37 protein-coding genes, 3 tRNA genes and 1 pseudogene (1 of these 41 running past the window's edge) are annotated in these 57,671 nt (G+C 62.5%); 22 read left to right on the forward strand and 19 right to left on the reverse strand.

The window, feature by feature from the left end; translation table 11 throughout:
* Positions 1–430 precede the first annotated feature (430 nt).
* The 4 genes from I5L79_RS17810 (at position 431) to I5L79_RS17825 (ending at position 14,633) form a co-directional block, all read left to right on the forward strand.
* Complete coding sequence (locus I5L79_RS17810; RefSeq protein ID WP_196956430.1) at positions 431–7,561, forward strand: galactose-binding domain-containing protein; 7,131 nt, start codon at positions 431–433, stop codon at positions 7,559–7,561.
* 301 nt (positions 7,562–7,862) lie between these two features.
* Positions 7,863–12,176 carry a tail fiber domain-containing protein gene (locus I5L79_RS17815; RefSeq protein WP_196956431.1) on the forward strand — a complete coding sequence of 1,438 codons (4,314 nt, stop codon included), beginning with the start codon at positions 7,863–7,865 and terminating at the stop codon, positions 12,174–12,176.
* Between the two features lie 69 nt (positions 12,177–12,245).
* On the forward strand, positions 12,246–13,709 hold the full coding sequence (locus I5L79_RS17820) for a T9SS type A sorting domain-containing protein (protein WP_196956432.1): 1,464 nt from the start codon (positions 12,246–12,248) through the stop codon (positions 13,707–13,709).
* A 312-nt stretch (positions 13,710–14,021) separates the two neighbouring features.
* Positions 14,022–14,633, forward strand: coding sequence for a hypothetical protein (locus tag I5L79_RS17825; protein ID WP_196956433.1), 612 nt, complete (start codon positions 14,022–14,024; stop codon positions 14,631–14,633).
* A gap of 14 nt (positions 14,634–14,647) precedes the next feature.
* On the opposite strand, the gene I5L79_RS17830 is transcribed toward I5L79_RS17825, so the two are convergent.
* The 3 genes from I5L79_RS17830 to I5L79_RS17840 form a co-directional block, all read right to left on the reverse strand.
* The gene (locus I5L79_RS17830) at positions 14,648–15,193 is read right to left on the reverse strand and encodes a DinB family protein (RefSeq protein WP_196956434.1); all 546 of its coding nucleotides are present in this window, start codon (positions 15,191–15,193) and stop codon (positions 14,648–14,650) included.
* A gap of 149 nt (positions 15,194–15,342) precedes the next feature.
* Positions 15,343–16,326: a pyruvate dehydrogenase complex E1 component subunit beta gene (locus tag I5L79_RS17835; RefSeq protein WP_196956435.1), complete on the reverse strand. Its 984-nt coding sequence runs from the start codon at positions 16,324–16,326 to the stop codon at positions 15,343–15,345.
* Positions 16,327–16,748: 422 nt separating this feature from the next.
* Positions 16,749–18,554, reverse strand: coding sequence for a tetratricopeptide repeat protein (locus I5L79_RS17840; RefSeq protein ID WP_196956436.1), 1,806 nt, complete (start codon positions 18,552–18,554; stop codon positions 16,749–16,751).
* A 166-nt stretch (positions 18,555–18,720) separates the two neighbouring features.
* Here I5L79_RS17840 and I5L79_RS17845 point away from each other — a divergent pair, with 166 nt between their 5' ends.
* Complete coding sequence (locus I5L79_RS17845; protein ID WP_196956437.1) at positions 18,721–18,939, forward strand: PspC domain-containing protein; 219 nt, start codon at positions 18,721–18,723, stop codon at positions 18,937–18,939.
* On the opposite strand, the gene I5L79_RS17850 is transcribed toward I5L79_RS17845, so the two are convergent.
* The 7 genes from I5L79_RS17850 to I5L79_RS17880 form a co-directional block, all read right to left on the reverse strand.
* Positions 18,850–19,977 (reverse strand): glycosyltransferase family 2 protein, encoded by a 1,128-nt coding sequence (locus I5L79_RS17850; RefSeq protein WP_231403195.1) that lies wholly within the window; start codon positions 19,975–19,977, stop codon positions 18,850–18,852. The two genes, I5L79_RS17845 and I5L79_RS17850, sit on opposite strands and share 90 nt — an antisense overlap.
* Entirely contained in the window at positions 19,967–20,302 is a 336-nt protein-coding gene (locus I5L79_RS17855) for a YbaB/EbfC family nucleoid-associated protein (protein ID WP_196956438.1), read from the reverse strand. Before I5L79_RS17855 ends, I5L79_RS17850 begins: the two co-directional genes overlap by 11 nt.
* Positions 20,303–20,417: 115 nt before the next feature.
* Positions 20,418–22,331, reverse strand: a complete 1,914-nt coding sequence (locus I5L79_RS17860) for a T9SS type B sorting domain-containing protein (RefSeq protein ID WP_196956439.1) — start codon at positions 22,329–22,331, stop codon at positions 20,418–20,420.
* A 256-nt stretch (positions 22,332–22,587) separates the two neighbouring features.
* Positions 22,588–24,084 (reverse strand): histidine ammonia-lyase, encoded by a 1,497-nt coding sequence (gene hutH, locus I5L79_RS17865; RefSeq protein ID WP_196956440.1) that lies wholly within the window; start codon positions 24,082–24,084, stop codon positions 22,588–22,590.
* Between the two features lie 270 nt (positions 24,085–24,354).
* Entirely contained in the window at positions 24,355–25,779 is a 1,425-nt protein-coding gene (hisS, locus tag I5L79_RS17870) for a histidine--tRNA ligase (protein ID WP_196956441.1), read from the reverse strand.
* A 76-nt stretch (positions 25,780–25,855) separates the two neighbouring features.
* The gene (locus tag I5L79_RS17875) at positions 25,856–26,212 is read right to left on the reverse strand and encodes a hypothetical protein (RefSeq protein WP_196956442.1); all 357 of its coding nucleotides are present in this window, start codon (positions 26,210–26,212) and stop codon (positions 25,856–25,858) included.
* Between the two features lie 371 nt (positions 26,213–26,583).
* Positions 26,584–27,009: a carboxypeptidase regulatory-like domain-containing protein gene (locus tag I5L79_RS17880; RefSeq protein ID WP_196956443.1), complete on the reverse strand. Its 426-nt coding sequence runs from the start codon at positions 27,007–27,009 to the stop codon at positions 26,584–26,586.
* On the opposite strand from I5L79_RS17880, the gene I5L79_RS17885 reads away from it, so the two are divergent.
* Complete coding sequence (locus I5L79_RS17885; protein ID WP_196956444.1) at positions 26,984–27,322, forward strand: hypothetical protein; 339 nt, start codon at positions 26,984–26,986, stop codon at positions 27,320–27,322. The genes I5L79_RS17880 and I5L79_RS17885 overlap by 26 nt on opposite strands.
* 488 nt (positions 27,323–27,810) lie before the next feature.
* Here the strand turns inward: I5L79_RS17885 and I5L79_RS17890 are convergent, their stop codons facing one another.
* Complete coding sequence (locus I5L79_RS17890) at positions 27,811–30,279, reverse strand: outer membrane beta-barrel protein (protein WP_196956445.1); 2,469 nt, start codon at positions 30,277–30,279, stop codon at positions 27,811–27,813.
* Between the two features lie 661 nt (positions 30,280–30,940).
* On the opposite strand from I5L79_RS17890, the gene I5L79_RS17895 reads away from it, so the two are divergent.
* The 12 genes from I5L79_RS17895 (at position 30,941) to I5L79_RS17950 (ending at position 47,453) form a co-directional block, all read left to right on the forward strand.
* The gene (locus I5L79_RS17895; RefSeq protein ID WP_196956446.1) at positions 30,941–32,185 is read left to right on the forward strand and encodes an efflux RND transporter periplasmic adaptor subunit; all 1,245 of its coding nucleotides are present in this window, start codon (positions 30,941–30,943) and stop codon (positions 32,183–32,185) included.
* A gap of 30 nt (positions 32,186–32,215) precedes the next feature.
* On the forward strand, positions 32,216–33,712 hold the full coding sequence (locus I5L79_RS17900; protein ID WP_196956447.1) for a TolC family protein: 1,497 nt from the start codon (positions 32,216–32,218) through the stop codon (positions 33,710–33,712).
* 194 nt (positions 33,713–33,906) lie between these two features.
* Entirely contained in the window at positions 33,907–35,370 is a 1,464-nt protein-coding gene (locus tag I5L79_RS17905) for a CapA family protein (RefSeq protein WP_196956448.1), read from the forward strand.
* Between the two features lie 6 nt (positions 35,371–35,376).
* Positions 35,377–37,944 (forward strand): DUF3160 domain-containing protein, encoded by a 2,568-nt coding sequence (locus tag I5L79_RS17910; RefSeq protein ID WP_196956449.1) that lies wholly within the window; start codon positions 35,377–35,379, stop codon positions 37,942–37,944.
* Positions 37,945–38,338: 394 nt separating this feature from the next.
* The gene (locus tag I5L79_RS17915; protein WP_196956520.1) at positions 38,339–39,007 is read left to right on the forward strand and encodes an ABC transporter ATP-binding protein; all 669 of its coding nucleotides are present in this window, start codon (positions 38,339–38,341) and stop codon (positions 39,005–39,007) included.
* Positions 39,008–39,105: 98 nt separating this feature from the next.
* Entirely contained in the window at positions 39,106–39,693 is a 588-nt protein-coding gene (locus I5L79_RS17920) for an RNA polymerase sigma factor (protein ID WP_196956450.1), read from the forward strand.
* Positions 39,683–40,942 carry an ABC transporter permease gene (locus I5L79_RS17925; protein ID WP_196956451.1) on the forward strand — a complete coding sequence of 420 codons (1,260 nt, stop codon included), beginning with the start codon at positions 39,683–39,685 and terminating at the stop codon, positions 40,940–40,942. Before I5L79_RS17920 ends, I5L79_RS17925 begins: the two co-directional genes overlap by 11 nt.
* A gap of 41 nt (positions 40,943–40,983) precedes the next feature.
* On the forward strand, positions 40,984–42,183 hold the full coding sequence (locus I5L79_RS17930) for an ABC transporter permease (protein ID WP_196956452.1): 1,200 nt from the start codon (positions 40,984–40,986) through the stop codon (positions 42,181–42,183).
* Between the two features lie 115 nt (positions 42,184–42,298).
* Complete coding sequence (locus I5L79_RS17935; protein WP_196956453.1) at positions 42,299–43,699, forward strand: sigma-54-dependent transcriptional regulator; 1,401 nt, start codon at positions 42,299–42,301, stop codon at positions 43,697–43,699.
* A 69-nt stretch (positions 43,700–43,768) separates the two neighbouring features.
* Complete coding sequence (locus I5L79_RS17940) at positions 43,769–45,067, forward strand: sensor histidine kinase (protein WP_196956454.1); 1,299 nt, start codon at positions 43,769–43,771, stop codon at positions 45,065–45,067.
* Positions 45,068–45,495: 428 nt separating this feature from the next.
* Positions 45,496–46,254 (forward strand): alpha/beta fold hydrolase, encoded by a 759-nt coding sequence (locus I5L79_RS17945; RefSeq protein WP_317191393.1) that lies wholly within the window; start codon positions 45,496–45,498, stop codon positions 46,252–46,254.
* Positions 46,251–47,453, forward strand: a complete 1,203-nt coding sequence (locus I5L79_RS17950) for a sensor histidine kinase (protein WP_196956456.1) — start codon at positions 46,251–46,253, stop codon at positions 47,451–47,453. Before I5L79_RS17945 ends, I5L79_RS17950 begins: the two co-directional genes overlap by 4 nt.
* Before the next feature lie 111 nt (positions 47,454–47,564).
* Here I5L79_RS17950 and I5L79_RS17955 read toward each other — a convergent pair whose 3' ends face one another.
* From I5L79_RS17955 to I5L79_RS17975, 5 genes are all read right to left on the reverse strand, one after another.
* Positions 47,565–48,659, reverse strand: a complete 1,095-nt coding sequence (locus tag I5L79_RS17955; protein ID WP_196956457.1) for a glycoside hydrolase family 18 protein — start codon at positions 48,657–48,659, stop codon at positions 47,565–47,567.
* Positions 48,660–48,842: 183 nt separating this feature from the next.
* Positions 48,843–50,282 carry a toxin-antitoxin system YwqK family antitoxin gene (locus tag I5L79_RS17960; protein ID WP_196956458.1) on the reverse strand — a complete coding sequence of 480 codons (1,440 nt, stop codon included), beginning with the start codon at positions 50,280–50,282 and terminating at the stop codon, positions 48,843–48,845.
* Positions 50,283–50,493: 211 nt separating this feature from the next.
* The gene (locus tag I5L79_RS17965) at positions 50,494–51,675 is read right to left on the reverse strand and encodes an acetyl-CoA C-acyltransferase (RefSeq protein WP_196956459.1); all 1,182 of its coding nucleotides are present in this window, start codon (positions 51,673–51,675) and stop codon (positions 50,494–50,496) included.
* A 122-nt stretch (positions 51,676–51,797) separates the two neighbouring features.
* Positions 51,798–52,766 carry a mediator complex subunit 15 domain-containing protein gene (locus I5L79_RS17970; protein ID WP_196956460.1) on the reverse strand — a complete coding sequence of 323 codons (969 nt, stop codon included), beginning with the start codon at positions 52,764–52,766 and terminating at the stop codon, positions 51,798–51,800.
* Complete coding sequence (locus I5L79_RS17975; protein ID WP_196956461.1) at positions 52,763–53,743, reverse strand: vWA domain-containing protein; 981 nt, start codon at positions 53,741–53,743, stop codon at positions 52,763–52,765. The genes I5L79_RS17970 and I5L79_RS17975 overlap by 4 nt, the downstream gene beginning before the upstream one ends.
* A 139-nt stretch (positions 53,744–53,882) precedes the next feature.
* On the opposite strand from I5L79_RS17975, the gene I5L79_RS17980 reads away from it, so the two are divergent.
* From I5L79_RS17980 to I5L79_RS17990, 3 genes are all read left to right on the forward strand, one after another.
* Positions 53,883–53,970 (forward strand) — tRNA-Ser (locus I5L79_RS17980).
* Positions 53,971–54,060: 90 nt separating this feature from the next.
* A tRNA-Pro gene (locus I5L79_RS17985) sits at positions 54,061–54,134 on the forward strand.
* A gap of 58 nt (positions 54,135–54,192) precedes the next feature.
* A tRNA-Arg gene (locus I5L79_RS17990) sits at positions 54,193–54,266 on the forward strand.
* A 210-nt stretch (positions 54,267–54,476) separates the two neighbouring features.
* Here the strand turns inward: I5L79_RS17990 and I5L79_RS23375 are convergent.
* The 3 genes and pseudogenes from I5L79_RS23375 to I5L79_RS18000 all read right to left on the reverse strand — a co-directional run bounded on the left by I5L79_RS23375 (position 54,477) and on the right by I5L79_RS18000 (position 55,638).
* Positions 54,477–54,917: an integrase core domain-containing protein gene (locus I5L79_RS23375; protein ID WP_317191395.1), complete on the reverse strand. Its 441-nt coding sequence runs from the start codon at positions 54,915–54,917 to the stop codon at positions 54,477–54,479.
* A 149-nt stretch (positions 54,918–55,066) separates the two neighbouring features.
* Positions 55,067–55,429: pseudogene (locus I5L79_RS23810) on the reverse strand (IS3 family transposase); the annotation flags it as partial.
* Complete coding sequence (locus I5L79_RS18000) at positions 55,336–55,638, reverse strand: transposase (protein ID WP_196956463.1); 303 nt, start codon at positions 55,636–55,638, stop codon at positions 55,336–55,338. The pseudogene I5L79_RS23810 and the gene I5L79_RS18000, both read right to left, overlap by 94 nt.
* Positions 55,639–55,929: 291 nt before the next feature.
* Between I5L79_RS18000 and I5L79_RS18005 the strand changes: the two genes are divergently transcribed.
* Positions 55,930–57,671: the 5' portion of a GH92 family glycosyl hydrolase gene (locus I5L79_RS18005; RefSeq protein WP_196956464.1), read on the forward strand. It continues 553 nt past the right edge of the window; only the first 1,742 of its 2,295 coding nucleotides appear in the window; the start codon lies at positions 55,930–55,932; its stop codon lies beyond the right edge, outside the window.

Raw genomic sequence — 57,671 nt, forward strand, 5'->3', positions numbered from 1 at the left:
CGCGATGCGCGCCCATTGCGCGTCCGTCAGCATAAAGTCCATCCTCCAAAATAATACCTACTGTTAACACTTCCTAACAGCTGCCTCCCGCGCGCGACGACGGCTCAGTCGGGCAGAGGCCCTGGGTTTCAAACGAAGCCCAGGGCCTTTGTTGTTTCAGAAGGAAATATTAAATGCTGAAATACAGAAAGTTGGTTGAGCTGTCTACACTTTGTCTACGCTCTGTTTTAGGAAAAAGAAGCCGGGGCGTCGGACTATTGCAGCACATAGCACGTGTCGTCCACGCCCCGCCGTTGGCTTAGGCCATTATCCACTCGGCAGCAGCTCCAGGGGGAGCTGGGTGGCGCGCCGGCATCAGAGGTCGGCCCTCGGTGCCGGCGCGGCCCACCAAGTGGCGGCGTATTTTTCTTTTGTCTTTCTCCCTTTGCCCATGACGCACACCTACACTACCCTGCCTGTGTTCTACCGTTACCTGCTCGCGCCCCTGGTGGCGCTGCTGCTGGCCGTTGCGCCCGCGGCCCTGGCCCAGACCACGCCCGGCGGCGGGGTAGGCATCGGCACCACGGCCCCCAATGCCAAGGCTGCCCTCGAAATTGTGAGCTCGGAAAAGGGCCTGCTCATTCCGCGCCTGACGGCCACGGAGCGGGGCAATATTGCCGCCCCCGTGCCCGCCGGCCTGCTCGTGTACCAGACCGACGGCACCCAGCCCGGCTTCTGGTACTACGAAGCTACTAACGGCTGGACGTATTTGAACCCCACCGGCAACGGGGCCGGCGACAACCTGGGCAACCACACTGCCACCCAGGCCGTGAAGCTCAACGACAACGCCCTGACCAACAACGGCACCGGCGGCCTCCGCATCGACAACGAGGGCAAGGTGGGCATTGGCACCAGCAGCCCCACGGCGTTGCTGCACATTGCGGGTACGGCTTCAGGGACGGGCGCCGGCTCGGGCACCAACCTGGCCACGGCCGCTGTGGCTTCGGCTTCTTCTCAGTACAATGCCTCCTACTCGGCTTCCAGGGTCAACGATGGTAGTCCCGGTGAAGGCAGCACGTGGTCGGCGGCGGAAGGTGCCGAGCTTCCGCAGTGGGTGCAGCTGGACTTGGGCAGCTCGCCCGCCGCTGTAAAGCAGTACCAAGTGTACTTAGGCCCCTACAACTACGCGGCCGGGGCCTGGCAGCTGCAGGGCAGCAACGATGCCAGCGCCTGGGCTACCCTGCACACGGTGAGCACCGACCAGCCACAAGGACAATACAACGCTTACGCGGTGACCAATACCACGGCCTACCGCTACTACCGCCTGCTCATCTCCCGTGGCATTGCTGGCTACATGGGCACCGACGTGGACATTGCCGAATGGCGTCTGATGAGCGAGACGGGCACCACGTCCTCCACGCCGGCCGTGGCCGTGCGCATCGACCCCGGCACGTTGCAGCTGAGCAGCGGCGCGGCCGTAGGCTCCTTCTCCACCGATGGTACCCTGGCCGGCAACTCCGATGCCAGCGTACCCACCGAGAAAGCCGTGAAAACCTACGTGGACGCTAAAGTGGCTGCCGGCGGCGGCACCGGCACCGATAGCCAGACGCTGAGCATCAATGGCCAGGACCTGAGCATCTCGGGCGGCAACACCATTACCCTGCCCACCGGCAGCGGCACCGGCGACAACCTGGGCGACCACACGGCCATCGAAGCCCTGAAGCTGCAGGGCAACGCCATTACCGGCACCGGCGCCGACCTAGGCACGACCGTGGGCCTGGGCGTGCGGGCCGACGGTGGCCTGAACATAGGCCAGAACGCGCCCCGCACCAACTTCCTGCTCGGCTACCAGGCCGGTCAGAGCAACACCACCGGCTACCAGAACCACTTTGTGGGCTACCAGGCCGGCCAGGCTAACACCAGCGGCTACAGCAACCACTTTGTGGGCTACCTGGCTGGCTATGCCAACACCACGGGTATCTACAACCAGTTCAGCGGCTACCAGGCCGGCTATGCCAACACGGAGGGCCGCTTCAACTACTTCAGCGGCGCGCAGGCCGGCTACAACAACACGACCGGCTCCGACAACCAGTTTGTGGGCTACACCAGCGGCTTCGACAACACCACCGGCAGCTACAACTCCTTCAGCGGCAGCCAGAGCGGCTTCCGCAACACCACAGGCAGCTCCAACCTGTTCAGTGGCTACTACAGCGGCCGCGAGAATACCACCGGCAGCCAGAACGTGTTCCTGGGCACCTACACCGGCATCTACAACCTCACGGGCCGCAACAACGTGGCCCTAGGCTACAACAGCGGCCCGACCAGCAGCGACCTGACGAATGCCATTGCCATCGGCGCGAACGTGCAAGCCATCCAGAGCAACACGATGGTACTGGGCAACGGCGTGAAAGTGGGTATTGGTACCAGTGAGCCTACCCAGAAGCTGGAAGTGGCCGGTGGCAACATCCGCATTGCCACCGCCGGCAACGGCCTGTTCTTCCCCGACGGCACCTTCCAGACCACCGCCGGCACCGCCGACAACCTGGGCAACCACACCGCCACCCAGAACCTGAACCTGCAGGGCAATGCCCTCATCGGTACCGGCGCAGACATCGGGTATACCAAAGGCATCGGCATCCGGGCCGATGGCGGCCTGAACATCGGTCAGAACTCGTACCGGAGCGTGTACCTGGGCTACCAGGCCGGCGCCGTTAATACCGGCCTCGACAACGTGTTCAGCGGTTACCAGGCGGGCTTCAGCAACACCTCGGGTGCCAGCAACGTGTTCAGCGGCTACCTGGCCGGCTACAGCAACACCTCGGGCCGGTACAACATCTTCACCGGCCACGAGGCCGGCTACAGCAACACGACGGGCTACAACAACCAGTTTGAGGGCCTGCAAAGCGGCCGGGCCAACACCGAGGGCCGGGACAACGTGTTCAGCGGCTGGCGCAGCGGCTACAACAACATCTCAGGCTCCTTCAACCTGTTTCAGGGCACGCAGAGCGGCTATAATAACACCACCGGGGGGAGCAACATCTTCCTGGGCAGCAACAGCGGCTACGGCAACACCTCGGGGGGGGGCAACCTGTTTGTGGGCAGCAGCAGCGGCTTCAGCAACAGAGAAGGGGGCGGCAACCTGTTTGTGGGTACCAGCAGCGGCTACAACAACGTCTCGGGCAGCAACAACCAGTTTGTGGGCACCAGAAGCGGCTACTCCTTCACCAGCGGCACCAACAACGTGCTCAGCGGCTACTACAGCGGCAACGGCCTGACTTCGGGCTCCCGCAATACGTTTACGGGCGCCAGCAGCGGTGAGCGGAGCACGGAAGGCTCTGACAACGTGTTCAGCGGCTACTACAGCGGCTTCAACACCACGGGCAGCAATAACGTGTTCAGTGGGTCGTACAGCGGGTACAACAGCGCCGTCAGCGTAAATGAGGGCAGCAACAACACCTTCACTGGCTACGGCACCGGCCAGGACAACACGACGGGCAGCAACAACACCGCCCTCGGCGTGAACAGCGGCCCCAAGTACGGCAACGGCGACATCAGCAACGCCACCGCCATCGGGGCCAACGCGGCCACCAGCCAAAGCAACACCGTGGTGCTGGGTAACAATGCCGACGTGGGCATCGGGACCAGTACGCCTACCCAGAAGCTGCAGGTAGCTGGCCAGGTGTACAGCAGCACCGGCGGCTTCCGCTTCCCCGACAACACGGTGCAGACCACCGCCGCCGTAACCGCCACCGGTGCCAACTTCGTGCAGAACCAAACCACGGAGCAGGCGGGCGCCAACTTCAACGTGAGCGGCGCGGGCACGGTGGGCGGGCAACTCACGGCCGGCAGCGCCGCCATCAACGGCGCTACCGCCGTGACGGGCGCTACCACCCTGCGGGGCCAGACCAACATCAACACCACCGGCACAGCCGGCACCACCATCGGCAGCAGCACCAGCACCGTGACGCTGCCGGGCCTGAGCACGGCCGGCATCGTGACCAACACGGCCGGCGGGCAGCTGGGCACGGTACCCGCATCCAGCCTGGGCGGTAACTTCATTCTCAACCAGACCACCCAGCAAGCCAGCAGCAACTTCAACATCAGCGGCAACGGCTACGTGGCCGGCCGCGTGGGCATCGGCACCACCAGCCCCACCACGACCCTCGACGTGCGCACGGCCAATAACTCGGCGCCCGCCATTACGGTAGGCACGGTGGGCGAAACGGGGGGGGGGCTGTATCTGGGCAACCCCGGCCACGGCGTGCTGCGCGGCTACAACGGCAACGGCAACAGCGTGGGCCTCTACACTACGGCCGGCGACGTATTCCTCTCGGCCAACGGCTCGGGCCAGAACAACCACTTCGTGTTGCAGAATAGCGGTAACGTGGGCATCGGCACCAGTGAGCCGACCGCTACGCTTCACGTGGGCGGCAGCGGCAGCAGCGTCCGGCTCGAAGGGCTGGGCGACGGCGCCAGCACCCGCCTGGTGACGGTAGACGCCAGCGGCAACCTGGTGGCGGCGGCGAACCTGCCCGCTGGCACTGTCGGCGACACCCTGGGCAACCACATTGCCACCCGGGGCCTCACGGGCACTAACGGCGAGGACATCGGCACCGTGGTGGGCCTGGGCATCCGGCCCGATGGCGGCCTGAACCTGGCCCAGAACGGCGTGGGCCACAACCTGCTGCTGGGCTACCAGGCCGGCCGCATTCTGCTGGCCGACGAGACGGCCAGCACGGGGATTGAGAACCAGTTCATCGGCTACCAGGCCGGGCAACTCACCACCGTCGGCTCGCGCAACCTGTTCAGCGGCTACCAGGCTGGCTACGCCAATACCACCGGCACCGGCAACCAGTTCATTGGCTTTCAGAGCGGCTACTCCAACACCGACGGCGCGGGCAACCTGTTCTCGGGCTACCACAGCGGCTACTCCAACACCCTGGGCAACGCCAACCACTTCGTGGGTACGCGCAGCGGCTACTTCAACACCACCGGCTCCTTCAACCAGTTCGAAGGCTTCAACAGCGGGGTGAGCAACACGGAAGGCAACAACAACGTGTTCAGCGGCTTCGGCAGTGGCCTGGGCAATACCCTGGGCTCCAACAACGTGTTCAGCGGCTACCTGGCCGGCAGCGCCAACGAGGAAGGCACCAACAACACGGCCATCGGCGCCAACAGCGGCCCCGACATCAGCCATAAGAACATTGAAAACGCTACGGCCCTGGGCGCCAATGTGACGCTGACGCAAAGCAACACCGTGGTGCTGGGCGACCAGGCCAACGTGGGCATCGGCACCAGTGAGCCAACCCAGAAGCTGGAAGTAGCCGGCACGGTGTACAGCAGCACGGGCGGCTTCCAGTTCCCCGACGGCACCACCCAGACCACCGCCGCCGCCCCCTTCGACCTGACGGGCGACATCACGAGCGTCGGCGTGGCCACCACCTACAACAATGTAGTGCCCGCCGACAAAGGCGGCGCCGGCAGCGTGCGCGGTATTCTCAAGGCCGATGGCAGCGGCACCGTAGCCGCCGCCCAGGTGGCCGACTTCCCCATCCTCAACCAGAGCACCACCGGCAACGCGGCCACGGCCACCTACGCTACCACGGCCGGCAACGCCGCCACCGTGACCACCAACGCCAACCTGACGGGCGCCATCACCAGCACCGGCAATGCCACCAGCTACGCCGCCGTAGTGCCCGCCACCAAGGGCGGGGCCGGCAGCGTGAGCGGCCTGCTGAAAGCCAACGGCAGCGGCGAGGTATCGGCGGCCGTGGCCGGCACTGATTATCTGACCCCGGCTGCGGCCGGCACGGGCTTTATCCAGAATACTACCACCCAGCAGACCAGCAGTAACTTCAACATCAGCGGCGCTGGCACCGTGGGTGGGCAGCTCACGGCGGGCAGCGCCACGATAAACGGCGCCCTGCAGGTAAGCGGCGCTACCAAGCTCAATAGCCTGGCTGGCAGCAACGCCCGTATGGTAACGGCCGCCGCCGATGGTACCCTGGGCACCCAGGCCCTGCCCACCGACGCCCAGACGCTGACCGTGAGCAGCGGCAGCCTGAGCATTAGCGGGGGTAACAGCGTGACGCTGCCCGACGCCTCGGCCACCAACGAGCTGCAAACCATTACCAAGAGCGGCAACACCGTCACCCTGTCGAATGGCGGCGGCTCCTTCACCGACCTGGATACTGACGCCCAGCAGCTGACGCTGGACGACAACACGCTACGCCTTTCCAACAGCACCAGCGTAGTGCTGCCTGACGCCTCGAACACCAACGAGGCGCAGACCATCTTCAAAAGTAATGGCGTGATTAGCCTCACGTCGATTGGGGGCTTCGGCGGCGGCTCCGTGACCGATACCGACGGGCAGTTGCTGAGCGTAGGCAACGGCAACCTGACCATCAGCGGGGGCAACAGCTTGGCTCTGAGCAGCCTGGGCGACAACCTGGGCAACCACACCGCCACCCAGAACCTGCAGCTGACCACCGCCAACGACCTGCTGCTGAAAGACACCAACCACGGCCTGGGCTGGTACGGGGCCGCTAAAACCTGGAACAACCTGACCACTGACGGCCCCGTGCTCTACGGCTATGACACGGGTATCCTGGGCATCAAGCGCGGCACTACCCAGCAGTCGGTGCTGTACTGGAACTACCTGGGCCGCGTGGGCATCGGCACCACCGACCCCCGGCAGGCGCTGGACGTGGAAGGCGGCATCCTGGCCCGCAGCAGCAACGCCATCAGCCGGCAGGGCGCCTACCTGCAATGGAACCGCTCGGGTGGGGAAGGAGAGACGTGGCTGCTCAACCAGCAGGGCGGCGGCGGCCAGTACGCCGGCGTGCGCTTCGGCAAATCGGACGTGAACAACGCCGTGACAGAGTGGGCGCGCTTCATCGACAACGGCTACTTAGGCTTGGGCACCGTCACGCCCGACGCCAAGCTCGACATCGAAAGCGGCGACGCTCAGCAGCTGATTCTGACTTCGACCAGCACCGACCCCACGGGCATGCTCACGCTCAACTTCCCGGCCACCAACTCCGTCAGCAACACGTCCTCGGAGCTGATTGTCTTCAACAAGGCCGGCGTGGGCCTGATCGGCGCTATCGGGGCCAACCTGAGCGGCAACACGGTGTACTACAACACGGCCTCGGACCGGCGCCTGAAGGAGAACATCCGCCCTACGCACTACGGCCTGAGTGACTTGCTCAAGCTGCGGGTGCAGGACTACAACTTCATCGGCACGGGGGCGGCGAATCGGACAACAGGCTTTCTGGCCCAGGACTTGTTCCGGGTGTACCCGGAGGCCGTGAGCCCGGGTGACTCGGGCACGACGGTCAGCCGGGCCTGGGCCGTGGACTACGGCAAGCTCACGCCCCTGCTCGTACAAGCCATCCAAGAGCAGCAAGCCCAGATTGAGGAGCTGAAAAAGCAGAACGCCGCCCTGCAGGCCCAGGCCAAAACCCAGGAGGCCCGCGCCACCTCGGCTGAAGCCAAAGCCACCCAGGCCACGGCCACGCTCGAAAGCTTCGAGCAGCGGCTGCGTCGCCTGGAGGACAGCCAAGCTCAGGCTCAGAAGTAGCCGTAATGGCTGCGCAATAGCAACGCCTCCGGTCCACTGGGCCGGGGGCGTCGCGGCGTTCAGGGGCTAGCCAGCTAAGGTCGTCACTGCCTAAGACGGGTGCCGACTTTAGGGTTGATAGAAAAGATAATGACTGGATATTAATTATTTATCTGGGTTGTCTACACTTTGTCTACGCTCCTCTTTAGGAAAGCGGGGCCAGCGTGTCGGAGTATTGTAGGGGCTGCTGCTAGTTGGCCGCACCGCTTGCTGCCGGTCACTTCAGCCCCGGTTTCTTCTGCCCGCCTCTTTTCTTCGCTTGATGACAAACTCCTACTTTCTCGCTTCGCTCACCGCCCTGCTGCTGGCCGCCGCGCCTCTGGCCGCCCAGGCCCAAACCACACCCACCGGCGCGGTGGGTATCGGCACCACGGCCCCGGACGCTTCGGCCGCCCTCGATATTGTGAGCTCCGACAAAGGGTTGCTGCTACCTCGCGTGGCTGCCGCCTCGGCCATTGCCAGCCCGGCGGCCGGGCTGCTGGTGTACCAGACCGGCGGCATGCCCGGCTTTTACTACAACGCCGGCACGGCTACTGCCTCCAACTGGCAACTGCTGGGGGCTGATAACTTGGGCAACCACACGGCCACCCAAAGCCTGAAGCTCAACAACCAGACGCTCTCCAACAACGGCACCGGCGGCCTGCGCCTTGATGACAGCGGCAATGTGGGCATTGGCACGGCCAGTCCGGCGGGACCTTTGCAGGTAAATGGAGAAAAAATCAACCCGGCCGGCGTGGGCGTCGACCAGCAGCAGGGGCAGAGCTCGGGCTCGGATTTCAAGGTAGGAGCCAGTCAGTCCTTCACGGCGGGCAGCAGCAACCGGCTGGTGCGGGTCGAAATTGGTATGCACGATGCCGGCGCCGGCCAGGCTACCTTCAATCTGTACCAGGGGGCGGGCACCAGCGGCACCCTGCTCAGCACCCAGGTATTTCCCATCACGAACCTCAGCTACAGTTCGACGCTGGTATATCAGACCATCGTGCTGCCTACCCCGGTCCTGCTGACGGCCGGCCAGGTGTATACGCTGAACGTGGAAACGACCTCGGGGCGCGTGTATTTCTTTTTCCAGAGTAGCAACCCCTACGCTGGGGGCACGGCTATACCCCAGGGCTTTCCGGGCACCGACGTCGACCTGGCCTTTAAAACCTACCTGACCACGCCCGCGGCGTTGGAGTCGGTGCCGGCCCTGACGGTGTTGGCCTCCACCAACGTGGGCATCGGTACTAGCACCCCCAGCCAGCAGCTGGAGGTGGCCGGTACAGTGTACAGCACCAGCGGCGGCTTCAAATTTCCCGACGGCACCACCCAGACTACCGCCGCTGCTGTGCCTAACCTAACAGGCGACATCACCAGCACTGGTGCAGCCACTACCTACAACAATGTGGTGCCGGCCACCAAGGGTGGGGCAGGTAGCGTGAGCGGCTTGCTGAAGGCCAATGGTAGCGGCGTGGTATCGGCGGCCGTGGCCGGCACTGATTACCTGACGCCCGCCGCGGCCGGTACCGGCTTTATTCAGAATACTACCACCCAGCAGGCCGCCAGCTTCAACATCAACGGCACTGGCACCGTAGGCGGCAACGCCTTTGTGAACGGCGGACTGGGTGTGGTGCTCAACCAGCAGGACCGTCCGCTTATCACCCGCAGCTGGGACTCCTTTGCCTCTGGCACCTACCAGGGCGCTGGCCGCTGGGGTCTGTTCATGGAGTCGCAGGCCCTTACCTTCGGGGTGCCGGCCCTGGCCAACAAGCGGTTTCAGTGGGTGACCTACAACGATAACTCCGGCATTGCCGGCACGCTGATGACGCTCAGCCAGGCCGGGCAGCTGGGTGTCGGCACCGGCACCACCGGCCCAACCACCACCCTGGACGTGCGCACGACGGATGAAAGTGCGGCCATTACGGTGGGCCGCGTCGATGGCATAGCCGGGGCGCTGTACCTGGGCAACGGCAACCACGGCCTGAAGCGCAACTATGCCACCGGCAACGACGTGGGCCTCTACACCACCGGCGGCACGCTCTACCTCTCGGCCAACAGCACCAGCACCGCGCAGTTTGCCCTGCTCAACGGGGGCAACGTGGGCATCGGCACCAATATCCCGGGCGAGAAGCTGGAAATCAAGGACGGCAGCATCCGGCTCAGCACCACCACGCAGGCCATCGGGGTAGGGCTGAGCAACGGCAGCGGCTCGCTGAACCTGGGCCTGGCCCAGAGCGCCGGCAACTACTCCGACCTGGCCCGGGCCGGCGACGCGGTACTGCGCACCAACGGGGGCAACCTGCTGCTGGCCGGGCGCGAGGGCGGCAACGTGCTCATCACGTCCGGGGCCAGCGGCGCCGAGGCCGAGCGCCTGCGCGTGACCAGCGCCGGCAACGTGGGCATCGGCACCAACGACCCCCAGCAGAAGCTCGACGTGAACGGCAATGTGCGGGTGCGCGGCCTGGCCGGCTCTGGCAGCCGCCTGCCCGTGGTGCTGGCCGATGGCACCCTCGGCATCAATGCCCCGGTGTACACTACCAGCACGCCCACTACCAGCACGCCCACGGCGGCCGGCCAGGCCAACACCGGCGACTTTCCCAACGGCGTGGCCGTGAGCGGCGTGACGGCCTACGTGGTGAATAACGTCCCCGACAACCTCCAGATATACGACGTGAGCAACCCCGACGCGCCGGTTTCGGTGGGCACGGTGGGCACGGGCAGCGCCCCCATGAGCGTGGAGGTGAGCGGCACTATCCTCTACGTGGCCAACCAGGGCGGTACGCTCCAGCTCTTCGACATCAGCAGCCCCCGGTTTCCGGTGCTGCTGGGCACCGCCGCCACGGGCGAGAACACCTACGATGTGGCCGTGAGCGGCACCCGCGCCTACGTGGTAAACAACAACAGCAAGACCATGCAGGTCTTCGACGTGAGCAACCCCCGGCTGCCGACTCTGCTGGGCAGCACCAACACGGGCAACGCCCCGCAGTCGGTGGCTGTGAGCGGCACCACGGTGTACGTAGGCAACGTGAGCAGCAGCAACGTGCAGATTTTCAACGCCAGCAACCCGGCTTCCATCAGTCTGGCGGGCACCATCGGCACCATTCAGTACCCCACCGGCGTGGCCGTGAGCGGCACCACGGTGTACGTGGTAGGCTACAACAACTCGAACGTCAGCCAGCTGCAGATTTTCAACGCCGGCAACTCCGCCTCCGTCACTACGCTGGGGACTATCGGCACGACGATGGGCGTCAGCGACGTGGTGCTGAGCGGCACCACGGCCTACACCATCAGTGAAACCGGCAACACCCTGCAGCTCTTCAACGTGAGTAACCCCGCCGCGCCCGCCCTGCTCGCTACCCTGGGCACCAACCGGCCGTTTGGGGTGGCCGTGAGCGGCACCACCGCCTACGTGACCGATGCCGACAACGACAAGCTGAAAGTGTTCAGTGGGGCCAGCACCGGCCGGCCCGTCACGGTGAACCCCGACGGCTCGTTTTCCTCGGGCACCGCGCCCACGTTGAGCGTGAGCGGGTCGAACCTGAGCATCAGCGGCGGCAACACGGTACTGCTACCGCTGGTGACGGCCGGCCCCGGCCTGAGCAGCAGCACCAGCGGCGGCGTAACCACACTGCGCCTGGGCCCCCTCACGGCGACCACCGACGTACCGTTGAACGGTAATAACCTCACCTTTTCCGGGTCAGGCCGCGTGGGCATCGGGAATACGGGACCCACACAGGCGCTGGACGTGGAAGGCGGCATCCTGGCCCGCAGCAGCAACGCCATCAGCCGGCAGGGCGCTTACCTGCAGTGGAACCGCTCGAACGGCGAGGGCGAAACCTGGGTGCTCAATCAGAAAGGTGGCGGCAACATCTACGCCGGCGTGCGCTTCGGCAAATCGGACGCGAGCAACAATGTGACGGAGTGGGCGCGCTTCATCGACAACGGCTACTTAGGCTTGGGCACCGTCACGCCCGACGCCAAGCTCGACATCGAAAGCGGCGACGCTCAGCAGCTGATTCTGACTTCGACCAGCACCGACCCCACGGGCATGCTCACGCTCAACTTCCCGGCCACCAACTCCGTCAGCAACACGTCCTCGGAGCTGATTGTCTTCAACAAGGCCGGCGTGGGCCTGATCGGCGCTATCGGGGCCAACCTGAGCGGCAACACGGTGTACTACAACACGGCCTCGGACCGGCGCCTGAAGGAGAACATCCGCCCTACGCACTACGGCCTGAGTGACTTGCTCAAGCTGCGGGTGCAGGACTACAACTTCATCGGCACGGGGGCGGCAAATCGGACAACAGGCTTTCTGGCCCAGGACCTGTTCCGGGTGTACCCGGAGGCCGTGAGCCCGGGCGACTCGGGCACCACCGTGAGCCGGGCCTGGGCCGTGGACTACGGCAAGCTCACGCCCCTGCTCGTGCAGGCCATTCAGGACCAGCAAAAGCTCATCGACCAGCAGCAGGCCGAAATTCAGGCGTTAAAAGCCCGCGCCACCTCGGCCGAAGCCCAGGCCGCCCAGGCAACTGCCGCCACCGAAGCCTTTGAGGCCCGGCTGCGGCGCCTGGAAACTGGCAGTGCTGAGGCTCACAAATAAGTAGTAGAGCGTAGTCAGGCCGCTTGCTGGCCCGGGCTGTCTCTTTTCACAGTAGATTCTTCTTTGCGTATGAAACTTTCATTTACCCTTGCCCTGCTGTTGCCCTCGCTGGCCGGTTTCGCCCAAACCCTCACCAACGACGGCGGCACACTGACGGTGGAAGCCGGCGCCACGCTCTATGTGGAGGGCGGGTTGCAAAGCAAGGCCACCAGCATTTTTACTAACGCAGGCACTTTGCAGCTTACCGGTGACCTGACCAACGAAGGCACGCTTACTTCCTCGGGTCAGCTGCAGTTCACAGGCGCCACCAACCAGGTATTCCAACCCGGCTCGGCCGTTGTGTCCAACCTCATCCTCAACAATACCGGGGCCACCGGCCAGCGCACCCTCAGCATTCCAACCGACCTCACCCTCACCGGCCAGCTTACCCTGCTGAGCGGGATGGTGCGCACGGCGCCGTTGGGCGCCACCACGCCGCTGGCTACCCTCACCCTAGCCGATGGGGCCAGCGTAGTAGGGGAGGCCGCCGGCCGGTACGTGCAGGGCAACCTGCGCGTCCTGCGCGCGGCCGTAAATTCCTCTACTGGTTCGGTTGACTTCAGCAATGGGCTCGTGCTGAACCCCAACGGCCAGAGCCTGGGAGCCGTGACCGTGACGCGCACGGCGGGTCTGCAGGCAGCCGGGGTAAGCTACGGCCAGAACCTGGAAGCCACGCAAAAGGGCATCGACCGGGTGTGGGCCGTGGCCGCCACCCAGCCAGCCCAGCCCGTAGCCGTGACGCTAAGCTGGGTGAGCGACGATGATAACGGATTTGATACCAGCCTGCCGGGCCAGCTGTGGCGGGCGGCCACCGCTGCCGGACCCTGGGTGCGGCAGGGCGCGGCGGCCAGCGCCAGCAACCGCAGCTTTACGGCGGCCGTGACGCAGCTGGGCACCCTCACGGTGAGCAACAGCAACGCCCCGCTGCCAGTGGAGCTGACGAACTTTACGGCCGAGCCCCGCGCCGACGATGCGCTGTTGCGCTGGACCACGGCCTCGGAGAAAGACAACGACCGGTTCGAGGTGGAGGCCAGCGCCGATGGGCAAACGTTCCGCCGCATTGGCACGGTAGCCGGGCACGGTACCACGGCTCAGCCGCAGCAGTACCAGCTGGTGGATAAAGGCATTTCCCGCTACGCCACCGACTTGGTGTACTACCGCCTGCGCCAGGTTGACCGAAATGGCACGGCCAGCCTTTCGCCGGTACGCACGGTGCGTGTATTGGGGCTGGTAGGCTTTGCCGTGCAGTTCTATCCTAATCCGCTCCACACCGGCGAAACACCTACGCTGCTGGTGCGCACGGCTCTGGCGGGCCCCGTGCAGTGGCAGCTGACCGATGCCCTGGGCCGCACGATATTCAGCCGGACCGGTTCGTTGCCCGTTGGCACCAGCCCGCTGAGTTTGCTGCCCACCAAAGACCTGGCCATGGGGGTATACCTCGTGCGCGTGCAGCAGGGCAAGCAAAGCCAGACGCTCAAGCTGATCCGCGAGTAAAAAGGAAGAAGGCTGTCTGGCCGCTGCTGTGCAGGTAAACGAGCGGAGCTGGTTTGCTTGCCTGTAAGCTCACTGTGCCCCAGGCGGCGCGGTAGCAGCCGGCATATTTCGTAAATTTCGATATCGTAAAGCGTCCTATCAGGCTCTGCTCAGGCCTGGTAGGACGCTTTGCTTTAAAACTCCACGCTCTGCAAAAACGACAAGGCAGGCCGGAAATCAGGAGCTGAGGGCGGGTGAGAAAAAAAGTTAGGTAGGCGCATAGGGGTAAACAGCTGGCAGCGGCTCTTACCTCTACAAACTTCTCACTTACCTATGAAAACACTACTTACCAGCCTGAGCCTGTTGGCCAGCACCGCAGCCTTTGCTCAGCAAGCAGAACAGCCCGCCCTTCAAACCCTGCTCCGGCCGGGAACCCACTGCGGCTTTTTCGTGGCGGCCTCCGCGCAGTATGCCCGCCTGGCCGGGCAGGATGCCCTGGCCGTCACGGGCCGCCTTGGCGTCAGCTTCAACCGCTCGTTTGCGCTGGGGCTGGGTGGCACCGCCCTGACCAATGGGCGCCTTCCCAACCGCTGGAACGACCCCGCAGATACGCCTGCTGATTACCTGGCGGCGGCTTACGGCGGTATTTACCTGGAGCCCATGTTTCCGGCGGGCAAAGCCATTCACCTGACGTTTCCCGTGCTGCTCGGGGCCGGCGCCGCTACCAGGGAAGGCAGCCTGAATGGGCCTTATTACCGCTATCAGGCCGATGAGTTCCTGCTAGTGGAGCCCGGGGTGCAGCTGGAAGTCAACCTGCTCAGGTTCGTCGCCCTCGGCGCCGGGGCTTCATACCGAATGACGACCGGCCTGAACCTGCCGGACACGTCGTCGAAGGCCCTTAACGGTATGTCGGCGGGCGTGACCTTGAAGCTCGGGCTGCTATAGCCGGGGCAGCGTTTTCAGGCCAGCTGCTTGCCGATGCGCTGCACCTGCCGCTGGTGGTGCAGCACGTGGTCGACCATGAAATCCAGGGTCTGGTAGATGTTGAGCATACCCGAGCGGGGATGTTTGAAAATGGCTTTGTCGAGCAGCGTGCTCGGAAACTCATTGAGCAGGCGCTCCAGCTGGCGGCGTGAGGTAGCCCAGTCGGTGCGGAGCTGCGGCAGCGGCGGCACGGCAGCACCCTCGGGCATGAGGGCTGCTAAGCGGGCCGGCGCCTTGAACTTGAGAAACGGGGCCCGCAACAGCACCCGCAGCAGCCCCGCCCGCAGCCGCGCGCCCACGCCCGATTTCAACAGTCCTTCTTCCTGCTGCACCTTCTTCCCGATGTACTGCCCAATGCCCTGCTCCGCTACCAGCAAGTGCTGCACTACCTGCGCCGCCGACCATTGGTTGGGGCCCGGGGACTGATGGGCGCGCGTGTCGCCTAGGGCAGCGGCGGAGTTCAGCAGCTTCTCGGTGGCGCGCTCTAGCTGCTCGAAACGGACATGTAAACGGTGGTTCATGGGGCGGGAGTAGGGGTGGCAGAAGGCAAAAGGTACGGAAATTTCCAATCCGGGCCGGAGCCCTGTAGCTGCTTGACAACCGCAGGCTACAAACGTAAAACGACCCGCTACCGGATGGTGGCGGGCCGTTTTGTGTAATGTAAAGCCGGCTATTTGCTTACGTACAGCACATCTTTCACGGCTTTCACCGTGCGGGCTACGTTGGGCAGTGAGGCCTCAATGAGCGTGGGCGCGTAGGGCAGCGGTACGTCGCCGCAGGTGATGCGGATAACGGGCGCGTCGAGGTAGTCGAAGGCGCGGCGCTGCACCATGTAGGCCAGCTCCGAGCTGATACTGGCCAGCGGCCAGGCTTCTTCCACCACCACCATCCGGTTGGTTTTCTTCACCGATTCAATGAGCGTATCGTAATCGATGGGGCGCACGGAGCGCAGGTCAATTACCTCGGCGCTGATGCCTTCCTTAGCTAGCTCGTCGGCAGCGGCCAGGGCAATTTTCATCATTTTGCCAAAGCTCACCAGGGTCACACTGTCGCCGGGGCGCACCACGTTGGCTTTGCCGATGGGCAGCAGGTACTCTTCCTCGGGCACCTCGCCCTTGTCGCCGTACATCAGCTCCGACTCCATGAAAATCACTGGATCCGGGTCGCGGATAGCCGATTTCAGCAAGCCTTTGGCGTCGTAAGGATTCGACGGCACCACCACTTTCAGGCCGGGGCAGTTGGCGTACCAGTTCTCGAAGTTCTGGGAGTGCTGCGAGGAAAGCATGCCCGCGTTGCCGGTGGGCCCGCGGAACACGATGGGGCAGGAGTACTGCCCGCCCGACATGGAGTAAATCTTGGCCGCCGAGTTAATCACCTGGTCAATGGCCACCAGGGAGAAATTGAAGGTCATGAACTCGATGATGGGCAGCAGGCCGTTGATGGCCGCGCCCACCCCGATGCCGGCAAAGCCCAGCTCGGCAATGGGCGTGTCAATCACCCGCTCGGCGCCAAACTCGTCCAGCATGCCCTGGCTTACTTTGTAGGCGCCGTTGTACTCGGCTACTTCTTCGCCCATCAGAAACACGCGCGGGTCGCGGCGCATTTCCTCGGACATGGCTTCACGCAGGGCTTCCCGGAATTGGATGGTCCGCATAGTCAGTCGGTCAGTGACAGAAAGTCGAAATCAAAAAGAAAAGGCCGGAAAAATTCCGGCCCGTAAAGCTACAACGAGGAAGGCGGCCGGGCAAATAGAAGCGTAATGATGAAATAATGAGAAAAGCCGGTCTCGAATCGACGCCATCTTTCCTGCTATGCAAGACGAAATACGATAAGCAGCCCGATAAGCAACAGAAAGACCAGTAAAGTGAATCCTACAGTTCTAGAAATAGGCGATTCTGACTTAAGAAGAGAAATACTGCTCATCACAACGGCGCCAACGATAACAATGGTACCCAATATGAACACCACCTTTACCAGCCCAAGTATGGCTGTTGGGTCTAGCAACAGAGCTAAAAATAGCTGAGACATACGATGAAAAAATTGATAATTATTTGTCTGTAAAATATAAAAAATAGCCTACTTCAGCGCCTCCACAAACGCCCTATTCCCCGCAAACTCCCGGAACTCCAGGTCCTCTACGGCGCGCTGGGCGAAGCTACGGTCGAGCTGTACGGCGCGGCGCAGGTGCAGGCCCATGGTGGCGGCATCCTGCTGGCGGGCGGCAATAATAGCCAGACAGTAGTAAGCCAGCGGATCGTTGGGCTTGATTTGCAGGGCTTCCTGGTAGATGGTGGCGGCCCCGGCGGGGTTGTCCTTGAGCAGGTACACCAGCGCGCGGTTCATGGTGTTCTGGTAGGATTTGTCGCTGAAGCTGATGCTGCGCAGGGCGTCCTCGGGCTGCCCGATTTCAATTTCCAGGGCGGCCTTATCGGCAAACACTTGGTTGAGAATGGGGCGCGGGCCGCCGAGCTTGATGGCGTAGTCGTAGCTCTGCAGAGCTTCCAGCTTGTCGCCGGCGCGGTGGTAGGCTGTGGCGGCCCGGTAGAAGGTGAGAGCCGTGGGGTTGCGGTGCGCGGCCAGGATAAAGTTGGTGGCGGCCCGGCGCTGGTAGGCCTTCTTCACCCGCAGGCTCACTTCCTTGTCAGCGCGGGCGGCCAGCACCACGCCCAGGTTGTGGTAGGCTTCCCAGCGGCCGGTGGTGGCAATGGCCGTTTCGTAGATGCGCTGCTTTTCGGCCAGCAGGGGCGTGAGCGTGGCCGAGTAGCGCAATTCCTCCGGCGTGAGGGCATCGGCTTCCATCTGCTTGTCCACAATCTTCTTGGAGAGCAGGTAGATTTCCGACTCATAGCGCTGGGGAGCCGAGTATTGCACAGCCACCGTACCGAAGCGCATCACCGGGTAGATGTACTGCTCCAGGTAATCGAAATAGGAAAGCCGGTGCAGCTGCTCCTCCCGCTCGGCAAACGTGCCCTTTGCCTCATTCAGAATAGTAATAATCGAATCGACCTGCGCGGGCTGCAGCGCCGACTCCTGCACTTTCTGCATGAACAGGTCCCAGCGGTTGCGGTAGGCTTTCGTCTCGAAACGCACGGCGCTAACCGAGTTCAGGTAAGAGTTGACGTCGATACGGTTCTTGAAGTATTTCACCAGGGCCTGGGTGCGCTGTTCGGCCAGGCGCGGGTTTTTGGTTTCCAGGGGCTCGGGCGAGTTGGCCGCTACTACCATCACCAGTTCGGTTTTTTGATTGGCTTCGATAAATTCTTCCAGCGCAGCTACGTTGGTGCCCAGGTAGTTGCGGATTTTGCTTTCGCCGGTGTCGAAGAAGAAGGGCAGCACGCGCGTACCGCCCCCGGCCAGGTTGGCGGGCGGCTCGGGCAAATACGGAATCAGCGAATCCGGGCGCACCACCAGGCGGCTGGTCGTCACGATGCCCCGGGCCACCACGAAAGGCTTGCCGGTTTTGCGCTTGCCGTTGGGCTTCAGCTGCTGGGCTTCGGGCGTAGCCAGCAGCTGCCCGGGGTTTTTGCGCGGCACGAAGGGAATGTTGAACTGCCTGGTAGCCACCAGCAGGTCCTTACGCTCCTCATCGTACACGTACTCGCCCGAAGCAAACCCGACGCGGCCCACGGTGTCTTCGCGCAGGTTGTTGTCGTAGCGGTAGCTCAGACGTAAACCGTAGGCGTAGCCTTTGCGCAGGTGCCGGGCCGGCACGCGGGCCTGCACTTCAAAGAGGACGTTTTCGCCATTAGTTTCCAGCACGGCGGGCCGTATGGCCACTTGCTGGCCTTCGCCCGCAACCTTTAGCATACGCGGCAGCGTACAACTCGGCAGCAACGCGCTGACCAGCAGTACCAGAGGGAAGAGACGCAATAGGTTGGGCATAGAAAACGGAGCGGATCAGCGGGCGGAATTTCGGACATCAAACGGAAAACTGCCGCCAACCGCCGTAACTTGCCTTGAATTAGCGAAGAAAGTCTTGGGTATTTCCGGCCAGTAGCATAATTTACACAAGGTTAGCCCGGGGTGGCGGCTGTTGCAGAAAAGAGCTATGAAACGACTAACCGACTTCATCGAGAAACAGAGCTTTGGCGTGTGCAACACGCTGGGCCAGCGCCTGGGCTTTTCGACCAGCAGTGTGCGGCTCTCGTTCGTGTATGCTTCCTTTTTCACGTTTGGCTCACCCATCGTGCTCTACTTCGCGCTGGCGTTCTGGATGAACGTGCGCCGGGCCATGCGCCGGCAGCGCAGCACCGTCTGGGATTTGTAAGTCCCGAAACGTCCGCACGCCCCGCACGAAGTACGCCCATACCAGACTGCCCGCATACGTACCGCCCCGTTCCGCTACCCGCAGGTGCGGCCGGCCCAGCTGCCGGCGCTGCCGCCAGTAGGCGCGCTGCTGCCACACATGCCAGTGCGCCCGCCCAATAGCCTGCGCATCGGCCCAGGCGCCCTGCGTAAGAAACCGCGCCGCCGCTATCCAGTCCAGCAACACCCGCGCTGCTACCGTGCCGAACAGCTCGGCCGGGGCGGCATTTTTGTAGACCAGCGCCAGCCCGTTGCGAAAGTTGAGGTAGGTTTTGCGCGGGTTGGATTTCGGCAGGGTGCCCCCGCCCACGTGGAATACTGTGCTTTGCCCGCAGTACCACACGCCGTAGCCCGCATTTTGCAGCCGCCAGCACAGGTCTATTTCCTCCATGTGGGCGAAAAATGCCGGCTCCAGCCCACCCAGCGCGTGCCAGGCTGAGGCTCGTACCAGCATACAGGCGCCGGTAGCCCAGGCCACGGGCCGGGAGTCGTCGTACTGGCCGTGGTCGGTTTCGAGGGTATCGAAGAGGCGCCCCCGGCAGAAGGGGTAGCCCAACTGGTCGAGGTAGCCGCCGCCGGCCCCAGCGTACTCAAACGCTTCGGGCTGATTGAATGCACGGATTTTAGGTTGGCAGGCGGCAATGGTGGCGTCGCGCTCCAGCAATTCTCGTAGCGGTAGCAGCCAGCCGGGCGTCACCTGTACGTCGGAGTTCAGCAGCACGTAGTACCGGAAGTCGAGCTGGCGCAGGGCGTGGTTGTAGCCTTCACAGAAGCCCAGGTTTTCGGCGTGCAGCAGCAGGCGTACGGCCGGGAAATGCTGTTGCAGCCAGGCCACGGAGTCGTCTGTGGAGGCGTTGTCGGCTACCACAATGGTGGCGCCATCGGCGTGTTCTACCACGGCGGGCAGAAACTGCTTCAGCCAGTGGCGGCCATTCCAGTTCAGAATAACTACCGCCACGTCGGTGCAGGGGCCGGCGGGCGGGAGCGGACTAGAGGCCAAGGCTGCCGAAGTCGAGGCCCGGAATGTTGGGCATCAGGCCGGAGGTTTTGCGCTTGAGCTCTTCCTTGGCCTGGTTGGCCACATCATCCATCACCTTATTCACGGCGGCTACTACCAGGTCAGCCAGCATGTCGCGGTCGGGACCGGAGAGCAGACTTTCGTCGATGTCGAGCTTGAGCAGGCGGCGCTGCCCGTTGGCCGTAGCCTTCACCAGTCCCCCGCCCGATTCGGCCGTGGCGGTCAGGAATTGCAGCTCGTCCTGGGCCTGCTTCATCTTTTCCTGAAGCTCTTTTACTTTACCCATCATGCCCATCATGTCAAACATAGCGTCGTTGGTTTAGTCGGTTGAAGTAGGGGAGAAGATGCGGTAGGCGGGTAGTTCGTTGCTTGAGGCACTACCTACGCGGCGCGGCCAAAAGTACGCACCCAAACGTTGGCGGTCAGCGCAGCAGCGTCACGGAGCCATTCTGCACGATAACACGGCCGGTTTCATCGGTGGCCTCAAACCGGAATACGTATACGCCGGGCACCGGGGCGGCGCCGTTTACGCGCCCGTCCCAGGTCTCGCGGCGGCTAGTGCTGCGGAACACTTCCCGCCCATTCCGGTCACGCAAAATCAGCAGATACGAAGTCAGGAACCGGCCTTTCACTTCCAGCACGTCGTTCAGCCCGTCGCCGTTGGGAGTGAAGGCCGTGGGCAGCACCAGCCGCAGCGGCCGCACCAGCGTGACGAGGTTGGAGTAGCTCACGGTGCCTGTGCTGCTAGTGGCCTCCAAGCGGTAGCGCAGCACCTGCCGGTCGGCGGGCGGGGTCAGGTCCAGGGTTTCAAGGCCGTTTACTGGTTGGGCGCGCAGCACCTGCCCATCGGCCGCCAGGAGCAGCAGGCGGTAACGCGCCGTCGTGCTGCCCGCGTCCAGGGGCGTCCATTGCAATGCTACTGCACTTTGCCCGGCCGTTTCCTGCTCTCGGGCCGTGAGGATAACCGGGCAGGCCGCCGCACTTGGCCCCGAGGTCTGCCCACAGCCATCCTGCAGCCGGGCCGTGTAGCAGGCCGGCAGCTCCGGCGCAACTGTCAGGGCAGAGTCCAGTAACGTGCCCTGGGCTGAGCCGAGTACCACCGTGGCGTTGCCCTGCTCCCGGCTGAACGTGGCCTGACTGCCGGCCGGCGCGGGTTCGGCCGTCAGCACCACGCGGTTGCGCAGGTCGAAGCTGGCCGTGAGGGTGGGCGTTGGTGGGGGCGGTCCGGTCACGGCGCGCACCCTAATTTCGTTGGAGGTAGCCGTCACCGGGCCGTTGATGGCCGTTACGCGGTAGGCGTACTCCGACCCGCACACCACGCTGGCATCGGTATAAGAGCGGCTTGCACCCGCCAGGCGGGCTACCACCTGCCCGTCACGGCTTACCTCGAAGCTGGTGGGGGTGCTGCCAATAGTCCAGCGCAGCTCGTTGCGGCCCGCCGCAGCTGCGGCCGTCAGCTGTACCGCGCAGCCCTCCGCCGTCACGTACCGCGCGCCTACCGACTCGCAGGCATCGGTGAGCCGCAGTCGGAAGCAACCGGTGGTAGGGGAGGCTAAAATATAAGTGGAGTTGCTGCCGGGCACTTCGGCCACGCGCCGGTAGCCGCCGGGCTGGGCGGCATCGGCGGTTTCCAGCACGTACTGATACTGCGCCAGCAGGCTGCCAAACGTGAATTGCAGGCCCGTCGGTTGGGTTATTAGGCTAAGGAGCTGCGGCGCCACAGGCGTGGGCAGGGAGGGTAGAGGCTGCGAAGCCTCGGCGCTGCACAGGCCCGCTGCCGCGTAGGAGCCGCGTACCCGCACGGTAGTAGCCCCGGCCGGTACCACGTAGCTGGCTGTGGTGCCAGGCGCTACCGGCTGAGCTGGCCCACTGCCTATTTGCACCGTGAACCGGTCGTAAGTGCGGTCGGTGAGGGCCACCTGCACGCGGCCGGGGGCGCAGGCCGTTACGCTGAAGGAGGGCGCGGGCGTGGCGTACACCGTGAGCCGGCGAGAGAAGATGATGCCGGTGCCCGCGCTGGAGTTGGTGTTCTGGCTGATGACCAGCAAACCCGGCGTAGCGGGCACGGTACGCGTGGTGGTGGTATCCTGAAAGCCGCTGCACAGCGTGGTGCCGCCAAACTGGTAGTAGGTTTTGGCCGGGTCCAGCGGCCGGCCACTACAATCGCGCAGCCGGATGCGCTGCCCCGCGCACAGGGCTGTAACCTCCTGGCGCGTGGCCTCATCAAACACCCGGAAGCAGGCCCCGGAATTAGGCGTGTCCCGGCACTGCGCCCAGGCGCCAGGCAGCGCCAGACAAAGGGTAAAAATCAGCAATAAAAAGGCCCGCAGCTTCAAGAATCAAAAGGGTTGGTAATCCTGGGAGAAACTACAGAACGGGGAAGCCGGCAAAAAGCTTACGAACCGCCAGAAAAAAAGCCGGCCTGCATGGCTTGGTATATAGGGCATAGCGCATAACGGCCAGCATATACCTCGTCGTCATGAAGCACCCGGCTGCTATTGCAAGGTCAGCACGCGCTATGTTTTATGTGTATTCAGCCTAAGGTGCTGGAATACGATAAGGCGGCGCTGCCATGCTTTGCGCTGACTTTCGCTACGGCCACTCATAGGTGCGCACAAAGGCAGCGGCGGCGTGCATATCGGGATAGAGAATTCGGTCCTGGCTTACGAACGACACGCGCTGGCGGAAATCGGTAACTACTTGTTCCAGTTGGGGAGAGGTGCGGGCCGGGCGGCGGAATTCCAGGGCCTGCACGGCGTTCATCAGCTCGATACCCAGCACCTGCTCGGTATTCTGCACCACGCGCAGGGCTTTCGTAGCGGCGTTGGCACCCATGCTCACGTGGTCTTCCTGGCCGTTGCTGCTCACAATGCTGTCCACCGACGCAGGCGTGCACAGCTGCTTGCTCTGGCTCACGATGCCGGCGGCTGTGTATTGCGGAATCATGAAACCGGAGTTCAGCCCCGGCTCGGCCACCAGAAACGGCGGCAGCCCGCGCTGCCCCGAAACCAGCTGATACGTGCGCCGCTCCGAAATCGAACCCAGCTCGGCCACCGCAATAGCCATGAAGTCCAGCGCCAGCGCCAGGGGCTGCCCGTGGAAATTGCCGCCCGATAGAATAGCGTCGCCCGCGGGAAAGATGTTGGGGTTGTCCGTCACGGCATTGACTTCCGTTTCCATCACCTGAGCCACGTAGGTTAGCGCGTCGCGGGAGGCACCGTGTACCTGAGGCAGGCAGCGGAAGGAGTAGGGGTCCTGCACGGCGGTTTTGGGCTGCTTCTGAAGCTCACTGCCAGTCAGCAGCTCGCGCAGGTGGGCGGCTGCGGTCAGCTGCCCGGCGTGCGGCCGGATCTGGTGCAGGCGCTCATCGAATGGCTCAGGGCGGCCATCAAAAGCTTCAAGGGAGAGTGCCCCAATTACGTCGGCTGCGCGACTGAGGCGCTGGGCGCGTAGGGTACAGTGCACGCCGTAGGCCAGCATAAACTGGGTGCCGTTCAGCAACGCCAAGCCTTCTTTGGCCTCCAGGCGCAGGGGCTGCCAGCTGAACAGGTGCAGCACATCCGTAGCGGCCAGATCGTAGCCCTGGTACTGCACCTGGCCCAGGCCCAGCAGCGGCAGACACAGGTGCGCCAGTGGGGCCAGGTCGCCGCTGGCCCCGAGGGAGCCTTGCTGGTAGACCACGGGCAGAATGTCGCGGTTGTAAAAGTCGAGCAGGCGCTGCACCGTGCTTAGCTGCACTCCGCTGTGGCCGTAGCTCAGGCTGCGTGCCTTGAGCAGAAGCATCAGCTTCACCAACTCCAGGGGTACAGTTTCGCCCGTTCCGCAGGCGTGCGACATCATCAGGTTCACCTGCAGCTGCTCGCGCTCGGCCGGGGCTATGCTGGTGTTGCACAGCGCCCCAAACCCGGTATTTATGCCGTACACCGGCGCGTCGGACTGCTCCAGCCGGTTGTGGAGGTAGCGGTGGCAGGCTAGGATGCGCTCCTGGGCGTCGGCGGCCAGCACCACGCGGGCGTTGTCGGTCAGTAGCTGGTGCAAGCTGCTGAGCGTAAGATGGGTGGCGGGGCTTAGGGTGTAATCGGCGGGCATGGGTGGGTGGGAAAGCTGGGAAGGAGCAAAATTGCCAAAACAAACCCGGACTCGCACCATCTGGGCAAGTCCGGGCTGCGTGGGGAAGCAAAGGGTGAAATCAGAACTATACTTTTTGCCAGAACGTCATTCCGAGCGCAACCGAGGAATCTCGCTAGTGTGGTTGACCCCTCCAACGTCAGCACGCGGGATTCCTCGGCTACGCTCGGAATGACGACCAACGAAGTGGTAGAGATGCTTCGACTCCGCTCAGCATGACGATATACTAATCTACTTCGTCAACTCGGCCAGCACCGCATCCCAGTTCAGCAGCTGTTCCTGGCCGGTGCTTAGCTCTTTCAGCTTGAACTGACCAGCGGCACGCTCCTCGGGGCCCTGCAGTAGCACGTAGGGAATGCCTTTGGCGTCGGCGTACTTGAACTGCTTGCCCAGCTTGGCTTCGTCGGGGTACAGCTCGCTCGGGATGCCGGCCTCGCGCAGCTGGCGCAACACGGGCAGCATCAGGCGGGCAGTTTCGGCGTCGAAGGAGGCTATTAGGCAGCGCGTGGTAGTCGCCACGGCCTCGGGAAACAGGTTTAGCTCCTCCAAGCAGTCGTATAGGCGGTCCACGCCGAAGGAGAAGCCCACGCCCGACACGCCCGGCAGCCCGAAGGCGCCCGTAAGGTTGTCGTAGCGGCCGCCGCCGCTCACGCTGCCCATGTTCACGTTGTTGATCTTGATTTCGAAGATGCAGCCGGTATAATAGGAGAGGCCCCGGGCCAGCGTGGGGTCAAACTCAAGCTGGTCGAACTGCGTGAAGCCGAAATCCTTTAAGATTCTAAATACGCCTTCAAGTTCCCGGATGCCTTTGCTTCCTACCACTTCGGCATTTGAGTCACTCATAATATCTTCAAACATAAAACTTACATACTTCAACCGCTCAGATGATGACATCCTCTTATTACCATCGTGTGTTCTAAGCAAATATTCTAGCCACTGAAAGCCAAAATTGTGGAATCCTCTCTCCTTTAGTTCCTGTTTGACTCCCTCAGATCCTATTTTGTCCAGTTTGTCAAGCACAACAAAAAACTCAGACTCCTTACTAGGATCTTCACCTGCAGCGAATCGAACACCACTTAGGACATCCCGGTGGTTGATTTTAATCGTGTGCTCCGTGAGGCCCAGCGTGTTCAGAACTTCCGACATCATCAGCACGATTTCGGCCTCACAGAGCAGGGAGTCGGTGCCGACCACGTCGGCGTCGCACTGATAAAATTCCCGGTAACGGCCGCGCTGGGGCCGGTCGGCGCGCCACACGGGCTGAATCTGGTAGCGCTTGAAGGGAAAGGTGAGCGTGCCCCGGTTCATCACCACGTAGCGGGCGAAGGGCACGGTGAGGTCGTAGCGCAGACCTTTTTCGGCAATTTTGGGCAGTATTTTCTTGGAGCCGGCCTCCAGGTCTTCAGTCGTAACGGCGGCGTTTTTCTTGTTCAGAAAGTCGCCCGAGTTCAGCACTTTAAACAGCAGCTGGTCGCCCTCCTCGCCATACTTGCCGGTGAGCACCGACAAATTTTCCATGGTGGGCGTTTCGAGCGGGGCGTAGCCAAACTTCTCGAATACGCGGCGAATTACGCCAAAAATATAGTTGCGGCGGGCCACCACGGCCGGGCCAAAGTCGCGGGTGCCTTGCGGGATGCTGGGTTTCTGAACGCTCATCGGATGCCAAAATGTGGCCGCGAAGGTACTCACACTTCCCGGCACTCGGGCAAGCCTCTGGCGGGCCGGGGGGAAACTACTGCGGCTTGCCCGTAGGGAGGAGCAGGCGGTGAGCATCGAGCAGGGAAGGCACTACCAACGGCGCTTCTTCGGCCGGCAGCTGAGCAAACCGCGCCGTGGCCGCCTCGGGCAAATGGCAGAGCACCAGCTGGCGCTGCTGGCAACGGAGCGTGAAGTCGTAGGCCAGCAACAAATCCACGGCATCCTCCGGCAGCTCGGTCAGCAGGCTGCAGTCCACGCAGATCAGGCGCTTCTCGCTCCGGCTGGCCCGATGCAGGCCCCGGGCCAGCTTGTGCTGGTCGTTGGGGTCGAAGTCGGGCGCTATAATCAGCAGGTAGCTGTCCGGCAATTGCTCGCGTTGCACATCCATCATACTGACTATAACACAGGGAAACAGGGAAAAGTGACAGTGGAGGGTAATACGGAATGAGAATTTATTCGGTTTTGATATTTGGGAAAAATGTATTAAACAGCTGAAGGTCAATTTAAAATGTGCAGACAGGTAAATATATAATTGACAAAATTTTATAATGAGTGTAAAGTATATAGGGAAATTATGCAATTTATGATGACCGGATGAGCAGTCAGATGCTCCGCTCGGTACCTGCTTTGTGTGCCAAAACGCCTAAAACGCGCACCGCCCGACTGGCTGCCTCCGGGGAGAGCAGTTCGTCGGGCGGGGTTGTTCGGGTGCATAGCTACCACCAGAACCAAAGGCGAAAGGGGCGGAAAGTAAGCGGAGGTTTAGCCTTGGGGCTGAGCAACCGAGCAGGTTGGAGCCGTAACGGCAGCGGTGGTTTTGGCGGCTTTGCGGGCACCCAGGGGCTGCAACCGCACGGTACCTACGGCAATGCGGGTTTGTACGCCATTTACCACGATGCGTGGCTGCTGGGGCTCGAAGCCCAGTACCGTAGTGGCCAGCTTGTACTTGCCGAAAGGCACTTTGCCTACCTGGAACGAGCCGTCGGCGTTGGTGGCTACCGTGCGAATCACGGCGTTGTCGTCGGCCCGCAGGATGGCTACGGTGGCGCTGGGAATGGGCTCATTGGTTTCGCCGTCGCGCAGCGTGCCGGTGATGGTGCCGTTGTAGAAAGTGCTAGCGGAAAGCTGAAGGCCAGCCAGAACGAAGGTGAAACCCAGGAGAATGCGGTTGAAGGCGAAAGTTTTCATAGCTCAGAAAGACAAAAAGAAGGAGGCGGATTGGGCGAAGAAAGCAACTGCGGTAGCCGCGGTTCTGCAGCAGAAGCTTCCGGAAGCCCGGAGAAAAAGCAAGTCGGCAGCGAGAAAGCAGTGGTGCCGAACAAAGACCGGAATCCGGTTACCCAACGCTGGCGAACAGGACTTTCGCGGGGCTGAGTTGGAAGAACAAAACAAAGGTAATACTTACTACTATGTTTTGCAAGGTACCTTCGAAAAATATTTTTTGGTTCTGTTTTTCAGGCTGACCGGGAGTGAAGAGCAGTTGGCCGGCAGGTGTGAGTGAAGCGGGAAAGGAGGGCGGGAAACGAAGCGGGAAGCGGGTAAGTGCCTGCGTAGAAAAGCTTTGTTACTCCATTAGATGGGACTTCCTAAAAGAGGGTTGCCTGTAGCAGCGGAATTTTTTACAACTCCTTTCAACCCTGAGAAAAACAAGCAAAACAACTGGTTGAAGTAATCCTCGAAAGAATGGCACAAAGGTACAGGGCCCCTGGGCGGCGTCAACCGCACGATGATGTGAGCAGGCCGGCCACGGCCATAACATCATCGGGCCGGGTGGCCAGGCAAGCGGAAAGCCTAGGAAGGGAACGGCCGCCAGTGCAGCCCGGCGAGCAGAAGGTGGCTTGGCTACTGGCTGCCTTCCTGCCCTGCTCAGCAGCTTCTATAACGACATACTGCCGGCCTCCAAAGGAAACCGGCAGTATAACAGCACTAGAAGAAAGAGGGCAACGGAAACACAGCACTCGTATTCGTTGGCCTGGCTGGCGGGTGTGCTTAGCCCCCAAACCCGCCACCACCTCCCTGCGGCTGGCTTTCAATTTTCTTGGGCGGCTTGGTGGCCCCGATGTACCAGGTAAAGCCCAGCCAGCCCACCCGGGTTTCGTTTTTGTAGCGGTTGCGCACCGTCAGCTCGTCGGTGTTGATTTCGGAGCGGCTCACCTGCGTATCGAAGAGGTCGGAAACCCGCAGCGTGAGGGCGGCACGGTCCTGGAACAGGCGCTGGCGCAAAGCCAGGTCGAGGCCGCCGTAGGAAAGCTGCCGACCCTGGGCCGTGAGCGTGGCCGAGCGCCAGGAGCCGGTCAGCTGCACATCGAGCGTGGGCCGGGGCGTGAAGTTGCTGCTCAGGCGCACGTTGCCGGCCACGGTGCGGCGGTTGATGCCATTGGAGCCATTGGAGGCTACCTCATTGCGGTACAAAGAGCCCGAGGCCGCCACGCGCCACCACTTCGTGAGCGACTGGTTCCAGGTGGCTTCGGCGCCCAGGTTGGCGGTGTTGCCGAAGTTGCGGTAGGTTTCAGCCGTTACGATGCCGGCCTGGTTAAGGCGTGTGGCCATGGTGTCGATTTCGCGTACCCGCTGCACCACGTCCTGCGAAAAGCGCCCGAACAGCGTAGCGGTGATGGAAGCGCCGCCGCTCAGGTTCAGCTGGTGGCCCAGCTCCAGGTTGTGGCTGAACTCGGCCCGCAGCGCCGGGTTGCCCTGGCGGTAGTTGCGGGCGTCCTGGTAAAGCTGGAAGGGCAGCTGCTCCATAAAGTTGGGTCGGTCGATGCGGCGGGCGTAGCTGAGCTGCAGGCGCTGCTGCCCGGGCTCTTTGCCCAACTCCTTGGCCAGCGTAGCCGACGGAAACAAGCTCAGGTAATCGAGCCCCACGCGGCCAGTGCCGCCGCGAACGGTACCACTCAGGTTGGTGTATTCGGTGCGCAGGCCGCTTTGCAGGTTGTAGCCGTGGCCCAGGGTGCGCTGGTACGTCACGTAGGCCGCGGGCAGCACTTCCTGAATGTTGTACTCCACGGAGCGGGCCGCATCGTGCTCAAACTCGCTGGGCTGGTCGGTGGGGGCCGAGAACAGGTCGGCGGTACCGTGGTTGTCCGTGGTCTGGATTTTCAGGCCGGTTTCCAGCTTGCCGTTGGCCAGTGGGTAGGTGTAGTCCAGGGTGCCGTACAGGATGCGCGCATCAATGGCAAACTCCTGGCGCTGGGTAGGTGCGTTGCTCAACTGCTGGGTGAAAGGCACCTCTCCCGTGATGGACACGAAACCGGCGTTGGCCGTCAGCTCGCGGCCTTTCTGCTTGGCCCAGGTGCGGCGGTAGGAGGCATCGGTATTCCACACGCGCACATCCACATCCACACGCTGCTGGCCCAGCTGGTCGGGCTTATTTTCCCCGTCAACTTTCGTGGTCAGCGTCTGGCGGTTGAAGCCCTTTTCGCCTTCCTTCGACGGCGACACGCTGAAGCTCAGGCTTTGCTCCTCACTCAGCTCGTAGTCCACGCCCAGGTTCAGGGAGTGGTTGATGCGCCGCTCGGTGCCTTTGCCTTCCTGCGTCGTTTCAATCAGGGTGCCATCTTCAAGGCGGGCGGTTTGGGCACCCCGGGAGTTGTCGGAAAAGCGCTGGTCGCGGCCGTTGTAGCCGAAGTTCCAGGTGGCTTTGCCCCGGCGGCGGCTCAGGTTCAAGGTGGGGGCGTACTTGCTGCCGTTGCCCGCTACCAGCCCAATCTGGCCGTTGGTGCCTTCCTTCTTATCCTTTTTGGTGATGATGTTAATGACCCCCGCGCCCGAGGCATCGTACTTGGCCGAGGGGTTCGTCATCACCTCCACCTGCGAGATGCGCGAGGCAGGGAGCTGGTCGAGGCGGGGGCCGGAGCCCGCGCCGCCGTTGCTGGTGCCGGCGGGCTTGCCGTCAATCAGAATAGTAAGGTTGGAGGAGCCGCGCAGGCTCACGGTGCCATTGGCATCCACCGCCACCGAGGGCACGTTCTGCAGCACGTTCACGGCCGTGCCGCCCACGCTGCTCAGGTCTTTCTCCACGTTGATGACGCGCTTGCCCAGGTCGTTCTGCACGGTTTCCTTCTGGCCCGTCACCGTTACGCCTTTCAATTGAGTAGTAATAGGCGAAAGCGAGAAAGAGCCTAGCCGTACATCCGGGGCCGCAGTGGTAAGCGTTACCGTGCGGCGCACGGGCTGGTAGCCGATAACCGAGGTTTTCACTAGGTACTTGCCCATGCCCAGGGAGGCCAGCGTGAAGGTGCCGTTTTCGCCGGTTTCGGCGCCCGCCACAAACGTGGAGTCCTGGGCCCGCAGCACTACCACGTTGGCAAAGGGTACGGGCTGCTTGTTGCTTTGGTCGAGCAGGGTGCCGCTGACGGAACCCGTAGGCTGTTGCTGGGCAGCGGCGGCCAGCGGAAAGAACATAGTGAGGAGGCCCAGGCCCCGCAGGGTCCGGTAGAGTGGTAGCTGAGTTTTCATCGAAAAGAAGGGAGGTTGGAAGGGCGAAGAGGGCAAAGGGAGTCCGCCCCAACGGCCGCGGCTCCGTTGGAAAGGGTGTTTGCCCGGAATGTAGACACGAGTAGCAGGGGCACTACCTGCTCAGAGCAGGAGCGCCGCTAAGCCCGTTCCCAGGGGAGCCGCCGGAACCAGAGGTTCCCGGGAGGCGCCACGCTGCCTGGCCCGATTGGCGCAGGGTGGGAGGGGCCGCCGGGGCGGGAGGAAAAAGCCGCGCCGCCGGGGTATTTGCGAATCAATAAGCCAAAGGTAACAGAAGGTACTATGCAACGCAAGGTACTTGCGAGAAATATTTTTGACTGATTGATTTTGCTCTGCCGTCTTAGGCAAGCACCTGGCGAAACCGGGTGCCGCTGCGCGCCCATCTTACCTTATAAAGAGCCAGATGGACAAGCCCACAGAGCCGTTGCCTGACGAAGGAAAAAAGCCGCCGCACGCCGGCCTGCGGCGGTGTCCGGTACCCTAAAATGGCCCGCGCAATTCCGAACACCCTGTCCGGAATCGGACAGTTTTTTATTGCCGATAGCAAGGTATTATGTAGATAAATAATTGAAAGATTGGGTTTTATAAAACTGGCACTTCGCTTGGCTAGGGTAGAGCAGAACCTCTACACGACCGAACGAAAATGGACAGAGCTATTTCCTCCACTATTCAAAACCGCCGCGTCCGTCAGCGCTGGCTGCTGGTGCTGGCCGGCCTGCTGGCAGTAGCTGCCGCATTGTGGGGCTTCCGCAGCGTGCTGCGCCCCAGCATCAACCAGGCGGATCTGCTCACCACCACCGTCGAAACCGGCGACGTGGAAGCCACCATCACGGCAGCCGGGCTGGTGATTCCGGCACGGGAGGCCGTGGTCACCAGCCCCATTCAGTCGACCATCCGGCGGGTGCTGCTCACGGCCGGCGACGAGGTGAAGCCCGGCCAGCCCATTGTGGAGCTGGACAAGGAAATGACGTCCTCCAATCTGGCCAAGCTCCAAGACGAGCAGCTCCAAAACCAGAACAAGAGCACCGTGCTGCAACTGTCCCTGGAGCGCAGCCTCAACGACCTGGCAGCCCAGGAGCAGGTGCAGCAGGAGAAAGTGCGCAGCCTGCAGTCGGCCCTGCGCGACGAGCAGCACCTGCTGGGCATTGGCTCGGGCACTCAGGAAAACGTGCGCCAGGCCGAGCTCAACCTGAAGATTGCCCAGCTGGAATTGCAGAAAGTGCGCCGCCAGATGACCAACCAGCGCCGCTCCAACCAGGCCGATGAGCGGGGCCTGGGCTACACGCGCCAGATTCAGGCCCGCAGCATTGCCGAGTTGGCCCGCGAGCTGCAGCAGGCTACTATCAGCGCCGACCAGGCCGGGGTGCTTACCTGGGTGAGCGAGGACGTGGGTGGGGCCGTGAGCAAAGGCCAGGTGCTGGCCCGCGTGGCCGACCTCAGCTCGTTCCGGGTGCGGGCCACCGTGGCCGACACTTACGCCGACTCCCTGCACGTGGGCGACGCCGTGCGCGTGCGCCTGGGCGGTACAGACCTGACCGGCACCATAGCCTCCATCAGCCCGGCCGTGGAGAAAGGTGTAGTCACCTTCTACGCCCGGCTGGATGAAAACCACCACCCCGTGCTGCGGGCCAACCAGCGCGCCGAGGTGTACGTGGTGACGCGGGCCCACCCCCGGGTAACGCGCGTGAAAAATGGGCCCTTCTACCAGGGTGGGCGTGAGCAGTCGGTGTTTGTGCTGCAGGATGGGCGCGCCGTGCGCCGCACCGTGCGCTTCGGCGACGCCAACTTCGACTATGTGCAGGTGGTGCAGGGTCTGCGCCCCGGCGAAGAGCTCATCCTGACTGATATGAAGGACTACGAGCAAGTGAACGAGCTGTCCGTCAAGTAAAAAATTCCGCCGCTTCTGCTTTTCTGAGCTATGAAAACCTCTGCTTTTTACCTGGAAGTACTACGCCTCTGGGGCCTGCTGCTGGCTATTGTAGGCTTGGTGCTCGGTGCCGCCATCAGTGCCTCGGCGCAGGCTCCGGCCCTCACCCTGCCCCAGGCCATTGAGCTTACCTTGGCGCAGTCGGCCGTGGCCAAGCAGGCCGTGACGGCCCGCGAAACCAGCTACTGGCAGTACCGCTCCTTCCGCGCCGACTACAAGCCCCAGCTGGTCCTGGAAGGCGTATTGCCCGACTACAGCCGCGCTTATCTGGCAGTGACGCAGTTGGATGGTACGACCCGCTTCCAGTACGTGCGTAACAACGCTTCAAATGTGGGCGCTACCGTGACGCAGGGAATCGGCCTGACGGGCGGCAAAATTACGGTAAGCAGTGCCCTGCAGCGTTTTGACAGCTTTGAGGGTGCCGGGCAGCGCCTCTATAATACTAGCCCCGTGGCGCTGGGCTTCTCCCAGCCCATCGGGGGATTCAACGCTTTGAGCTGGAACAAGCGCATCGAGCCGCTGCGCTACCAGGAGTCGGGCCGCCAGTACGCCCAGGACCGCGAAACCATTGCTCAGCGCGTGACGGAACTCTACTTTGACGTGCTGCTGCAACAGGTGAATGCCGACGTGGCCCGCCAGAACCGCCAAGCCAGCGCCGATATGCTGCGCATGGGCCGGGAGCGGTTTAAGCTGGGCCGCCTTTCCGAAAACGACTTACTCTTGCTGGAGTTGAACTTACTCGGCGCCGAGCAGGCCGAAATTCAGGCGGGCGTTGAAGCGCGCCAGGCCGCCGTGCAGCTCACCAGCTACGCCGGCCTTACGCTCGACCCCACCGTGCCGCTGGCCGTGCCGGCTTTGCTGCCCGCCCTGCAGGTTTCGGCCGATGATGCCCTGGCCCAGGCCCGCCGCTACCGCCGCGAAACGCTACTATTTCAGCGGCGCCTGCTCGAAGCCGACCGGGGCGTGGCCCAGGCCAAAGGCACCACCGGCTTTCAGGCCAGCCTTTCGGCTGGTTTCGGGCTGGCCAGCAGCGCCGATCAGCTGGGGCGCAGCTACGTGAACCCCAACGACCAGCAGCAGGTGCGCCTGGGCTTCTCCATGCCGATTGTGGACTGGGGCAAGACGCGGGCCGCCGTGAAAACCGCCGAGCTCAGCCGCCAGCAGGTGCAGCAGCAGGTGCAGCAGGAGCAGCTCACCTTCGAGCAGACGGTGCGCGCCCAGGCCGCCCAGCTGGGGGCCCTCAACCAGCAGCTGGCCCTGGCCTCCCGCGCCGATTCCCTTGCCCAGCGCCGCTACGCCATCAGCCGGGCCACCTACCAGGTCGGCCGCATCTCCCTTACCGACCTCAACATTGCCCAGAGCGAAAAAGACCGCGCCAAGCGTGCTTACATTGCCGCACTACGCGCCTGCTGGGTGGCGTATTATCAGCTGCGCACCCTCACCCTCTTCGATTTTGAGCGTCAGCAGCCCTTGGTGGTGGAAGGGTAGGAGGAGCTACTAGCAGAGCGGGTATGAAGGAGAAGTGAAAGGCGGTAGGGAATAAGGTGCATTCCTTCATCTTTGTGAGGATGACTTGCCTCTATGTGCCGTTTTCAAACCGATGCGTATGCTGCCTAAAGGTTGTAGGAGCACTACTGTGTGTGTTTAGCCTGGCAACTTGTAAGCATTCGACGACGCCAGTTGTGCGCATCAGTGTGGTGGGTGATGTACTACTGGCGCGTGGCGTACCCACTGCATTGTCCCGCGACAGCGCCGCTCTCCACAGCACTGCTCGGCAGTTATGGAGCGGTAGCCGCTACGTTATTGGCAACCTGGAGTGCCCCCTGACTTTTGCCGCCCAGCCCGCCGCCAAGCGCTTCGTGTTTCGAGCTACCCCTGCGTATGCGGGCTGGTTGCGCCGGCTGGGTTTGACGCACCTTTCGCTGGCCAACAACCACACCCTCGACCAGCAGCTGCCCGGCCTGCGCGCCACGGCCCGCGCGGTGCGAGGCGCGGGCCTCGGGGCGCTGGGCTATCAGGCTGATTCCCTGGCGGGCTGCCGGCCTACTCTGCTCGGGCCCGATAGCAGCGCGGCCGTGTTTGCGTGGTCGGCTTTTCGGCAGCAGGCTTCCGGCGAAGGCTGTGTGTGCGGGCGCGACTTCGCAACGCTGTGCGCGCGGGTGGCCGCCTACAAAACGCTGTTTCCGCACCGCGCCGTGCTCGTATACCTGCATTGGGGCCACGAGTACAGTGCCCAACCCAGCGCGGAGCAGCGCCGGCAGGCGCATCAGTTCATCGACTGCGGCGCCGATGCCGTAGTGGGTGCGCATCCGCACGTGGTGCAGCCAGCCGAGCTGTACCGCGGCCGGCCTATCGTGTATAGTCTGGGCAACTTCATCTTCGACCAGCGCGGCCGGCCCGGCACAGATCTAGCCCTACAGGCCGATTTCGACCTTGAGGGTGGGCGCGTGATGGCCACACACCTGCGGCCGCTGCAACTGCGCAGAGCCGTGCCGCACCCGGCTTCGGCGGCGGCCCGCGCCGCGCTGCGGCGGCAGCTGCAACCTCCGCGCGGTCAACCAGCTACCAGCCGGCTGGCGGATGAAGAAGGTGGCGGCTGGCAACTTGTTTCGCTGGCGGCTACCCCGGGCGAACCGCCTAAGCCCGACTTTTTTTCCCGGCAGCTCACTCTGCCCGATTCGGCGGGCCGGCCAGTGCGCGTGCGGCTGCGCTACCTGCCCCACAATGGCTACTACCAGGCCCTGACGCAAGCCAGTGGCACGGAATCGGTGCGGCCGCTGGGCTTTCCGGTGTACTACTTCGGTCAGGGCGACGTGGACAACGACGGGCAAACGGACCTTTTGGTAGGACCCGTCAAGACCACGCATTTCGATTCGACTGTGCAGCGGCGCCTGTTTGTGTACCGGCTGGTGGGCGGGCGCTGGGAGCCGCGCTGGCTGGGCTCTAAGGTGGTGTATCGGCTGCGCTACTTCAAAGCGGTGCGCGACGCGGCCACCGGCCGCACCTACGTGCGCACCTTGGAGCAGCAGCCTGATGGCCGCTATTGTATTGGTCGCTATTATTGGCAGGGCTTTGGGCTGGTGCTGGACCGCTTCACCTACCGCCACCTTCTGCTCGACGACGCTTACCTACACTTTATCTCCTGACGCTGTATGAATCGTACTACCTGGCTGGCGCTAACCGGCTTTGCCCTACTGCTGCTGGGTGGCGGCCTGTTCTGGTGGTTTCGCTCCGCCAACCCCGCTGCCCCGGCGGCTAAAACGCCGGCGTCCACGAGCGTAAGCAACGCGCCGACAGCGGGGGGCAGCAGCACCCACGACAACGGCTTCGGGGAGCAGATTACAATAAAGCAGACGGAGGACAAAACCTGGCTGGCCCAGTACTACCAGCGGACTTACATCAAAGGCTATTACGAGGGCTATGCCACCGAAGAGGTGAAAAAGCCCAAGCGCACCCCGCTGCCGCCCTTCGACTTCAATCAGTCCTTGGCGGGCAAGTCGTACCTGGATCTGTTGCTGCTGCGCAATACCATCTACGCCCGCAACGGCTACTGCTTTATGAACGCCACGGCCCGCACCTACTTCGACAAGCAGAAGTGGTATTACCCACTCTGGGCCGAGGCCGAGTACAACGAACAGGGCAAGGAAATCCGCCCCGTCGACGATGTGATTCCGGTGCCGCTTAACAAGCAGGAGTTGGCCTTCGTGCAGCGCGTGCAGGCCGAGGAAGCCAGGCTGCTGGCCCGCCGCATCAGCCGGCAGAATGGCTACGACATGCTGGGCTTCGACTTCGTAACCAACCAGCGCGAGCTGCTGACCACGCCGGCCATGCGCACAGTGCTCAACCGCCACAACTTCGTGCTGGTGCCCACCCAGGAAGAGCAGCTGTTCTACATCTACGACCAGAACCAGTACAACTATACGCCCAGCTTCGTGACCACCGATTTGGTGCTGCAGTTGCTGCATAAGTACCTCAACGGCATCCTCAGCGACGTGGAGGAAAAGTGCCTAGCGCCGGTAGTGGCCAGCGTGCTGCGCGAAGGCCGCCAGCAGGCCGAAGCCCTGGCCCGGCGCAGTCAGATTCCCCAGGCCCGGGCCGCCGCCGAGTGGGCTGCCGCCTACTACGCCGTGGGGCAGGGCCTGTTGCAGCCCGGCGCCTCAGCCCCCACAGGCACCTACGCTGATGTGGCCACCAACGAGTTGCAAAACGCCACTGCCGCTGAGGGCAAGGGTTCCTACTTTCTGCACGATTCGCTCTACGACTATACTGCCCTCAAGCCCCGGGGCATGTACACGCTGAACGACACCACTCGCCGCTACTTCCGCACGGTGAAGTGGCTGAACACCGCCCCGGTGTTCTTCGATTCTGATGAAGGCCTGCTGCGCACCCTGGCGCTGGGTCAGGCCCTGAACGCCAGTGCCGCCGGCACGCGCAGCTTCGGGCAGTTTTCGCAGGTGCTCGACGTGCTGGTGGGCGACGAGGACAACCGCTCGATGACCCACCTGCTGCAACTGCTCAAAACCAAGTATGCCGGCCGCTCCCTCGACCAACTATCCGAGCCCGCCACCTTAGCCAGCCTGCGCCGTCAGCTGGCTGCCACCGGCACCGACCGCATCCGCGCCAAGGGCGCCACCGATAAAGCCGTGGAGCATCTGGCAAAGCCCAAGTTCATCTTCACGGCCGGCCGCTACACCTTTGACGGCGAAATCTTGCAGCGCTTGGTGAACGTGAAGCGCCCCCGGCCACAGGCAAAGCCCCCGCGCCCCTTCCCCAAGGGCCTCGACGTGTTTGCCACCTTCAGGAACCAAACGGCCCAGGACTTGCTACTGAAGCACTACCAGGAAGCCGCCCGCTGGCCCGCTTACCCCGACTCGCTGCGCGTGCTTCAGCAGCAGTTTGCCGGCTTCAAGGGCTGGGACCAAAACCTCTACACCAAGACCATGCAGATGCTGCTGGCCCTGAACGCACCTACGGCTGATAAGAACCCGCCCCTCTTCGCTCGTACGCCGGCTTGGCAGAAACGCAACCTAAGCACTGCCCTTGGTGGGTGGACGGAGCTCAAGCACGACTTGATTCTCTACACCGAGCAGCCAATGGGAGCCGAAGCCGGCGCGGGCGGGGAGGGGCCACCGCCCCCACAGCATCTGGGCTACGTGGAGCCCAACCTGCCCTTCTGGAACGCGGCTCTGCAGTTACTTAGTTTTCAGGAGCAGCGCCTGACCCGCCTCGGGGCCAACACGGAGCACTTGGCTGGCATCAACAAGGAAATCCGGGAGCTGGTAACCAAGCTGCGCAACATGGCCCAAAAAGAGGTCAATCATCAGTCGTTGACCAATGAAGAAATGACCTCACTGTCATGGATTGGCGGCGAGGTGGAGAGCCTGACCATTCGTATCCTGAAAACCGCCCAGCTGCCCGACCGCGAGAAACACATTGGGCTGGTGGCCGACGTGTACGCCTTCAACCAGGATGTGCTGGAGGAGGCTGTGGGCGCGGTGGATGCGCTGTACGTGGTGGTCGAAATCAACGGCACGCCGGTGCTGGCGCGTGGCGCGGCCTTCAGCTACTACGAGTTTGTGAGTGACACCCGTCTTACCGACGAAGAGTGGAAAACCCAACTCAAGCGCACTGCCCCGGCCCGGCCTACTTGGCTGCAGGAGCTTATCGTGCCGGTGAAGGAGTTGGCGACCAAGAGCGGCGACCCTGAGTCAATATACTAGCTGGCCCGGACGGGTACAGTTAACAACAGCCATAAAAAATCCTGCCTAACCCGGGCAGGATTTTTTTATAGTCAGACACCAATTTCCGGACAGCAGCTTTCCTGTTTCCGAACACCTTGTCCGTTTTTGGACATATTATCTAAGCTTGAAATAATTGAATATGGCGTTAAATATTTGATAAATAGCTGTTTATAAAAATGGCACGTGGCTTGGCTACTTACCAGGCAGGAAGGGCTCCGATAGTGCAAAACCGGACACTACTTCCACTTACTGCAAGCAACATCCTTCTTTCTCCGCCAAACAAACTGCCAGCCCCATGACCACGATGACTGCCCAATCTGACCTGCTGACCACGGCCCAAGCCGCTGGAATCCAATCGGCACCTGCCCAGCCTATCATTCAGCTTACTGATATTGAAAAGGTGTACCAAACCAGCACCGTGGAAACCCTGGCGCTGAACCGCGTGAACCTGACCATCAACCAGGGCGAGTTTGTGAGCATCATGGGCCCCTCGGGCTGCGGCAAGTCCACACTGCTCAGCATCATGGGGCTGCTCGACGAGCCCACGCACGGCACCGTGACGCTTTCGGGCCGAGCCGTGACGTCGTACTCCGACCGGGAACTGGCCGACCTGCGCAACCAGCGCCTGGGCTTCGTGTTCCAGAGCTACCACCTCATCAACGACCTCTCGGTGCTCGACAACGTGGAGCTGCCGCTGCTCTACCGCAAGGGCATATCGGGCAAGGAGCGGCGGCAGCGCGCCTTGGCCGCTCTTGATAAGGTAGGCCTCAATGCCCGCACCAGCCACTTCCCCAGCCAGCTTTCGGGCGGCCAGCGTCAGCGCGTGGCCATTGCCCGCGCGCTGGTGGGCCAGCCCGACATTATTCTGGCCGACGAACCCACCGGCAACCTCGACTCGGTGATGGGAGAGGAGATTATGGACCTGTTACTCACCCTGAACCGCCGCGACAACACCACCATCGTGATGGTCACCCACGACGAGCAGCAGGCCCTCAAGACCGAGCGCATCATCCGCTTCTTCGACGGCAGCCAGGTGAATTGAGTTGCTGGTTGTCAGTTGCTGATTGTCACTTTGTTGACATTCGCTCTGACAGCTAACAACTGACAACCAGCAACTAGTAACTACTGCACAACCGAGCTATGAAAACGACTTCCACCGCCCTGCTTTCCGAAACCGCCTTGCTGGACGCCTGCCGTCAGGGCGACGCCCGCGCCCAGCGCCTGCTCTACGACCGACTGGTGCCCAAGATGCTGACTACCTGCCGTCGCTACCTGCGCAACCCCGATGACGCCGAAGAAGCCATGATGTCGGGCTTTGTGAAGGTGTTCCGCGGGCTGGGAAGCTTCCGCCACGAGGGCTCCTTCGAGGGGTGGGTGCGCCGCATTATGGTGCGGGAGTGCCTGAACGTGCTGGGCCGCCACGAGCCCCTGCTGCTGGCCCTCGACGACTGCCCCAGCGTAGCACCCGCCCTGCCCGCCGTAGCCGAAACCGAACTGCAGGCGGCCGACCTGCTGGCCCTGGTGCAGGCCCTGCCTACCGGCTACCGCACCGTGTTCAACCTGTTTGCCTTGGAAGGCTACAACCACCCCGAAATTGCCGCGCTGCTGGGTATTTCGGAAGGTACCAGCAAGTCGCAGTTGAGCAAGGCGCGCACCCTGCTCCAGCGCCGCGTAGCGGCACTCTCTCTTTCCTCCACTCCCGAAACCTACTCCCGCTATGCTGCTTAGCTATCTGAAAATTGCCTGGAAGGTGCTGCTGCGCCGCAAGTTCTTCACCGCCATCAGTTTGTTTGGCATTTCCTTCACCCTGATGATTCTGCTGGTGCTGGTGGCCGTGGTCGACCACTTCAGCGGAGCCCACGCCCCCGAAAAGCGCATCGACCAGATGGCCTTCGTAAATTCCATCCGGGAGCGGTTCAAGGACGGGGGCTCCAACAACATGCCCGTGAGTGCCTACTTCATCGATAAGTACGTGCGCACCCTCAAAACGCCCGAGCTGGTGGCCCTCACCTCGATAACGAATGCCGCCACCTCCTTCGCCAACAACCAGACCCTGACGCTGGACGTGCGTTACACCGATGCCAACTTCTGGCGCCTGATGGACTTTGAGTTTCTGGATGGGCGTCCGTTTTCGGCTGCTGAAACCGACCAGCGCAGCCGCGTGTGCGTCATCAACCAGCACACCGCCCGCACTTACTTTGGCACTGAAAAAGGGGTGGCCGGCCGCACCCTCGAAATTGGGCCCTATACGTACCGCATTACCGGGGTGGTGCCCGATGTGCCCGTAATGCGCCTCTACTCCAGCTCCGACGTGTGGGTGCCCTACACCCTGAGCAACGAAATGTTCGGCGACCAGCGCCTGGAAGGAGCCTTCATTGCCATTATGCTGGCGCCCTCGGCCAGTCAGGTGCCCGCCATGCGCAAAGAGTTTGAGCAGATGGCCAAGCGTATCCCGCTGCCCGATCCGCAGCGCTTCGATAAGCTCTCCGTGCACGCCGACCCGGCCCTGGCCAGCGTAGTGCGCCAGCTGACTCAGAGCCAGGAAAAGGAATCCGATGGCATGGAGCTGTTTCTGAGCGTGTGTGGGGGGCTGGCCCTGCTGTTTATGCTGCTGCCCGCCCTCAACCTAGTGAACCTGAACGTGACGCGCATTCTGGAGCGCAGTAGTGAGATTGGGGTACGCAAAGCCTTCGGTGCCTCGCGCCGGGTGCTGGTGGGCCAGTTCCTAGTCGAAAATATTGTGCTGGCCCTACTGGGGGGCATGTTGGGGCTGGGGCTGGCAGCCGTAGTGCTGTACATTCTGAACGAGTCGCAGTTTATTGCCTACTCCCACTTTGGGCTGAGCTGGAGCGCCTTTGCGGTGGGGCTGGGCCTTACCTTGGTGTTTGGGCTGATGAGCGGGGTGTACCCGGCCTGGAAAATGGCCCGCCTCAATCCCGTAACGGCGCTGCGCGGCAGCGGAGCCGGGCCGCTCTAACCGCGCCCGGGTTTCTTCCTCACCTTTCCTTTGTTCTAGCCATGTTTCGTCATTTATTCCGCCTAATCTGGAACCGCAAGCGCACCAACGTGCTGCTGCTGTCCGAAATCTTCTTCTCCTTCGTTGTACTCTTCGGGGTAGCCACCATCTTCATCGGCTTCGGCCGCAACTATGTGCTGCCCCGCGGCTTTGCCCACGAGCAGGTGTGGCGCCTGAATATCAATGCTGGCCAGGGCGAAAAAATGCCCCGAGCCCAGCTCGACGACGTGCTGCGCCAGGTACGCGCCCTGCCCGGCGTGCAGGAGCTTACGCTTACCAGTGGCAACACACCCTTTCGCTTCATTACAATGAACGGGGAGTTTGAGGCCGGTAAAAACAAGATAGACAATGTAGACCGCTACGACGCCGACGACCGGTATGCGGCCACCATGGGCCTGCAGCTGGTAGAGGGCCGCTGGTTTCAGCCCTCCGACGATGCTTCCACGCGCCGCCCGGCCATTATCAGTCGCAACATGCGCGAAAAGCTGTTTGGCGACGCCCCGCGCGTAGTGGGCCAGATAATCCGGGAAAGTGCGGGCCCCGGCACTGAGAATAAAACCGAGTTTCAGGTGGTGGGTGTAACAGAAAACGTACGCCCGCACGGCGACTTCGACGGTGAGGCTCCATCGATGTGGATGCGCCTGCAGCCCCACGACACTACCCGCTGGGAAGGAGCCGCGGTAATGGTGCGCGTAGCCCCCGGCCAGGGTGCCGAACTGCAGCAGAAAATAGTACACACCATAGCCGGCGTTACCCGCAAGTGGAGCACCCAGGTGTACGCTCTGGAAGCCGACCGCCTCGACAAGCTCAAAATTACCGTTGCGCCGCTGGCCGCTCTGGCTGTGGTGGGCTTGTTCCTGATTGTGAATGTGGCGCTGGGCCTGTTTGGCGTGCTCTGGTACAACATCAACCAGCGCCGCGCCGAAATTGGCCTGCGCCGCGCCCTGGGTGCCTCAGGCCCGGGCATCAGCGCACAGTTCCTGGGCGAGATGCTGGTGCTGACTTCGCTGGGCGTAACCCTAGGCTTGCTGCTGGCGGCACAGTTTCCGCTGCTGGACGCGTTTGACGTAGCTCCGCGGGTGTACATGTTTGGTATGCTGGCCGCCACCGGCCTCATTTTCCTGCTCACAGCCTTGTGCGCCTGGCAGCCCAGCCGCTTGGCCGCCCGCATTCAGCCTGCCGTGGCCCTGCGTGAGGAATAGGTGTGCAACGAAGAATGAAGCGGGTAGAAGAAGGAATTAGGGATACTTCTTTTTCCACCCGCTTCATTCTGCATTGCGCATTTCCGTCCTGCTCTATCTTCCTTTACTTTTAGCTATGATTCTGATTGTCGACGACGACGTAGCGGTGCGTACCTCGCTGAGTTTGCTGCTCAAGCAGGCCGGCTACGCGGCCAAAGCAGTAGGTACCCCCGAAGCCGCTCTGGCTGTAGCACCCGACCCAGCGCTGCAACTGGTGCTGATGGATATGAACTACTCCCTCGACACCAGCGGGCACGATGGACTAGCCCTACTCAGTCAGGTGAAGGCCGTGCGTCCCAATCTTCCCGTGATACTAATTACTGGCTGGGGCTCTATCACGCTGGCTGTGGAAGGTATGAAGGCCGGGGCCGCCGAGTTCGTAACCAAGCCCTGGAACAACGACGCGCTGCTGCAAACCATTCGCACGTGCCTGGACCTAGCCGCCAGCGCCGAGGCTACCCCGGCCGCCGACGATGCCCAAGCACCCACCCGCCGCCAGCTCGACAAGCAGTTTGCGTTCCAGAATATCATCGGGCAGGATGCGCGGCTGCTACACGTGCTGCGTAGCGTAGGCCAGGTGGCCGCCACCGATGCCTCGGTGCTGATTGAGGGCGAATCGGGGACGGGCAAGGAGCTGATTGCCGAAGCCGTGCACCAGAACTCGCACCGCCGCCGCCAGCCCTTCGTGAAGGTAAACCTGGGTGGTATTTCGGCCTCGCTGTTTGAAAGCGAAATGTTCGGGCACCGGCGCGGGGCTTTCACCGATGCCAAAACCGACCGGGTGGGCCGCTTCGAGCTGGCCAACGGCGGCACCATTTTCCTGGATGAGATAGGGGAGCTGGACATGACCTCGCAGGTAAAGCTGCTGCGCGTGCTCCAGGACCGCACCTACGAGGTGCTGGGCGACAGCAAGCCGCGCCGCCTCGATATCCGCGTCATCTGCGCTACCAACCGCGACCTGGCCCAGGAAGTGCGCGAGGGCCGCTTCCGCGAAGACCTGTTCTACCGCATCAACCTGATATCCGTGCGCCTGCCCGCCCTGCGCGAGCGGCCTACCGATATTCCGCTGCTGGTGCAGCACTTCGTGGATTACCTGCGCGCCACCTACAACCGGGCCTCCCTGAAGGTGAATACCCGCGCCATGCACTGGCTGCGCGAGCAGCCGCTGCCCGGCAACATTCGGGAGCTGAAAAACCTGGTGGAGCGGGCCGTGCTGGTCAGCGGCAAGGACGAGCTGGGCCCTGAGGACTTCCAGGCGCAGTTCCGGCCCACGGCCGTGCCCGTCGCTGCGCAGCCCGGAGAGCTGCCTCCTGTTGGCTCCATCACCCTCGATGAGCTGGAGGCGCAGATGATCCGCAAGTCGATGGAGCACTACGCCGGCAACGTCTCGAAGGTAGCCAAAGCCCTGGGCCTGAGCCGCGGTGCTCTCTACCGCCGTCTGGAGAAATACGCCATTCCTTTTGATTTGGCGCAGTAACCTATTCCGGCGTCCTTGCCCGTCATGCCCTGGCTGCGGTCGGCATGACTTCTATTAACGCTTTCCCGAATGACGCTACGTCTTAAATTCCTGCTGTTTGCCTTTCTGATTCATGGCCTGCTGCTGGGGCTTACGTGGCAGGTGCTGCGCCAGCATACAGTCTGGTTTATCGGGGCAGAGGTGCTGCTGGTGGTATCAGTTATCCTCACGGTGCAGCTGTACCGGGATTTTGTGCGGCCATTTCAGCTGATTGCGGCCGGTACGGAAGCTATTCGGGCCAAGGACTTCTCCACTAAGTTTGTGCCCGTGCAGCAGCGCGAGATGGACCAGCTGATTGACGTGTACAACCACATGATTGATGCGCTGCGCCAGGAACGCATTACCCAGCACGAAAAAAGCTTTCTGCTGGAGCATCTCATTCAGGCCTCGCCGGCTGGTATCCTGCTGCTGGATTTCGAGGGTCGGATTGAGTCGGTGAACCCGGCGGCGGCGCGGCTGCTGCGAGTGCCGGCCGCCGCGCTGGTAGGCCAGCTGCCCGCCGCCCTGCCCGGCGACTGGGGCGTGGCCCTGGGCAGCCTCCAGCCGGGCCAGCCCCAGGCCGTGCAGCTTTCGGGCATGCAGAGCTACCGCGCCCACGCCTCCCACTTCATTGACCGGGGCTTCACCCGCTACTTTATCGTGCTGGAAGAGCTAACCCAGGATATCATCCGCCAGGAAAAGCAGGCCTACGAAAAGCTGATCCGGATGATGTCGCACGAGGTGAATAACTCCATCGGGGCCGTCAACTCCATTCTGCAGAGCTTCCACTACTACGCTCCCCAGCTAACCCAGGAAGACCGCGCCGACTTCACCGAGGCCCTGGATGTATCCGTGACGCGCGGCACGCACCTGGCCAACTTCATTGCCAACTTTGCCCACCTGGTGCGCCTGCCCCCGCCCGTGCGCCGTCCGGTAGATGTGCACGAGCTGCTAAAATCAACCTGCCGCCTGCTGCAGGTGCAGAGCGAGAAGCGCCGTATCCGCTGGCACTGGCAGCTTACCGAGGGGCCGCTATTCGTAAACCTCGATGCCCAGCAGCTGGAGCAGGCCCTGCTCAACATCGGTAAAAATGCTTTAGAGGCTATAGGTGAAGACGGCAACGTGTGGGTGCGCACCACGGCCCAGCCGCCCACCGTCATCATCGAAAACGACGGGCCCGGCATTCCGGCTGAGGTGCAGCGCCACCTGTTCACGCCCTTCTACAGCACCAAGCCCGACGGGCAGGGCATCGGCCTCACCCTCATCCGCGACATTCTGCTCCAGCACGAGTTTGCCTTCACGCTGCAAACCGAAGAAACCGGCCGCACGGCTTTTGCTATTCGGTTTTAGGGCTCCCCGATTTTGTTTCGGTCGCGGTAGTATTCTTCACCCGGGGGGCCGAACTCCTCGTGGTTGGGGCTATACCCAAACGGCGCAATACTGCTACGCCTGCGGCAGGGGCCCACTGCGGCCAAGCCCAGCAGCTCTTGGCCGAACGCCACTCGCAGCGCAGCATCGTGCGTATGACCGGAGTAGCGGGCACGACGGTAGCCATACCGGCAAAAAGCGCAGTTAGTGCGCCCGGCATTGCCGCACCCACGGCCGGAACAAAGTATAGACAGGCGACGGGCCTCCTTTACTTAAGAGCCTCTCCATAGCTGTTAGGCGGGCGAACCTCGTATGCAGGAACGCAGTATTTCCTGCTCACGCCTATCGAGGATCATATGAATGCATTACAACGACACCACGTCCGCGTATCCGGAACTGGGCATCAGGTTATGGTTTTTGTGCACGGCTTTGGCTGCGACCAGCAGATGTGGCGCCTGGTAGCCCCGGCCTTTGAGGCGGAGTACCGCGTGGTGCTGCTGGATCTGGTAGGCGCCGGCAACTCCGACCTGACAGCCTACGCCCCTGCCCGCTACAGCACCCTGGCCGCGCACGCCGAAGACGTGCGCGAAGTTCTTGAGGCGCTGGATGCGCACGAGGTGATATTCGTGGGGCACTCCGTGAGTGCCATGATTGGGGTACTAGCGGCGGCGCAGGAGCCCACGCGGTTTTCCCGGCTCATTCTCGTAGGCCCTTCGCCACATTACCTCAACGAGGCCGGCTACCCCGGCGGCTTCGAGCTGGGAGACATTGAGGAACTGCTGGAAGCTATGGACAGCAACTACCTCGGCTGGTCGGCCGCGTTTGCGCCCGTAGTGATGGATACGCCCGATCAGCCGGCGCTGACGGCCGAACTTACCAACAGCTTTTGCCGCACCGACCCGGCCATTGCCCGGCATTTCGCCCGGGTAACGTTCCTGGGGGATAACCGGGCAGACCTGCCTGGCGTGCGCACTCCAGCGCTGATTCTGCAGAGTGCCCGCGACCTGATTGCGCCGCTGGCCGTGGGGGCCTATGTACACCATCAACTGGCCGGCAGCAAGTTAGTTGTGCTGAACACCTCGGGCCACTGCCCCCACGTTAGCGCCCCTGAAGCTACCGTGGCGGCCATGCGGGGCTACCTGCAGGAAACGCACCCGCTCCCCGTATGAAACTGGACAGTGACGAGCCGGAGCTGCCCCATCGTTTGGACTTGCGCCTGACCCAGGAAAGCGCCGAAGACCTGTACGAGCAAGCGCCCTGCGGCTACTGCTCCTGCCTGCCCGACGGCACCCTGGTCAAGCTCAACCAGACCCTGCTGGCCTGGCTTGGCTACGCCCGCGAGGAAGTGGTGGCGCGCCGTACCCTGCAGCACTTACTGACCATTGGCGGGGCCCTGCACTTTGAGATGCACGGGATGCCGCTGCTGCTGCTGCAGGGGTATGTGCGCGAACTAAGCTATCAGCTGCGCCGCAAGGACGGCACCAGCTTGCCCGTGCTGCTGAACGCTGATTTAGTGCGCGACTGGGACGGCTCACCGCTGGTGCTGCGCATCATGCTCGTTGACATCACCGACCGGCGGCAGTACGAGCTGGAACTGCGGCGAACCAAAAACCTGGCCGAGCAACAGCGGGAGCAGCTGGCCCAGGCCAATACGGCCCTGCAAACGAGCAATGAGCAGCTGCGGCGTGCCAACGTGGACCTGGACAGCTTTATCTACTCCGCCTCGCACGATCTAAGGCTGCCCATCACCAATATCGAAGGTCTGGTACAGCTGCTGCGGGAGCAGCTGGCAGAAGACCCGGGACTGACCCGGGAGCTGCAGCCCGTGCTTGCCATGATGCAGGAGTCGGTGGAACGGTTCAAGCGAACCATCGAATACCTGAGCGACGTGACCAAGCTGCAGAAAGAACACGCGCCGCCTACCACCGATGTGCCGCTGTGGCCGGTGGTAGAAGATGTACGCCAGGACCTGGAGCCGCTCATTGCCGCTACCGGGGCCACGCTCGAGGTGGATGTGGCTTCCTGCCCCACCGTGCCGTTTTCCACCAAGTACCTGCGCTCCGTGGTCTACAACCTGCTTAGCAATGCGCTCAAGTTCCGCCACCCCGACCGTGCGCCGCGGGTCCAGATCCGGTGCCGTAGCGAGGCGGCAAACGTTGTGCTGGAGGTGCAGGACAACGGCCTGGGCATCAAGGAAGCCCACCATGCCGAACTATTTATCATGTTCCGGCGCCTGCACAACCATGTGGAAGGCTCAGGCATCGGCCTGTTCATGGTTAAGCGTAGCGTGGAAAACCAAGGGGGCAAGGTGGAGGTGCGCAGCACGCCCGGGGTAGGCTCAACCTTCACGGTCTACTTCCCGCGTTGAGGGCCAGGTGGAGGGCGGGTCAGCAAACGAGTGCCTCCCAACTAACACCCCATCAGCGAAAGATGGACGGCCTTTTCTCCGCTGATGTGCTTGGTGCTTATGGGTGCCGCGTTACTGAGCTGCCTGGTACAAACTCTTCAGCAGGCTGCCCTGGGGCTTGTCGCCGGTCAGTTCCCAGAACATGATGCCGCCGAGCTGTTTTTTTCGCGCATACCGGGTCTTGAGTTGAAGGGACTGTGCATCATCGAAGGTGGCAAACTCCTGCCGTTGCGCACTGTAGGCATACGGGGCCTGAGCTACCTCATCCCAGTAGAAAGCGAAGCCCCGGGCAGCTGATAGACTGTCGGCAAAGTCCCTGTAGTTGACGGCCTGCTTGAATGTGCCTGCTTGCTGCAGGCCCTGTTGGCGGTTGGGCACCCCGCGAAACACCCGCGCGTAAAAGGCCGCGCCAATGACAACCTTACCGGGAGCCACCCCCACCGAGTCCAGAAAACGCACCCCGTCATCCACCGAAGGAACCTGCTGTGGGGTGGAATACAACGGTGTGTGGTGCCCCGTAGTGGTGCTGTAGCCGTTGACCAGGTCGTAGCTCATCAGGTGCACGCGGTCGACCAGCGGCATCACGGCCGGCCACTCCACGGCGTGCTGCAGGTACTCACGGAAGCCCCCGGCGGCAAAGCTAATTTCGTAGCGGTTGCCCAACGTAGTGCGTAGCGCCTGCACCAGCAGCGTGAAATTGTGGCGGTCTTCGGGGGTGAAGCGGTGGCCGGGAGGACCGGCAACGGCCGGGTATTCCCAGTCCAGGTCGATGCCGTCGGTACGGGTGGCGGTTAGCACTTCCTTCACGGAGGCCGCAAAGGCCATGCGGCCCTGGTAGGTGGCAAATACCTCCGAGCAGGTTTCACAGCCGCCCCAGCCACCCAAAGACAGCAGCACTTTCAGCTGCGGATGCTGGGCCTTGAGGGCCACTAGTGCGGCCACCGTGGCCTGATCCTGCGGCTTGTCAAAGGCAAAGCTCGTACCCTTCAGGTGCAGGAAGCTGTAGATGATGTGCGTGAGCTTTTGCGTTGGGTAAGGTCGAAAAGCAGTTGCGTCGCCCGCGTAGTAGGCAATGATAGCGAGGCCCGGCTCCGGGGCCGTACCAGCAGGAGGCGTGGGCCGGCACCCAGTCAAGAGCAGCAAGGCTAAGTACAAAATAGTTCGCATGGGTATGGTCAGCAACGAGTAGGAGCAAGCGCCCCCGAATGTAAGGGCCTGGATTCAGGAACCCAATGCTGCTGGCAGAACAGCAATAGCTCAAGCAAGCGGAAGCGGTGTTTCGTTTGGGAGCATCAGACTCACCTTTCCATGGGCCTCTGCACATAAAGCATATGTTGGCCGGGGAGGGCATTATCGACGTTTCACCGGGAGCTTGGGTTTGCTGGCGGGAGTACTGCCCTCGGGTACTACCTGACCATTGCGGTAGGTTTTCTTCTCCTGGATGGTTGTGCCGTCGGCAGCGAAATACGTCCAGGTGCCGGTTTCCCGGTCGTTGCGGAAAGTGCCGGTAACTTCAGGCGTACCATCTTCGCGCAGCTGGCGGTAGGCCCCGGTGCGCAGGCCCTTCAGGTAAGTGGTTTCGGCTTTCAGCTTGCCCGAGGGGTAATATTCGGGACTCAGGCCGGTGACTTTGCCGTTCTCGAACGTTTTTTTGCGCTGGACCGTGCCGGACGGAAAGTAAGTGAGCTGCTCGCCGGCGAGGCGGCCGTTGAGGTAGGTTTCCTGCAGCTGTACTTGTTTGGTATCGGGGAAATACGTGCGCCAGAGGCCGCTGGGCTGGCCGTTTTTATACAGCTGCTCGGCCTGCACGGCGCCGGCAGGCGTGTAGATGGTTATTTTCCGGTCGCGGGCCTGGTTGCTATATTCGGTTTTGCGCTCCAGTTTCCCGGTTTCGTAAAAATCTTCCTGCGTACCCTGCAGCACGCCCTGGCGGTACTGCTGAGTGCTTCTGATGCCGCCGCTTTCGTAGTAGGTTTTCACCGGGCCATCGAGGTTGCTGGTGCCGCCGGCCAGCTTTTTGGCCTGGGCAGTGAGGTCGTCACCCAACGGATTCTTGATAGCGCGGCCCACGAGCGTGGCCGGCGCGTAGTTGCCCTCGGTGCGCAGCTTGCCCGAGCGGTAGTAGCTGCGGTAAGTGCCGTGGCCGGTACGGTCGGCAGCCACGTCGGTTTCCAGCTGGCCATTGTCGTAGTAGGTTTTGTAGGGCCCGGCCAGCAGGCCTTTGCTGAAGGTGCCTTCACTTTGCACCTGCCCGTTTTCGTAGTAGGTTTTCACCGGGCCGTTGGCCTGGCCGTTCTGGTAGGTTATTTCCGCCTTGATTTTGCCCGAGGCGTACAGCTCGCGCACGGCCCCGGCTGGCTGCCCGTTGGTGAGCGTGGTTTCCAGCTTCACTTCGCCGTTGGGGTGATAGTAGCGTAGCGTGCCGGTGGGCTGGTCGTTGTCGTAGGAGCCTTCCTGGGCGGGTTTGCCGTTGGCATAGTACGTTTTGAACGTGCCCTGTCGTACGCCCTGCCGGTAAGTAACTTCCAGCCGCCGGCCGCCATCGGGGTGAAACTCCACGTAGGCCGAGTCGCGCTTGCCGGCCGCGTAGCGCGTCTGGGCTTCGAGCTTGCCGGAGCGGTAAAACCGCTTGTATGGGCCTTCCATCACGGTGTCGCGCCCCACCAGCGCCGAGTAGATTTCGCGCTTGCGGGTGTTGGTTGAGTCGAAATACGAGGTAAGGCGGCGCAGCTGCTGGGCCTGGGTAAAAGTGGCCGACAGCAGGAACAGCAAGACAAAAAGATGCTTCATAGCGGGAAGAACGCAAGAAAGTAGAAAGTATTTCGGGCCGCAGCCCACGCACGGGGCAACCGCAGGAAAAGTCGGGTTCAAGACAGTAAGAAACCCGAAAACCGCGGGCACGCAAAAGCCCTGCCGCAACGTGCAGCAGGGCTTCAACAAAGCGAATCGTCCACAAAATCCGTGGAATCCGAAAAATCCGCGCGAATCCGTGGTTCTGTCGTTAGAGCTTCTCTACTACAATGCTGCTGGCACCGCCGCCGCCGTTGCAGATACCCGTCACGCCGATTTTGCCACCTTCATTGCGCAGCACGTTCACCAGCGTCGTCACGATGCGGGCGCCGGAAGCACCCAGCGGGTGGCCCAGGCTCACGGCCCCGCCGTACACGTTTACCTTGGTGCCTTCCAGGTTCAGGAGCTTGTTGTTGGCCAAAGAAACCACTGAGAAGGCCTCGTTGATTTCGTAGAAATCCACTTCTGAAGCTTCTACGCCGGCGTTTTTCAGGGCCTTCGGAATGGCGAGAGAAGGCGTGGTCGTAAACCACTCCGGCGCCTGCTCGGCATCGGCGAAGCCCCGGATCAGTGCCAGCGGCTGCACACCTAGCTCCTCCGCCTTCTCGCGGCTCATCAGCAGCACGGCGGCAGCGCCGTCGTTGAGGGTGGAGGCGTTGGCCGCCGTTACGGTGCCTTCCTTGGTGAAAGCGGGCTTGAGGCCAGCAAACTTGGCGAAGTCTACCTTGGTGTATTCCTCGTCGTCGCTGATGACGGTTTCCTTGCCGCGCACGGTAATGGTCACGGGCACAATTTCATCCGTTTTCTTGCCCGCCTTCGCCGCCTCGGCGCTACGCTCGTAGCTCTGGCGGGCAAAGGCATCCTGCTCTTCGCGGCTGATGCCGTAGTGAGCGGCCGTAGCGTCGGCGGCGTTGCCCATGGCGTAGTCGTGGTACGGGTCCCAAAGGCCGTCCCGCACCAGACCGTCAATCATCTGGCCGTGGCCATACTTGGCGCCAAAACGGGCTTTATCGAGGTAATACGGCACATTCGACATGCTTTCCATGCCACCGGCCAGCACCACGTCGGCCTGGCCCAGCATGATGGCCTGAGCGCCCATCATAATGGCTTTGGTGCCCGAGGCACACACTTTGTTTACAGTGGTGCACTCCACGGTATCGGGCAGGCCGGCTTTCTTGGCCGCCTGGCGGGCCGGAGCCTGACCCAGGTTGGCCGAAATGACGTTGCCCATAATCACCTGCTGCACGTGCTGGCCCTCAACGCCGGCTTTTTCCAGAGCACCTTTCAGCGCAATAGCGCCCAGCTCTGTAGCCGACAACGACGACAGGCTGCCGCCGAATGAGCCGATGGGCGTGCGCACGGCCGCTACGATTACCACTTCTTTGATTTGCATAAAACGATTGGGTGGGATGGGGAAAGAACAAAAAGCCCACGAGGCTTTCCGGGGTTAAAAGTACGCACCTGCGCCGTACCATCAACGCCGGTTTGCTTACAACCCATCCGCGGGCTAAATGATTACCAGGCCGGTTTCGAGGAGGGAGCGGGCTTGGGTCCCTGGCGGGGCAGCTGCTGGATATATTGCTGCTCCGAGGCCCGCAGCGCATTCAGCAGCTGCTGGGCCTGGGCTGGTGTGAGCTGCATCTGCTGGAGGCGGGCGCGCTGGGTTTGCAGCTGGGTGGCATCGGCAGCCGCATTTTCGGCGCCGGGCTGGCGACTGGCGGTATTCGGGGTGCTGGTCGGCTGGTCGGTGGTGGGGTCGCCCAGGCCGCGTACGTTGCCCGGCTGCCGGCCCTGCGCCACCTGCTGCTCGGTACCCTGTCCGGGGTTGAGGCTGTTCGGATTAGCGTTGCCTGCGCCGCCGGTTTGGTTGGGCGTGCTGCGGCCCTGGGCGTTGGGTTGGCTTTGGGGCGGTTGCCGGGCGTCGTTCCGCGCCGGGTTGTCCCGCTGCCCGCTCTGCTCGTCGCCGGCCTGGGGTTTGGGTCGCTGCTCGTCGGAGTTGCTGACCTGGTCGGGGCCGTTGGGCTGGCCGGGAGGAGGCGTTCCGGGGTCGGGCCGGCGGGCTAGGTAGCGCATGACGGCTTCGTAATTGTAGCGGGCCGTGGCGTTGCGGGGGTTGGTGAGCAGGGCCTGCCGCAGCAGACGGGCCGCCTGGGCATAGTCGCCGCGCCGGGCCTGAAGCACCCCCAGTTGCTGCTGGGCCACGCTGCGCAGCGGGCGGTTGCGGCTGTTGAGCAGGCGGCTGTAGTAGGCGCGGGCCAGCACGGGCTGGTTGCCCTGCCAGGCGGCGTGGGCCAGGTTAAGCTCAAGGGCTTCCTCGGGCTGGCGCATAGCCGCCAGGGCGCGCTGATAGTGCTGCACGGCGGCGGCGTAGCGGTGGGCGCGGTAGGCCCGGGTGCCCGCCTGCACCGCTTCGTTGCGGACGCGAATGCCCGTGAGGCCGCCCCAGGTGGAAATCACCAATAATATGACAAACACGCTTCTCATGGCCGGATCACGCGCACAGTTACCAATACATCCAGCAGCAGCAGCGCCAGCCCCAGCAGCAGGGGGTAGCGGTAGCGGTTGTCGGCCACGGCTACGGTGCGCACCTGCTCGGCCTGGCCTTCCACCCGGTTTAGGGCATTTACCAGCTGCGCAAACTCATTGCGCTGGGCCGTCAGCTCGAAATAGCGGCCGTTGGTTTGCTCGGCCAGGCGGCGCAGGGTAGCGGGCTCCAGGCGCGTCACCGCGTCACGGCCTTTGGCGTCGCGCACGTAGCCGCCCTGGGGGCGCGGAATCCGACTGCCTTCGGCCGTGCCTACGCCCACCGTGAACAGCCGTACCCCGGCCCGCGACACCTCGCGCAACACGGGCTCCAGGTTTTCCCCGAAGTCTTCCCCGTCACTGACCAGCACCACGGCCAGGGCCCGGGGAGGCACGCCGGCCACGGCGGGGGTAGCGGCGAGGCGGCGCAAGGCCAGCTCCAGCGGGGGCGCCAGGTTGGTGGGCCCGGCCGGCAGCAGGGAAGTCTGCAGGGAATTCAGAAACAGCTCCAGGGCGCTTTGGTCGTAGGTAAGCGGGCACTGCACGTAAGCTTCGGCCCCAAACACAATCAGCCCGATGCGGTCGGCCTGAAACCGGCTGACGAGTCGCGTCAGCTCGGCGCGGGCTTTCTGCAGGCGGGTAGGGGCCACGTCGGGGGCATCCATGGAGCGCGACAAATCCACCAGCAGCCACACGTCCTTGCCGGCGGTGCGCACGGCCTGCTGCGTTACGCCCACGGCCGGGCCCAGCAGGGAAATCAGCAGGAGGGCAAAATAAAACAGGCGCAGCGGCAGCTTCCAGGCCAGGCGCCAGCCCCGCTGCCCAAAAGGCCGGGCCAGCCGCCGGGTGCGAAAAATGTAGCCCAGGTAAAGCACCACGAAGAGGCTGACAGCCACCGCTTCTGCCCACCCAAAATGGGTTGCCCAGCTGATTTTCATGCGTGCCCTTCCTGTGTCATGCCGGCAAATATAACAGGCGGGGCGGGCCGGCGCCGGCAAAGATTTTTTCGCGGAAGTGTTGATTTCTGCCTGCTGGTTGTATATTTGCGCACTCTTCAGCCGGAAGAGTACCTTATCTGGAGAGATGGGTGAGTGGCTGAAACCAGTAGTTTGCTAAACTGCCGTAGCTCTAAAGGCTACCGGGGGTTCGAATCCCCCTCTCTCCGCATGTAATTGAATTATGAATGTTGAATTATAAATTCTGGAATGGATTTTCGCCGTTCAGAATTTATAATTCAACATTCATAATTAGTTTTCGGGGTGTAGCGTAGCCCGGTATCGCGCCTGCTTTGGGAGCAGGAGGCCGCAGGTTCGAATCCTGCCACCCCGACGTTCAGAGCTCAAGCCGTTTGCCCTCCAGGTGGGTGGGCGGCTTTTGTTTTTGTTTTGACCCCGTAGCTCAGCTGGATAGAGCAGCTGCCTTCTAAGCAGCCGGTCATGTGTTCGAATCACATCGGGGCCACGTTCGTTATCAGTCACTTAGCTTAATTGCTGAGTTGCTTTTTTATTGGTAGTTCATACAACCACCTTACTACTTACTTCTGCTTCCTTTGTCCTTGACCAAAGCAAAAGCCTTTGAATGGAGTAGAGGAGACTATGCGTGTTCACGCGTTCACGCTGTTCACGGCCCTGTTCACGCGTGAACGTGAACAGGCTGTCTGAGGTGGTCTAGCTAAGCTGGACACTCTTTGGACGTGGTTTGGAGATAGGTTTCGAAGCGGTTAGGTGAGCGGTACGCGAGGGCGGAGTAGCGCCGTTCGCTGTTGTAGTAGGCAATGTAGTGCGCCAGTTCGAGGCGGGCTTCTTCTAGGCTGGGGAAGCTGCCGCCGTCAAGCAGCTCGGTTTTGAGCCGGCTCCAGAAGGATTCGGCTTGCGCGTTGTCGTAGCAGTTGCCTCGCCGGCTCATACTCTGCGTAGCGCTGTGGTTGGCCAGCAGGTCGCGGAAACGCGTGGCCGTGTATTGGCTGCCTTGATCGGAGTGCACGACGAGTCCGGGTGGGGGCTGGCGCACCGCCAAGGCCTCGCTGACCAGGTCTTCGGGCATCGATTCACGCACGTCCCAGCCGACGACCTTGCGTGACAGGCGTCCTGCCAGCTGGCCAGGTACAGCCAGCCGCCGCCTTGCTTAGGCAAGCAGGTGATGTCGCCCACCCAGACCTGGTTGGGGGCAGTGGGACGGGGCTGGCCCAGCAAGCGGTTGGGCGCCACACGCCGGCCATGCCCCGAATCGGTGGTGCGCGGCACGAAGCAGCGGGGCCGCTGGGCGCGCAGCCCATGCGCGGCGAGGGTGCGCCGGATACGCCAGCGGCCCACGCGGTGGCCTTCGGCGTGCACCTCGGCCCGCAGCCGGCGCGTGCCGTAGCGGCGGCCGTGGCGCTGGAACGCGCGCACGACGGCTCGCTCCCAGGCCGCGGCTGGCTGCTGACGCCGCTGCCGCCCGGCGTAGTAACTGCTTGGGGCCACCTGCAGCACCGTGCACAGCACGCGTACCGGCACCTGGTCGCGGTGCTGGTCAATGAAACGGTAGCGGCTCACGGCGTTTCGCGGCTGAAGATGGCCAAGGCTTTTTTTAAAACGGCCACTTCGCGTACCAGACGCTGATTCTCGGCTCGCAACGCGCGCCACTCAGGGTCTTGCGCCTGCGCCGCGCTACCGGCCTCCGCTTCGGCTTGTGCCCGCCGCCAGCGGTACAGCAGCGTTTCGCTAATGCCTAACTGTTGCGCTGCCGAACGCGCTGAACGGCTTTCCTGCGCCAGACGTAACGCTTCGGTCTTGAACGCCTCGTCGTATTTGCGGCGCTTTACGGGCTGATGGATGTGCAACGTACTTGCCATGACAAAGGAAAAGTACGTCCGAATTCTGTCCGGCTCAACTGGACCACCTCACTATGGGCTATAGCAGGAAGCTCCGTTCACAGGGCATGCCGAAAGTGCGCTTGGCTTTGTTGCAATTCGCATTCAGGCAACTCCCGTTGCATTCGCTTAGCTTAGGCGTCGTGGTATAGGCCTACTCTACCGCTGCTACCCAGGCTCTCTGGTGCAGGCTTGACCCATCCGGTTTCCTGGCTGGAATAGAAGCTAGAAGAAGCCGTATTTTCCCGATTCTTACAGGTTTAAGCAACTTCTATGGCGCGAATCAACTGTCAATTTATCCTTGTCGCTGCCTTTCTGGTTTGCACGGCAGGCATTTTTGCCCCGCCCGCCAGCAGTCGGAAAACGGCTAGGAATAGCCCGGAGGCCAGCCTGACCCGGTACGTGGACCCGTATATCGGCACGGATTTTCATGGCCACGTATTTCTGGGGGCTAACGTGCCGTTTGGGGCCGTGCAGCTGGGGCCGGTAAACATTACCGAAGGCTGGGACTGGTGCTCGGGCTACCACTACTCCGATTCTACCATCGTCGGCTTTGCCCATACTCACCTCAGCGGTACCGGCATCGGCGACCTGGGCGATGTGACGGTGATGCCTACCACCGGTCCGGTGCGCGTGACGGAGGGCCGGGTTAAGCACCCCGAGCAAGGCTTGGTTTCGCTGTTTTCTCACCAAGAAGAGCAGGCCCGCCCGGGCTACTACGCCGTGCGGCTGCAACGCTACAACATCAAGGCCGAGCTGACCGCTACCGAGCGGGTGGGCTTCCACCAGTACACGTTTCCTAAGTCCGACGCTTCGCACCTGATTTTCGATCTGCAGCAGGGCATTGGCTGGGACCTGGCCACCGACACGCACATGGAACAGCTCAACGACAGCACCCTGGTGGGGTACCGCCACTCCAGGGGCTGGGCCGCGGATCAGCGCCTCTGGTTTGCGGCGGTATTCTCGAAACCTATCCGCGGCTTCAGCAGCGTGCAGGTGCTGGACACGCTGGGCAACACCAGGCCCGCTGCCACGGGCAACCGCATCAAGGGCGTAGTAACTTTTGCCACGCAGGCGGGAGAAAAAGTCCAGTTGAAAGTGGGTATTTCCCCGGTGAGTACCGCCGGGGCGCTGGCCAATATCCAGGCCGAAATTCCGCACTGGAACTTTGAGCGGGTAGTGGCCCAGGCCGATGCCGCTTGGAACCGGGAGTTGCAGAAAGTGCGGGTGCAGGCCGATGAGGTTCGACTGAAAACCTTCTACACGGCCCTCTACCATACGATGATTGCGCCCTCCGTCTTCAACGACCACAACGGCGACTACCGGGGTACCGACAAACAGGTGCATAAAAACCCGGGCTTCACTAATCTCACCACCTTCTCCCTCTGGGACACCTACCGGGCAGCGCATCCGCTGTTCACTCTGCTCCAGCCTGAGCGGGTCAACGACATGGTTAGCTCCATGCTGGCCATCTACCAGCAGCAGGGCAAGCTTCCCGTTTGGCACCTGATGGGCAACGAAACTAACTGTATGGTGGGCTACAGCGCCGTGCCCGTCGTGGCCGATGCCTACCTAAAAGGCTTCAAGGGGTTTGATGCTGCCCTGGCTTACGAGGCGGTGAAGGCCACCGCCATGCGCGACGAATTTGGGCTGAAAGTCGTGAAAGAGCAGGGTTTTATCCCAGCCGATAGCGAGGTGGAAAGTGTATCGAAAGGGCTGGAGTACGCCATCGATGACTGGTGCATTGCGCAGATGGCCAGGAAAATGGGTAATGCCGACGACTACGCCTACTTCAGCAAGCGCGCCAAAAACTACGCGAACTACTTCGACAAGCGCGTGGGCTTCATGCGCGGCCGCTTGGCGCAAAACAAGTGGCGTGTTCCGTTCAACCCGTTTACGTCGGTGCACGAGAAAAGCGACTTTACGGAAGGCAACGCCTGGCAATACACGTGGCTGGTACCCCAGGACGTGGAGGGCCTGATCAGCCTGCTGGGCGGGGAAAAGCGGTTCAGCCA

Source organism: Hymenobacter guriensis (assembly GCF_015773195.1).
GTDB classification, from domain to species: Bacteria; Bacteroidota; Bacteroidia; order Cytophagales; family Hymenobacteraceae; genus Hymenobacter; species Hymenobacter guriensis.

Excerpts from the sequence above, each read along its gene's own strand:
- I5L79_RS17910 (WP_196956449.1), top strand. The coding sequence starts at position 35,377 with ATGAATCGTACTACCTGGCTGGCGCTAACCGGCTTTGCCCTACTGCTG.
- I5L79_RS17950 (WP_196956456.1), top strand. The coding sequence starts at position 46,251 with ATGAAACTGGACAGTGACGAGCCGGAGCTGCCCCATCGTTTGGACTTG.
- I5L79_RS17875 (WP_196956442.1), bottom strand. The coding sequence starts at position 26,212 with ATGATGGATGTGCAACGCGAGCAATTGCCGGACAGCTACCTGCTGATT.
- I5L79_RS17930 (WP_196956452.1), top strand. The coding sequence starts at position 40,984 with ATGTTTCGTCATTTATTCCGCCTAATCTGGAACCGCAAGCGCACCAAC.
- I5L79_RS17940 (WP_196956454.1), top strand. The coding sequence starts at position 43,769 with ATGACGCTACGTCTTAAATTCCTGCTGTTTGCCTTTCTGATTCATGGC.
- I5L79_RS17945 (WP_317191393.1), top strand. The coding sequence starts at position 45,496 with ATGGTTTTTGTGCACGGCTTTGGCTGCGACCAGCAGATGTGGCGCCTG.
- I5L79_RS17825 (WP_196956433.1), top strand. The coding sequence starts at position 14,022 with ATGAAAACACTACTTACCAGCCTGAGCCTGTTGGCCAGCACCGCAGCC.
- I5L79_RS17975 (WP_196956461.1), bottom strand. The coding sequence starts at position 53,743 with ATGAAAATCAGCTGGGCAACCCATTTTGGGTGGGCAGAAGCGGTGGCT.
- I5L79_RS17845 (WP_196956437.1), top strand. The coding sequence starts at position 18,721 with ATGAAACGACTAACCGACTTCATCGAGAAACAGAGCTTTGGCGTGTGC.
- I5L79_RS17960 (WP_196956458.1), bottom strand. The coding sequence starts at position 50,282 with ATGAAGCATCTTTTTGTCTTGCTGTTCCTGCTGTCGGCCACTTTTACC.
- I5L79_RS17970 (WP_196956460.1), bottom strand. The coding sequence starts at position 52,766 with ATGAGAAGCGTGTTTGTCATATTATTGGTGATTTCCACCTGGGGCGGC.
- I5L79_RS17885 (WP_196956444.1), top strand. The coding sequence starts at position 26,984 with ATGCGGTTGAAGGCGAAAGTTTTCATAGCTCAGAAAGACAAAAAGAAG.
- I5L79_RS17955 (WP_196956457.1), bottom strand. The coding sequence starts at position 48,659 with ATGCGAACTATTTTGTACTTAGCCTTGCTGCTCTTGACTGGGTGCCGG.
- I5L79_RS17810 (WP_196956430.1), top strand. The coding sequence starts at position 431 with ATGACGCACACCTACACTACCCTGCCTGTGTTCTACCGTTACCTGCTC.
- hutH (WP_196956440.1), bottom strand. The coding sequence starts at position 24,084 with ATGCCCGCCGATTACACCCTAAGCCCCGCCACCCATCTTACGCTCAGC.
- hisS (WP_196956441.1), bottom strand. The coding sequence starts at position 25,779 with ATGAGCGTTCAGAAACCCAGCATCCCGCAAGGCACCCGCGACTTTGGC.
- I5L79_RS17920 (WP_196956450.1), top strand. The coding sequence starts at position 39,106 with ATGAAAACGACTTCCACCGCCCTGCTTTCCGAAACCGCCTTGCTGGAC.
- I5L79_RS17820 (WP_196956432.1), top strand. The coding sequence starts at position 12,246 with ATGAAACTTTCATTTACCCTTGCCCTGCTGTTGCCCTCGCTGGCCGGT.
- I5L79_RS17935 (WP_196956453.1), top strand. The coding sequence starts at position 42,299 with ATGATTCTGATTGTCGACGACGACGTAGCGGTGCGTACCTCGCTGAGT.
- I5L79_RS17900 (WP_196956447.1), top strand. The coding sequence starts at position 32,216 with ATGAAAACCTCTGCTTTTTACCTGGAAGTACTACGCCTCTGGGGCCTG.
- I5L79_RS17840 (WP_196956436.1), bottom strand. The coding sequence starts at position 18,554 with ATGCCCAACCTATTGCGTCTCTTCCCTCTGGTACTGCTGGTCAGCGCG.
- I5L79_RS17835 (WP_196956435.1), bottom strand. The coding sequence starts at position 16,326 with ATGCGGACCATCCAATTCCGGGAAGCCCTGCGTGAAGCCATGTCCGAG.
- I5L79_RS17815 (WP_196956431.1), top strand. The coding sequence starts at position 7,863 with ATGACAAACTCCTACTTTCTCGCTTCGCTCACCGCCCTGCTGCTGGCC.
- I5L79_RS17830 (WP_196956434.1), bottom strand. The coding sequence starts at position 15,193 with ATGAACCACCGTTTACATGTCCGTTTCGAGCAGCTAGAGCGCGCCACC.
- I5L79_RS18000 (WP_196956463.1), bottom strand. The coding sequence starts at position 55,638 with ATGGCAAGTACGTTGCACATCCATCAGCCCGTAAAGCGCCGCAAATAC.
- I5L79_RS17895 (WP_196956446.1), top strand. The coding sequence starts at position 30,941 with ATGGACAGAGCTATTTCCTCCACTATTCAAAACCGCCGCGTCCGTCAG.
- I5L79_RS17965 (WP_196956459.1), bottom strand. The coding sequence starts at position 51,675 with ATGCAAATCAAAGAAGTGGTAATCGTAGCGGCCGTGCGCACGCCCATC.
- I5L79_RS17925 (WP_196956451.1), top strand. The coding sequence starts at position 39,683 with ATGCTGCTTAGCTATCTGAAAATTGCCTGGAAGGTGCTGCTGCGCCGC.
- I5L79_RS17855 (WP_196956438.1), bottom strand. The coding sequence starts at position 20,302 with ATGTTTGACATGATGGGCATGATGGGTAAAGTAAAAGAGCTTCAGGAA.
- I5L79_RS17880 (WP_196956443.1), bottom strand. The coding sequence starts at position 27,009 with ATGAAAACTTTCGCCTTCAACCGCATTCTCCTGGGTTTCACCTTCGTT.
- I5L79_RS17890 (WP_196956445.1), bottom strand. The coding sequence starts at position 30,279 with ATGAAAACTCAGCTACCACTCTACCGGACCCTGCGGGGCCTGGGCCTC.